46 protein-coding genes are annotated in these 44144 nt (G+C 38.1%); 30 read left to right on the forward strand and 16 right to left on the reverse strand.

The features are described from left to right. Positions 1-206: 206 nt before the first annotated feature. The 3 genes from C8P65_RS10310 to C8P65_RS10320 all read right to left on the reverse strand — a co-directional run bounded on the left by C8P65_RS10310 (position 207) and on the right by C8P65_RS10320 (position 2278). The gene (locus tag C8P65_RS10310) at positions 207-1082 is read right to left on the reverse strand and encodes a DUF805 domain-containing protein (RefSeq protein ID WP_107782730.1); all 876 of its coding nucleotides are present in this window, start codon (positions 1080-1082) and stop codon (positions 207-209) included. 49 nt (positions 1083-1131) lie between these two features. Continuing rightward, positions 1132-1920: a tetratricopeptide repeat protein gene (locus C8P65_RS10315; protein ID WP_107782766.1), complete on the reverse strand. Its 789-nt coding sequence runs from the start codon at positions 1918-1920 to the stop codon at positions 1132-1134. 73 nt (positions 1921-1993) lie between these two features. After that, positions 1994-2278 (reverse strand): hypothetical protein, encoded by a 285-nt coding sequence (locus tag C8P65_RS10320; protein WP_107782731.1) that lies wholly within the window; start codon positions 2276-2278, stop codon positions 1994-1996. Positions 2279-2604: 326 nt separating this feature from the next. Here C8P65_RS10320 and C8P65_RS10325 point away from each other — a divergent pair, with 326 nt between their 5' ends. Both C8P65_RS10325 and C8P65_RS10330 read left to right on the forward strand, forming a co-directional pair. Further along, positions 2605-3345 (forward strand): class I SAM-dependent methyltransferase, encoded by a 741-nt coding sequence (locus tag C8P65_RS10325; protein ID WP_107782732.1) that lies wholly within the window; start codon positions 2605-2607, stop codon positions 3343-3345. Positions 3346-3393: 48 nt separating this feature from the next. Then, positions 3394-4080: a DNA alkylation repair protein gene (locus C8P65_RS10330; protein WP_107782733.1), complete on the forward strand. Its 687-nt coding sequence runs from the start codon at positions 3394-3396 to the stop codon at positions 4078-4080. On the opposite strand, the gene C8P65_RS10335 is transcribed toward C8P65_RS10330, so the two are convergent. Further along, positions 4061-4597, reverse strand: coding sequence for an RsmD family RNA methyltransferase (locus C8P65_RS10335; RefSeq protein WP_107782734.1), 537 nt, complete (start codon positions 4595-4597; stop codon positions 4061-4063). The genes C8P65_RS10330 and C8P65_RS10335 overlap by 20 nt on opposite strands. A 99-nt stretch (positions 4598-4696) precedes the next feature. Between C8P65_RS10335 and lgt the strand changes: the two genes are divergently transcribed. Genes lgt through idi form a run of 5 tightly spaced genes read left to right on the forward strand, consistent with a single transcriptional unit; the run spans position 4697 to position 8367 of the window. Beyond that, a complete protein-coding gene (gene lgt, locus C8P65_RS10340) occupies positions 4697-5635 on the forward strand; it encodes a prolipoprotein diacylglyceryl transferase (protein WP_107782735.1) in 939 nt (312 codons plus the stop codon). A gap of 37 nt (positions 5636-5672) precedes the next feature. After that, entirely contained in the window at positions 5673-6494 is an 822-nt protein-coding gene (locus tag C8P65_RS10345) for a DNA alkylation repair protein (RefSeq protein ID WP_107782736.1), read from the forward strand. A gap of 38 nt (positions 6495-6532) precedes the next feature. Next, a complete protein-coding gene (locus C8P65_RS10350; RefSeq protein WP_107782737.1) occupies positions 6533-7246 on the forward strand; it encodes a GNAT family N-acetyltransferase in 714 nt (237 codons plus the stop codon). Positions 7247-7304: 58 nt separating this feature from the next. Continuing rightward, complete coding sequence (locus C8P65_RS10355) at positions 7305-7835, forward strand: DUF192 domain-containing protein (protein ID WP_107782738.1); 531 nt, start codon at positions 7305-7307, stop codon at positions 7833-7835. Between the two features lie 16 nt (positions 7836-7851). After that, positions 7852-8367, forward strand: coding sequence for an isopentenyl-diphosphate Delta-isomerase (idi, locus tag C8P65_RS10360; RefSeq protein WP_107782739.1), 516 nt, complete (start codon positions 7852-7854; stop codon positions 8365-8367). A 63-nt stretch (positions 8368-8430) separates the two neighbouring features. Here idi and speB read toward each other — a convergent pair whose 3' ends face one another. Then, on the reverse strand, positions 8431-9294 hold the full coding sequence (gene speB, locus C8P65_RS10365; RefSeq protein ID WP_107782740.1) for an agmatinase: 864 nt from the start codon (positions 9292-9294) through the stop codon (positions 8431-8433). A gap of 117 nt (positions 9295-9411) precedes the next feature. On the opposite strand from speB, the gene C8P65_RS10370 reads away from it, so the two are divergent. Both C8P65_RS10370 and C8P65_RS10375 read left to right on the forward strand, forming a co-directional pair. Further along, positions 9412-10626 (forward strand): MFS transporter, encoded by a 1215-nt coding sequence (locus tag C8P65_RS10370; RefSeq protein WP_107782741.1) that lies wholly within the window; start codon positions 9412-9414, stop codon positions 10624-10626. Between the two features lie 3 nt (positions 10627-10629). Beyond that, a complete protein-coding gene (locus C8P65_RS10375) occupies positions 10630-11379 on the forward strand; it encodes a hypothetical protein (protein WP_107782742.1) in 750 nt (249 codons plus the stop codon). 7 nt (positions 11380-11386) lie between these two features. Here the strand turns inward: C8P65_RS10375 and C8P65_RS10380 are convergent, their stop codons facing one another. Next, positions 11387-12028: an O-methyltransferase gene (locus tag C8P65_RS10380; RefSeq protein WP_107782743.1), complete on the reverse strand. Its 642-nt coding sequence runs from the start codon at positions 12026-12028 to the stop codon at positions 11387-11389. Between the two features lie 151 nt (positions 12029-12179). On the opposite strand from C8P65_RS10380, the gene pncA reads away from it, so the two are divergent. The 9 genes from pncA (at position 12180) to C8P65_RS10425 (ending at position 20868) form a co-directional block, all read left to right on the forward strand. Next, positions 12180-12719, forward strand: coding sequence for a bifunctional nicotinamidase/pyrazinamidase (pncA, locus tag C8P65_RS10385; RefSeq protein WP_107782744.1), 540 nt, complete (start codon positions 12180-12182; stop codon positions 12717-12719). A gap of 45 nt (positions 12720-12764) precedes the next feature. Then, on the forward strand, positions 12765-14114 hold the full coding sequence (locus C8P65_RS10390; protein WP_107782745.1) for a M14 family zinc carboxypeptidase: 1350 nt from the start codon (positions 12765-12767) through the stop codon (positions 14112-14114). Between the two features lie 17 nt (positions 14115-14131). After that, positions 14132-15322 (forward strand): pyridoxal phosphate-dependent aminotransferase, encoded by a 1191-nt coding sequence (locus C8P65_RS10395; RefSeq protein WP_107782746.1) that lies wholly within the window; start codon positions 14132-14134, stop codon positions 15320-15322. A 92-nt stretch (positions 15323-15414) separates the two neighbouring features. Beyond that, positions 15415-16320, forward strand: a complete 906-nt coding sequence (locus C8P65_RS10400; protein ID WP_107782747.1) for a YitT family protein — start codon at positions 15415-15417, stop codon at positions 16318-16320. Positions 16321-16380: 60 nt separating this feature from the next. Then, complete coding sequence (locus C8P65_RS10405; RefSeq protein WP_009392919.1) at positions 16381-16749, forward strand: DUF4293 domain-containing protein; 369 nt, start codon at positions 16381-16383, stop codon at positions 16747-16749. A 154-nt stretch (positions 16750-16903) separates the two neighbouring features. Further along, positions 16904-17350, forward strand: coding sequence for an HYC_CC_PP family protein (locus tag C8P65_RS10410; RefSeq protein WP_107782748.1), 447 nt, complete (start codon positions 16904-16906; stop codon positions 17348-17350). 197 nt (positions 17351-17547) lie between these two features. Continuing rightward, positions 17548-19797 (forward strand): TonB-dependent receptor, encoded by a 2250-nt coding sequence (locus tag C8P65_RS10415; RefSeq protein ID WP_107782749.1) that lies wholly within the window; start codon positions 17548-17550, stop codon positions 19795-19797. A 129-nt stretch (positions 19798-19926) separates the two neighbouring features. Then, a complete protein-coding gene (locus C8P65_RS10420) occupies positions 19927-20277 on the forward strand; it encodes a heavy-metal-associated domain-containing protein (protein WP_009392923.1) in 351 nt (116 codons plus the stop codon). Positions 20278-20340: 63 nt separating this feature from the next. Then, positions 20341-20868 (forward strand): DUF4136 domain-containing protein, encoded by a 528-nt coding sequence (locus C8P65_RS10425; protein WP_107782750.1) that lies wholly within the window; start codon positions 20341-20343, stop codon positions 20866-20868. A 73-nt stretch (positions 20869-20941) separates the two neighbouring features. On the opposite strand, the gene C8P65_RS10430 is transcribed toward C8P65_RS10425, so the two are convergent. Beyond that, positions 20942-21637 (reverse strand): LrgB family protein, encoded by a 696-nt coding sequence (locus tag C8P65_RS10430; protein ID WP_009392925.1) that lies wholly within the window; start codon positions 21635-21637, stop codon positions 20942-20944. Next, positions 21637-21981: a CidA/LrgA family protein gene (locus C8P65_RS10435; protein WP_095914793.1), complete on the reverse strand. Its 345-nt coding sequence runs from the start codon at positions 21979-21981 to the stop codon at positions 21637-21639. Before C8P65_RS10435 ends, C8P65_RS10430 begins: the two co-directional genes overlap by 1 nt. A gap of 127 nt (positions 21982-22108) precedes the next feature. On the opposite strand from C8P65_RS10435, the gene C8P65_RS10440 reads away from it, so the two are divergent. Beyond that, positions 22109-23083, forward strand: coding sequence for a hypothetical protein (locus C8P65_RS10440; RefSeq protein ID WP_107782751.1), 975 nt, complete (start codon positions 22109-22111; stop codon positions 23081-23083). 24 nt (positions 23084-23107) lie between these two features. Then, entirely contained in the window at positions 23108-25525 is a 2418-nt protein-coding gene (locus tag C8P65_RS10445) for a glycoside hydrolase family 95 protein (RefSeq protein WP_107782752.1), read from the forward strand. A 69-nt stretch (positions 25526-25594) separates the two neighbouring features. On the opposite strand, the gene C8P65_RS10450 is transcribed toward C8P65_RS10445, so the two are convergent. Further along, positions 25595-27253 carry a ribonucleoside-diphosphate reductase subunit alpha gene (locus C8P65_RS10450; RefSeq protein WP_255359602.1) on the reverse strand — a complete coding sequence of 553 codons (1659 nt, stop codon included), beginning with the start codon at positions 27251-27253 and terminating at the stop codon, positions 25595-25597. Positions 27254-27415: 162 nt separating this feature from the next. Here C8P65_RS10450 and C8P65_RS10455 point away from each other — a divergent pair, with 162 nt between their 5' ends. The 5 genes from C8P65_RS10455 to bioA all read left to right on the forward strand — a co-directional run bounded on the left by C8P65_RS10455 (position 27416) and on the right by bioA (position 31603). After that, positions 27416-28246 (forward strand): SAM hydrolase/SAM-dependent halogenase family protein, encoded by an 831-nt coding sequence (locus C8P65_RS10455; protein WP_107782753.1) that lies wholly within the window; start codon positions 27416-27418, stop codon positions 28244-28246. 85 nt (positions 28247-28331) lie between these two features. Further along, positions 28332-29411, forward strand: coding sequence for an efflux RND transporter periplasmic adaptor subunit (locus C8P65_RS10460; protein WP_107782754.1), 1080 nt, complete (start codon positions 28332-28334; stop codon positions 29409-29411). A 131-nt stretch (positions 29412-29542) separates the two neighbouring features. Then, a complete protein-coding gene (locus C8P65_RS12385) occupies positions 29543-29671 on the forward strand; it encodes a hypothetical protein (protein ID WP_281260417.1) in 129 nt (42 codons plus the stop codon). Positions 29672-29699: 28 nt separating this feature from the next. Continuing rightward, positions 29700-30329 carry an endonuclease III domain-containing protein gene (locus C8P65_RS10465; RefSeq protein WP_107782755.1) on the forward strand — a complete coding sequence of 210 codons (630 nt, stop codon included), beginning with the start codon at positions 29700-29702 and terminating at the stop codon, positions 30327-30329. Further along, a complete protein-coding gene (gene bioA, locus C8P65_RS10470; protein ID WP_107782756.1) occupies positions 30326-31603 on the forward strand; it encodes an adenosylmethionine--8-amino-7-oxononanoate transaminase in 1278 nt (425 codons plus the stop codon). The genes C8P65_RS10465 and bioA overlap by 4 nt, the downstream gene beginning before the upstream one ends. Before the next feature lie 78 nt (positions 31604-31681). On the opposite strand, the gene lpdA is transcribed toward bioA, so the two are convergent. From lpdA to pyrE, 7 genes are all read right to left on the reverse strand, one after another. After that, a complete protein-coding gene (gene lpdA, locus C8P65_RS10475; RefSeq protein WP_009392936.1) occupies positions 31682-33079 on the reverse strand; it encodes a dihydrolipoyl dehydrogenase in 1398 nt (465 codons plus the stop codon). Positions 33080-33234: 155 nt separating this feature from the next. After that, positions 33235-34887, reverse strand: a complete 1653-nt coding sequence (locus tag C8P65_RS10480; RefSeq protein ID WP_107782757.1) for a DKNYY domain-containing protein — start codon at positions 34885-34887, stop codon at positions 33235-33237. Between the two features lie 2 nt (positions 34888-34889). Then, a complete protein-coding gene (locus tag C8P65_RS10485; RefSeq protein ID WP_107782758.1) occupies positions 34890-35966 on the reverse strand; it encodes an AI-2E family transporter in 1077 nt (358 codons plus the stop codon). A 23-nt stretch (positions 35967-35989) separates the two neighbouring features. After that, positions 35990-37066 carry a chorismate synthase gene (aroC, locus tag C8P65_RS10490; protein ID WP_107782759.1) on the reverse strand — a complete coding sequence of 359 codons (1077 nt, stop codon included), beginning with the start codon at positions 37064-37066 and terminating at the stop codon, positions 35990-35992. After that, positions 37067-37459, reverse strand: coding sequence for an orotate phosphoribosyltransferase (locus C8P65_RS10495; protein ID WP_107782760.1), 393 nt, complete (start codon positions 37457-37459; stop codon positions 37067-37069). Between the two features lie 42 nt (positions 37460-37501). Next, on the reverse strand, positions 37502-38272 hold the full coding sequence (locus tag C8P65_RS10500; protein ID WP_107782761.1) for a DUF695 domain-containing protein: 771 nt from the start codon (positions 38270-38272) through the stop codon (positions 37502-37504). 186 nt (positions 38273-38458) lie between these two features. Next, complete coding sequence (pyrE, locus tag C8P65_RS10505; protein ID WP_107782762.1) at positions 38459-39100, reverse strand: orotate phosphoribosyltransferase; 642 nt, start codon at positions 39098-39100, stop codon at positions 38459-38461. A gap of 6 nt (positions 39101-39106) precedes the next feature. Between pyrE and C8P65_RS10510 the strand changes: the two genes are divergently transcribed. The 5 genes from C8P65_RS10510 (at position 39107) to C8P65_RS10530 (ending at position 43964) form a co-directional block, all read left to right on the forward strand. Beyond that, positions 39107-39694 carry an NUDIX hydrolase gene (locus C8P65_RS10510; protein ID WP_107782763.1) on the forward strand — a complete coding sequence of 196 codons (588 nt, stop codon included), beginning with the start codon at positions 39107-39109 and terminating at the stop codon, positions 39692-39694. 29 nt (positions 39695-39723) lie between these two features. Further along, positions 39724-40260 (forward strand): hypothetical protein, encoded by a 537-nt coding sequence (locus C8P65_RS10515; RefSeq protein WP_245887395.1) that lies wholly within the window; start codon positions 39724-39726, stop codon positions 40258-40260. 165 nt (positions 40261-40425) lie between these two features. Next, on the forward strand, positions 40426-42828 hold the full coding sequence (locus C8P65_RS10520) for a TonB-dependent receptor domain-containing protein (protein WP_107782764.1): 2403 nt from the start codon (positions 40426-40428) through the stop codon (positions 42826-42828). A 17-nt stretch (positions 42829-42845) separates the two neighbouring features. Beyond that, positions 42846-43223, forward strand: a complete 378-nt coding sequence (gene crcB / locus C8P65_RS10525) for a fluoride efflux transporter CrcB (RefSeq protein WP_107782765.1) — start codon at positions 42846-42848, stop codon at positions 43221-43223. A gap of 330 nt (positions 43224-43553) precedes the next feature. After that, positions 43554-43964, forward strand: a complete 411-nt coding sequence (locus C8P65_RS10530; protein WP_245887397.1) for a hypothetical protein — start codon at positions 43554-43556, stop codon at positions 43962-43964. Positions 43965-44144 lie beyond the last annotated feature (180 nt).

The following is a 44144-nucleotide window of genomic DNA, read 5'->3' on the forward strand; positions in this document are numbered from 1 at the left end:
TACTTAAGCCTTTTTTCTCTATTTCTTCTATGACAGCTCTCTTAAAGCAATCACTGTACCGAACTATCTCTGCTCGCCCTTTTGTCATATTTTTTTCCTATTTTAGTGTAAACCTATTTTAGGATATGACAGAATTTGATGTACTGTATCCCTGAGTTAGCTATGAGTGAAATTCTTTTTATTTTGCCAATTTGCTAAATTGCTGATTAAAATATTTTCCGCTTGTATTTCTGCCAACTGGGCGCTTCTCTATAGGCTTCACTGCAACCTATAGGTACGTATATCACCTCTATACGGTCATCGTTATAGCCAAAGTCGCCTTCTAATACGGGGGGTGTTCTACCTTTAAATATAAGTACTTTAGGACAGTTTTTACCAAAAATATATTCTCCTACAAAAGTCATTTTACTGGGGAAAATAATAGAGTGCAAAAGCACACAATTATCAAAAGCATATCTATTAATAGTAAGAAGATCTAAGGGTAAGATTACTTCTCCCAACTGTTCACAGCTATCAAAGGCATCTCTACCTATTGTTTTTACTTGGCTAAGTTGCTCATCTACAGCCATATTCAAGAACGTAATCTGCTTGTTAAGCCACTGTTGTAGTACGGTGCCGTCTGCATTCAGCGCATAATCAGTAAGAGGAATATAGCTTTCTGCTGTAGAAGTAGCACTCGATTGCGTAGAGAAAGGTTGTGGCTCAGTAGGCGGTATATCTGGCAGAGGAAAGTTAGACGGAGTAGGTTGATGTGCGGTACTAAATGTCTCAGAGAGGGGCGCACGCCCTTTAGGGTCTTCACCATATTGGTTTTTGCCCCTTGTACCATCTACAAATAGTAGAAGAATAGGATTATAAACAGGCAGTATAGCTAACCATCCTGTCTGATCCATATCGTGTAGACGCTTCACACTTTGAGAGAAAAATATCAAAACTAAAAAAACACTAGATATGGTGCTCAACAAATTGAGTTCACCAAATATAGCAAGCAAGGAAGATCTAACGAAGTAACAAAGAATAAGAGTAATAGCAAACTCAGCTCTTCTAATGCGTCCTTCAAATGAAATGAGATTTGCAAACATAATATTATCTAACTAAATAGTTACTTGTTAATAGTTAATTATCAAATGTTTATGGTTTTATTTTCTCTAAGTATTCACACGCCTTAGTATTATAGTTTTTGCACGACTTTTCTACCCAATAAACAGCTCTATTCACTGATCTAGCTACCCCTTTACCGGTGAAATAGCAAAGTCCTAATAGCATCTGTGCTTCTTTATCGCCTTGTTCAGAGGCTTTTTCATACCAATAAACAGCTTTTTCGTACGATTGGTCTACACCCTTGCCCTGAAAATAGCAAGTGCCAAGGTCGCGCTGCGAGTCAATATCCCCTTGCATAGCGGCCCTTTCAAACCATAGCACAGCCAATTCATCAGACTGTTCTACACCTTTACCTCTAAAGTAAGCATAGCCTAATAAACCTTGTGCCTCAGCGTAATCTTGTTCTGCTGCTTTCTGCCACCACTCTACTGCTTTCGCATCCGACTGGGCTACCCCTTGTCCTTTGTAAAAGCAAATGCCATATTTGGTTTGCCCTTCAGCAAGCCCCTGATTAGCAGCTCTTTCAAACCATTCAGCTGCCTTAGCATACGATTGAGTAGTACCTAAGCCTTTGTAGGTGAGAAGCCCCAATTTAGTCTGTGCTTTAGCATTTCCCTTATTAGCGGCACTTTCATACCAAAGTACTGCTTTAGGATAAGATTGGGGTACATTGTTTCCTTTTTCATAGCAAAAAGCTAAGTAAGCTTGTGCATCTATATCGCCTTTGCTTGCTTTGGCTAACAGTGTTTTAATATCATCACGCTGCCCAAATGCACCCGAACAGCACAGCAAGCATAGCAGTAATGCTATCTTTTTCATAGTATTTGTTTTAATTAAACCTCTCTCTTTCAAATTCTTAAAAAAATGTATTCTCAATTATTATTTATTTCTTTCAGGGTGCAAAAATACAATATTTTAATGATTTGACCAATAAAAAATAAACTTTTTTTATGAAAGCCTCAGCTTTATATATGCCTGTTTGAGGATTAGAGTTTCTTTTAATTTCTTGATTTACAGTCTTTTTAGGCAATCCTATTTCTTTTGCAATTCGAGCTTTTTTTAAATTAATTTGTAGATATCCTTCTATTTTGTATCTTTGCCCCAGTGAAATATGACTCATAATTTGTACTTTACATTTTTCAATTTCAACAGCGCAAATATGAGGATTTTTTTTCATTTGGCAAGGAAAAACTATATGATTTTTCCTTGCTTTTTTTGTTTTTAATTTTTGCGCCCATTACGCCTGTCCCAGCCTTCCCACCACTAATATTAACACTTTTTATTAAATATCTTTCAATAATATCTTCAGTATAGATTAAGTATACACTGAATATAGATTAAGTATAGGAAGAGCGAAGAATCATCGTCATCAAATCGATAACAAAACGAGTAAAACATTGCAAATAATACAATTCTCCCCCTCTAATGCATAATTTGCTTTAACATATAGGTTAATTGACAAATTATTACTACTTTTGCAGCGTAAAACAAAATATACATATAATGAAAGATATATCAAAAATATTAAAATCTGATATAAAAATAGAGAATTTAAAACAGGAAAATGGCATTCTGTGCTGTATGAACGACCTTTTTATCAGTGGAGATAATCAAAAATATATGAAAATGTATGATTGGATGTCTTTTTTCTATGATTTTGGAGAAAAATGGATAGGAAAACTCAAATATGGCAACGCTATTGACCGTTTGCGTACTGAATTAATGAGTCGTTTAGAGTGGAAAAATAACATTTCGGTACTTTATGTTTCCATAGGCACAGGGGCTGACTTGCGTTATATACCACAAGAGATAGACCTGAAAACGATAGAACTTATAGGGGCTGACATCTCAATGGGGATGCTCAAAAGATGTAAAAAAGAGTGGCAAAAGAAAACAAATCTTACGCTTGTACAGTGCCCTGCCGAAGAATTACCTTTTGCCGATAATACTTTTGATATTGTTTTTCACAACGGAGGCATCAATTTTTTCAACGACAAAGCTCTTGCTATAAGCGAAATGCTCAGAGTTGCCAAAATAGGAAGCAAACTCCTTATCGCTGACGAAACAGCCGACTTTGTTGAAAGTCAGTACAAAAAAAGCCTCTTCTCCAAATCCTATTTTAAAGACAAAACAGTCGATTTAAACGCTATAGAACAATGTATCCCTACTTCAGTAACTGAAAAGAAAACAGAATTGTTCTGGGATAATAAATTTTATAGTATTACTTTTAGAAAACCTATGTGAGCGTGATGTAACGGAGTATTCTCCCCTTTCAGAGTATAAAAACTAATTATGATAACACAAAAACTAATAGCCTTAGCCGATGCTCCCTATCGCGATTTTACCGCTGGTCTTATCCCTACTGTCGATAAGGCACGTATTATAGGGGTACGCACCCCTGCTATGCGCACGTTGGCTAAAGAATTGCTAAAAAACGAATCTGAAAAAGCAATGGCTTTCTTAGAAGAGTTGCCGCATTATTACTACGAAGAAAACAATTTGCACGCTTTTATAATAGCAGAATTAAAAGATTTTGAGCAAGTAATGAAGTATACCGAACGCTTTTTGCCTTATATCGACAATTGGGCTACTTGCGATACATTTGCGCCTAAAATCTTTCTCAAATACCCTGAAGAAACGCTCGCCTATGTACAAAAATGGTTAGCAAGCGCCGATACTTACACAGTGCGTTATGGTATAGGGATATTGCTATCCAACTATTTAGACGAGCACTTCAATCCTGTACACCTGGAATGGGTTACCGCTATTGAATCTGATGAATATTATATAAATATGATGATAGCGTGGTACTTAGCAACTGCTCTGGCAAAGCAATACGAGGCAACGTTGCCTTACTTAGAAGCAAAAAGACTCGCGCCTTTTGTACAAAATAAGAGTATACAAAAGGCGAGAGAGAGTAAACGTATCACCCCAGAAATAAAGGAGTATTTGCTAACGCTTAAGGTTCAAAAAAGCTAAACACACAGCCACCATATCGCTTAGCTACCACAAAATGGGGTAATTCTGAAAGGTCTGTGCGAGTAGAGTGCTCTATGATAAGCGTACCATTAGGTCTAAGAAGAGCGTTGTCAAATACAAGTTCTGCTATAGCAGCGAACTTTTCTGCGGGGAACTCGTATGGTGGGTCAGCAAATACCACATCAAACTGCTGCGAGGTACGTTTTAGGTATTCATATACATCGGCTTTAAGTGCTGTGATAGGGTAGTCAAGTTCGCGTGCCGTCTTGCTGATAAACTGTACACAGCCACTGTGGCTATCAATCGCTATCACGGCAGGGCACCCCCTACTAGCAAACTCATAGCTTATATTACCCGTACCGGCAAAGAGGTCAAGCACCGAAAGCTCGTCAAAATAATAATCGTTATTAAGGATATTAAACAGTGCCTCCTTAGCAAAGTCGGTAGTAGGGCGTACCGGCAATTTAGCAGGGGCAATGAGTTGTTTTCCTTTGTTCTTTCCTGATATAATTCGCATAGATATAATATATAGGCGACAAAAATAGTAAAAAAACACGAATGTTTGCACATTACAATAAATAATTGTACTTTTGCCAATCAAAAAAATTAAACACTGATGGTTGCTTTAAATTTTATATGGAACTCTAATGAGATTCTTGCTTCTTTTGGTACTTTCCAACTCCGTTACTACAGCTTGATGTTTATTGTAGCGTTTAGCTTGGGTTGGTATCTCACCAAAAAAATATACCTAAACGAAGGCAAGACCGTACAACAACTCGATACTTTGTTTGTCTATACCGCCATAGCTACTTTAGTAGGCGCGCGTTTAGGCGATTGCTTTTTCTATAATTGGGATTATTTCAAAGACCATTTATTAGAAATCTTCTTACCAATCAAAGAGAAACCTGATGGAGGTTGGCAGCTAACGGGCTTTTCAGGCTTAGCGAGTCACGGAGCGGCAGTAGGTATTATCATAGCAATGCTGCTATACGTGCGCAAATATAGAGACATTAAGCTCTCGTGGATATTAGACCGTGTAGTAATTCCTATCACTATAGGCGGAATGTTCGTGCGCTTTGGCAACTTTTTTAACTCTGAAATTAACGGAAAGATAGTAAGCGACCAGTATCCTTTGGGGGTAAAATTCGTGCAAAATGGTATGCTCTCACCTCAGAGAGCTATGGCACTCACCGAGCAAACAGATGCACAAGAGGCGTACAAGCTCATCACCCACGACCCGCGTTTTGCTGAAGTGTTAGCCTCTATCCCCTACCAACACCCAGCCCAACTATACGAGGCATTTGGCTACTTCTGTCTATTTTGGGTACTGTGGTATGTCTATTGGAAAACTGATAAAAAAGAGCAACCTTATTTCATCTTCGGACTTTTCTTAGTACTGCTGTGGAGCATACGTTTTGCTGTAGAGTTCGTAAAGGAGAGTCAAGGAGGTTTTGAAAGCACTTTGGGGCTACTCTCTACCGGACAATGGCTCAGTGTACCGTTTATTATAGCAGGTTTTTATTTATTATTTAGAAAAAAAGTCTCAAAACTTTAATCTATTGCTTTTTGTAATTTGTGTCTAATAACAAATAATGAATATAGAAGCTATCAAAAACAGAAAAGGAGCTCAAAAGGCTGCAGATATTCCTTCCGAAGTACTTTTACTATTAAATACGGGGACTATAGAAACAGTAAACCTTACTGAATGGTTGGCTATAGACCATTCACAGCTGGTAAAATCTGTTTTTCCTACTTTAGGGATTGATAAAAATATCATTGAAGAGTTAGTTTGCCAAATCAATCAGCAAAAGAAACCTTCTACAATGAATACTATTAGGCTCATAGGAGCATTGTTATACGAAAAATATACAAATACTAACCTGTATGAGCCTTTATTTGAGCAACTCAGCAATCACTTATCCGATTCTGTGCGCTGTTATGCTTGCTATTTAGTAGCTTTGCATACCGATATACCCCTGAAAGACAAGTTACACAAATTAAAACCCTTAGTAGCTGATAGCCATTTTGGTGTTCGTGAGATAATCTGGATGGCGTTACGCCCCGAAATGAGCAAGTATTTAGATTTTTCAATCGCTTTTCTCTCTGATTGGGCAGAAAGTGAAGATGAAAATATACGCAGGTTTAGTACAGAAGCCTTGCGTCCGCGGGGTGTTTGGTGTGCCCATATAGAAGCCTTGAAAGAAAAGCCAGAACAGTATTTGCCCATATTAGATAAATTGAAAACTGATAAAGCAAAGTATGTACAAGATAGCGTAGGAAACTGGCTGAACGATGCCAGCAAAACCCGCCCCGATTTTGTAGTAGCACTATGTGAGCGTTGGGAAAGCGAAAGTCCTACCAAAGAAACCAAGTATATTGTAAAAAAAGCACTGAGAACCCTTGCCTCTAAATAACATAAACCTTTTTTACCTACGATAGTACTATAGATATTATGACCACAAACCAATACAATCAACCTATAGGGGAGGCTTTACCTAATTTTTCATTAGGAGAGATGCCTGCTATAAAGGTATTAGAAGGGGTATATTGCCGATTGGAGCACCTCTCTGCAGAAAAACATTTAGACGACTTATCTGAGTTCTATTTAGAAGCTAATACAAATCCTGCAGATTGGACGTATCTATTTCTATCTCCTTTGAAAGATAAAGAGGAGTTACGCACTTTACTCACTAAACAAGAAGCTTCTGCGGACCCTTACTATTTTTCTATTGTTAGCAAGGAAACCGGAAAAGCTATCGGAACGCTTTCGCTAATGCGTATAGAACCCAAATACAGAGTGATAGAAGTAGGTGCTGTTACCTATTCCAATGCCTTAAAACATACACGAATAGCCACTGAGGCGCAGTATCTATTAGCTAAATACGTATTTGAGACCCTCCAATATAGGCGTTACGAATGGAAATGCGATAGCCTTAATATGCCGTCACGCCGTGCTGCTGAGCGCTTAGGGTTCGTCTATGAAGGAATATTCAGGCAAGCAGTTGTTTACAAAGGGCGTTCACGCGATACAGCTTGGTTTTCTATGATTGATAAAGAGTGGGCTCACAACAAACGCTCCTTTGAACGATGGCTTTCTAAGGATAATTTTGACTCTCAAGGCAAACAGAAACAATCCTTACAAACAATTAGGCAATTAGCAAATTAACGCTATTTAATTATTTGTAGGTTTTATAACATTAATTCAAAATTCAAAATTAGTAAAAATGAACTTTTTTAGAAAACACTTTGTAGCAGTAGCTTTAGGCTTGGCAGCTTTAGCAGCTATTGCCTTTATTTTGCCTTATTTTTTAGGCAATAACAATAATAACACACAGCGCGTTATCGAGCTTACCCCTGATGATGTGGTATTCAGAAAAGATGCAGAACTGTCTATCTATAAGAAAGATAGTCTATTGCAGCGTTTAGAGGCACAGTTAGCTCAAACAGAAGATGAGCGCGCTGTAGGACTTATGTACCGCTCTTCTATGGAGGAGCAGCAAGGTATGTGGTTTGTATTCGAAAATGAAGCACCTCGTTCTTTTTATATGAAAAATACGCTAATCCCTTTGGATATTATCTACTTAAACAAAGATAAAAAAGTGGTAAGTATCGCCAAAAATGCACGTCCTAAAGATGAAACCTCACTACCTTCTGAAGCGCCTGCTATGTATGTATTAGAAATCAATGGGGGGTTAGCAGATAAATGGGGTATAGAAAAAGGAGATCGTGTGGAAATTAGCAAATTAGAGAATTAGCAAATCAAGAAATACAATGGAAGAGCGCGTAATATTAGTAGATGAGCAAGACAACGCCATAGGGCTAATGCCTAAGATGGAAGCACACGAAAAGGCTGTGCTACATAGGGCTTTCTCGGTGTTTGTACTCAACCAAAAAGGAGAGATTATGCTGCAACAGCGGGCTGCTGACAAATACCATTCGCCTATGCTATGGACGAATACTTGTTGCAGTCACCCACGCGAGGGAGAAACCACTGTTGAGGCAGGCAAACGCCGACTACAAGAAGAAATGGGTTTTTGTACAGAGCTTACCGATGTAATGAGTTTCATCTATAAAGCCCCATTTGATAACGGACTAACTGAACACGAGCTTGACCATATCTTAATAGGTTATTACGAAGAGCCCCCTATTATCAATCCTGACGAAGTAGCGGCTTGGCGATGGGCTCTGCCTGAAGACATCAGAAAAGATATAGCAGCTCACCCTGAAAAGTATACCGAATGGTTTAAGATTATCTTTGAAAAATACGAAGAGAAATTAGGCAATTAGACAATTTTGACTATATGATAATAAAAAAAGCTGGTTGATGTAAGTATCAACCAGCATTTTTTATTACTTCTTATTCTGATATTTAAAATAGTAAGCTAACATTTTGTAATAAAGTTTAGCAGCTAAGAAAGCCGTAGGCTTAGCTTGCGGACTATCCATCAGCTCTACTATATCAAAAGCTACTACATTGCACTTTTTGAAGACTTTGCGCAATAGCTTAAGGGTAGGATACCACTGCAAGCCCCCTGGTTCAGGTGTACCTGTAGAAGGTGCAATAGCAGGGTCGAAGGCATCTAAATCAATGGTGATGTATACATTGCCTGATACTTTGTCGAGTACATCTTTTATCCAATTAGGATTTTTAGCAATCTCGTGAGCGAAAAACACACGTCCTTTAGGTAAATATTGCTTTTCTTCAGCATCCATTGAGCGGATACCTACTTGCACCAACTTGTGCTTTTGGTTCGCTTCAAACACTGCACAAGCGTGATTAGAAGTAGAACCGTGGTACTCAGGGCGCAAATCAGTATGGGCATCGAGCTGTAGCACTGTTAGCTTTTCATACTTCTCGCCTACCGCACGGATAGACCCTATAGAAACTGAATGTTCTCCCCCAAAAAGAGTAAAGAGCTTGTCCTCGTTTTTGAGGAGTTCTTTCGTCTTTTGATATACTGCTTCGGTCATTGCCTCTGGCGAGCTATTCTCGCTTATTTCGCCTGCCAAATACACCCCATTCAAATAAGGTTCAGTATCAGTTTCAATATCATAAAGTTCCATATTTTCAGAAGCATCTAAGAACAATTCAGGTCCTTTATCAGCCCCTTTACCCCACGTAGAAGTACCGTCATAAGGTACGGTTACGAGCATTACTTTAGCATTCTCGAGTGTAGCGTTTTCTTCTGGAATACCAGCATACGTTCTTTCCATCGTAATTGATTTTTAATAATTTTGCTGCAAATATACATCAAATTCCTCAATTGTCAATTATCAATTGCTATTTGTCTATTATTTTGTACTTTTGCCCCACAAATTTGAAAAAGAGTTATGTACGAAGAAAACAAACCTCAATACCGTATCTTACTACTTATAGCTTTAGCTCACGGACTAAACGACCTTATTCAGGGAATGATACCTTCTATCTACCCTACTCTACAAGCGAAATACGCCCTTACAATGACGCAAATAGGGGTCATCACGCTTTGTTACCAGCTATCAGCTTCTATTTTGCAACCTTTAGTAGGTAATTATACCGACAAACACCCACAACCATACTCGCAAGTATTAGGAATGGCATTCACTACCTTAGGAGCTATTTTTTTATCAATGGCAAGCAGCTATACAACTATCTTGCTTTCAGTAGTCCTGATAGGGGTAGGCTCTTCGGTATTTCACCCTGAATCTTCTCGGGTAGCTTTTTTAGCTTCAGGCGGAAAACGTTCTTTTGCCCAAGCTATTTTTCAATTAGGAGGCAATTTAGGTACAGCTTTCGCCCCCCTATTGGTTATATTATTGGTTTTCAGCAAGAAAGTAATAGATGGACAGCTAATAGAAGAAGCTCATCAAGAGCGATTGATATGGTTTTGCTCATTTTCTATTTTTGCAATGCTTATCCTTATATTAGTAGGCAAATGGCGCAGTATACTGCTAAAACTACTGAAGAAAAAGGCTAAAAAGCCTGTAGTAATGCCTAACCTAACAAGGGCTCAGGTACGCAATTCGATGATTATACTGATGCTTTTGGTATTTTCTAAAAACTTCTATACTGCTGCTATCAATAATTACTTTCAGTTTTATACCATACAGAAGTTTGGTTTTAGCAATGAGCAAGCACAACTTTACCTATTTTATTTCTTGGGAGCAGTAGCGGCGGGCACTCTTATTGGCGGCTTCTTTGGTGACAAAGTAGGGCGCAAGTTCATCATTTGGTTTTCAATATTGGGTACTGCTCCGTTTGCGCTCTGGTTACCTTACGCTGATGCTACTACTACAGGCGTGCTTATAGTGTTGATAGGCTTTATCATCGCTTCAGCTTTTGCCTCTATATTAGTGTATTCGCAGGAGTTATTACCCCACAAAATAGGAATGATTTCTGGCTTTTTTTACGGTTTTGCCTTTGGTATGGGCGGTTTAGCATCGGCACTTCTGGGCAAACTGATAGATTTAACAGATATTTATTTTGTGTATAAAGTATGTTCGTTTTTGCCTCTTATGGGACTTATAGCGTACTTTTTGCCGAACCTTAAAAAATTAAAAAATTAGTATATGAGATTTATTGTTTTATTTTTAGCCTTTGTTATTTGGGCTTGTGAACTACCTAAAAATCAAGCTGTTACTAATAAAGAAAAGGAAGAATGTTTAGCACAAGAAGCTCCTAAACCATCAGTTAGTATAGAAGAAGCAGAACAAAAAGTAATTGACCTACCTTTAATAAAAAAGTTAGGTGATGAAATTGAGAAAATATCTAATGGGAAAAAGGGTGTTTCTTTCATAACAAATGAAGTTACTATTGAAAACACTCCTTTCTTCAAGCTTTATGTAGGATATAATTCAGCAATTAGATTTGAAAATCGTTATATTTTGTATGTGAATAGAACTAATATTGAAGATATTCGCATATTAGAAGCTTCTTCGGGGGAAATAGTGCCTCTTTCTTCTTTAAAAGAGGAGAAATATTCATCTGAAGAAGAAATGTATTGTACCAATCTATTGGCAAAAATAATTAAAAGCTCTAATTTAGACAATCCTTTATACAAAGCTGATAAAGAAAAGTGTTTCTTAAGAATTGACAGAAAGGATAATGAAAATATTTACATAGAAATCTATGTAGAAAATGATATTTCTGACAATGTACAACAGCCAGAGGTAGTAGAAAGGGCTATCACTTGGTTACTTTTTAATACTTCAACTCAAAGATTGTATGATATCACATTAGATATAGAAACTCCTAAAGAGCTCTCTTATGATAAAGGGCTCTTGAAAAATATCAATTTGGACAACCTATGTAAAGAGTAAAAGCTTTTTATTTGACTCTTGAAAGAGTAATGCCATCGCGGATGGGTAATAAGACGGTCTCTACACGGGGGTCGTCTTTTATTTTTTGGTTGTATGCCATTAGCGCTTGGGTATGTTTGTCGTTGTGTTTTACTTCTTCTACTACCTTGCCACTCCACAGCACATTATCGGAAAGGATAATACCACCACGGTTCATTTTTTCTATTACTAAATCAAAATAGTGAGCGTAATTCTGCTTATCGGCATCAATAAAAACAAGGTCGAAAGTAGTATTGAGTGAGGGGATAATATCAGCAGCTTTGCCCAGATGCTGCACTATCTGCCTGCCATAACCACTACGGTCGAAGAACTCGTGCTGTAGGTCAGTCAGCTCTTCTTTGATGTCAATGGTGTGGAGTAACCCCTCAGGATGCAACCCCTCTGCCAAACAGAGGGTAGCATAGCCCGTATAAGTACCTATTTCTAAAATAGTGCGAGGTTGCACCATCTTAGACAATAAACTGAGAAAACGCCCTTGAAAATGTCCGCTAATCATTCGTGGTTGCAGTACGTTAAGATGCGTACGCTTATTGAGTTCTTGTAGCAAAAGTGGCTCATCTTCAGTATGTTGAGCGGCGTAATTTTCTAATTCTTCAGATAAAAAATGCATCAGTAAAATATTTTTTGGCAAAGATAGGGATAATATTGAAAAAAACTGTACCTTTGGAGCGAATTTTAAGGGTTATCGTTCGCTTATCCTTCGCTCATCCTTCGCTGAAGGTTCGCTTGTAAAAATGTAATTAATTTAAAAAAAAATCTTTATGAAAGCACTTATTATTATTGATCTACAAAACGACTTTATGCCTACAGGCGCATTACCTGTACCACAGGGCGACCAAATTATTTCGCACATCAATGCCGAGATGCAAAAAGACTATAGCGTAATAGTAGCTACCCAAGATTGGCACCCCGCCAACCATAAGAGTTTTGCAAGTCAGCACGTGGGTAAAAATCCTTTTGATACAGTAGAACTGAATGGTATAGACCAAATTCTATGGCCTGACCACTGTGTGCAAGGCACTTTTGGGGCTGAATTGCACAAAGACCTTGATACACGACACATATCGGCTATATTCCGCAAAGGAATGAACCCAGAAATTGATAGTTATAGTGCTTTTTTTGACAATAATAAGCTAAACAACACGGGATTGCACGGGTATCTGCAAGATAAAGGCATTAAAGAACTCGTATTTTGTGGTTTAGCAGGTGATTTTTGCGTGGCGTATAGCGCTAACGATGCTAAGGCATTAGGGTATGAAGTAAAAATATTAGAAAACTGTGTAAAATACATTAATAATTAGCAAATTAGAAAATTAGCAAATAGGAAAATTAGGATATTACTAATTATGATAAAGCACATTATATACTTATTATTAGGCTGTGTGTTAGTGGGGTGCGAAACGCCATTCTTTTCGTCTCCTAAAAAGTTTGAAACACCTTTTGAACAGAAGGACGGACTAAAAAACTCTACTTATGAGGAAATAATAGATTATTACAAAGAACTTTCTAAAGAATTCACCTCTATTTCCTTCAAAACTATTGGGCAAACAGACAATGGTATGCCACTGCATTTGGTGATATACAGTGCTGATGGCGAATTCAACCTCAATAAATACCGCGAGGAACGCACTATTATATTCATCAACAATGCTATACACGGCAATGAAACAGATGGGGTAAATGCTACTACTCTGTTATTTAGAAACTTAGCCCAAAACGAAATCAAACTTTCGGGCAATGTAATAGTTGTTACTATACCGGCATATAATATAGGGGGAATGCAAGAAGACAGAAAAGAAAGTGCTACCTACTATGATTTAGATAACGATTTTATAAAAGCTGATGTAGAAAATACGCTCTCGCTATCGAAAGTTCTGCAAGAAATTCAACCTGATATATTGATTGACAATCAGGTGAGTAGGAAAGAAGAATACCGCTATACTGTGAGCTACTCGCCTGCTGAAAAAGAGAAAGTTGGCACTTTCTTAGGAGGATACATTGATGATGTGTTAGTGCCCCGTTTATCAGATTCTTTAACTCAGATGAATTATGTTTCGCTAACCAAAGACAGTGTACAACAACCTTTCAGACGGTTGCTACCCGACCCTGAACTCAGCAAGGCAAGACACGCAGTAGGCTATGCTTCGCTATGGAATTGCATTGGTATTCAGCTTAATACCCATATATTTAAAAGCTATAATAAGCGTGTAGTGGCTAACTACGAAACGATGAAAACGATAGTAGAAATAGCTGATGCTGATAATGCGTATATCAAACAACTGAAAATAAAGCAAGCCCAAGAAAATGCTGCCTTAGTAGCTCCTGAGTATTACATCGTACCCAAAGCGTGGCAAAAGGTGATAGACCGACTGAAAGTACACAATGTAGAAATGAAAGAGGTGGCTAAAGATACGCTAATGAAGGTAGATTACTATCAAATAGACGATTTTAAAACCGTAACAACTCCGTTTGAAGGGCATTACCTACATTACGACACACAAGCGAGCGTACACAAAGATTCGGTACGCGTTTATAAAGGTGATTATATGGTACCTACAGCGCAATTAGCTAAACGATATTTGATAGAGGTATTAACTCCTACAGAGGTTGATTCTTTCTTTAACTGGAACTTTTTTGACAGTGTTTTAGGGAAAGATGTAAAATACCCCATTTTAATGACAAATGACAAACGATAAACTAACAATAAACTAATATGAAACAGTTTTTATCAGACCGCATTAATGCTATGGAAGCCTCTGCTACCCTTGCAATGGCTGCCAAAACGAGAGAACTAAAAGCCGAAGGCAAAGATATTATTGGGCTTAGCTTAGGAGAGCCAGACTTCAACATTCCGGACTTTATCAAAGAAGCAGCGAAAGAGGCTATTGACCAAAACTACAGCAAATATACCCCTGTAGATGGATATTTAGAGCTTAGAGAGGCAATTGCTGCCAAACTGCTACGCGACAACGGACTTAGTTATCGCCCGAACCAAATAGTAGTTTCTACAGGTGCTAAACAATGCTTGGCAAATGCCGCCTTGGCGATGCTCAACCCTGGTGACGAGGTGATTTTCCCCGCTCCGTATTGGGTGAGCTACAAAGAGATAGCAAAACTGGCAGGCGCTACCCCTGTAGAGATATTGGCTACTATAGAAAACGACTTCAAAATAACCCCCGCCCAATTAGAAGCGGCTATCACCGAAAAGACCAAAATGGTGTGGTTTAACTCCCCTTGCAATCCCACCGGTTCGGTGTACAACCAACAAGAATTAGAAGCTCTTGCAAAAGTATTGCGCCAACACCCTAACATTTTTATTCTCTCAGACGAAATATACGAGTACATCAACTTTACCTCTATTCCCCACACTAGTTTTGCCGCTATAGAGGGTATGTATGAGCGAACTATCACCATCAACGGACTCTCTAAAGCCTTTGCTATGACTGGCTGGCGTATAGGTTACTTAGCTGCCCCCGAATGGATAGCCAAAGCCTGCAATAAGGTGCAAGGACAGATAACTAGTGGCACTAATGCTATAGCGCAACGTGCCGCTATCGCAGCCCTAAAAGCTCCTAAGAGTGAAATACAATATATGATAGACGAATTTAAAAAGCGCAGGGATTTGGTATTAGCACTTTTGAGCGAGGTAGAAGGTCTTAAAGTGAATGTACCTGAAGGAGCTTTTTATGTTTTCCCTGATGTATCGTCTTTCTTTGGCAAAACCTTAAGAGGGCGCACTATTCATAATGCAAGCGATTTTTCTTTATATCTGTTAGAAGAAGCAATGGTAGCCACAGTAACGGGTGAGGCTTTTGGCGATGCTAACTGTATACGCATCTCATATGCTGCCTCAGAAAAAGAACTACGTGAAGCCATTAGGCGCATCAAAGAAAGTTTGGCATAAGAAAGTAAATTATATTTTGTTTGCACATTCAATTAAAAGTAGTACCTTTGCGCCGCTAAAACAAGGAATTTTCATCAACAAAGACAAATGTTATGGCAATAACAGAGAGCAAAACTATTAAATACTTAAAATCTTTTTACATAAAAGATTACCTCATCATAGTGTTGGGGCTTATCTCTTATGCGGTAGGTATTACCGGATTTATAATGCCTAGCGAGATAGTAACCGGAGGTTTGGCAGGTATCTGCCTTATTTTGAACTACAAATTAGGGGCTGACTTGGCTATCACTTATTGGATTATCAACTTCTGTTTGTTGGTAATAGGTTTTAAGGCAATGAGTAGGCAATTCACCTACCGTACCCTCATCTCTATTTCTATCTTATCGACCCTAATATGGGCCGGAAAAGAGTACCTAATGCCTTACTTTATAGAACACCCCCCTTTGAGAGACGATTTTTTGAACGTAATAATGGGTGGGCTACTATGCGGTACTGGTTTGGGTCTGGTATATTCGGCTAATGGTAGTACCGGTGGTACTGATATTATAGGCTTTGTTATCACTAAATACTACAGTATCAGCATTGCGCGTATCTTATTAGTGGTAGACGTATGTATAGTGTTATCATCTTACTTCATCTTAGAACACAAAGATAATTCGCTTGAAAAAACCATCTATGGACTTGTGTTGCTACCGATGATGTGGCAAATGGTAGAGATAGTAATAAACGGTGCACGCCAATCGGTACAGCTGTTTATCTTCTCTAAACATTACGATGAGATAGCTACCCACATCAACAGTGAGTTAAAACGCGGTTGCACTATTATTGACGGTATAGGCTGGTACTCTAAATCATCACAAAAAATAGTGATAGTAATAGCTCGCCGTACTGAGGCAACTTCTATTTTCCGTTTGGTACGCACTATAGACCCCTCTGCCTTTGTGACCAAAACTAACGTAATGGGGGTATATGGCAATGGTTTTGATAAGCTGAAATAAAATATTTTTTTTGAGGTTTATAAAAAAGTAGTATATTTGCGCGCTTAAAAAAAGAAACTTATGATACAGAGAATACAAACTGTGTATATGCTTATAGCAGGCGTAGTAGCTGCAATGACTATATTATTTGGTTTAGACTGGCTGCGCACATTGCTATTTGCTATCTCAGCAGTAGTGGCTCTTTACACTATATTCAAATACAAAAAAAGGAACCTTCAGCAATTGCTTAATTGGCTGAATATCGTTATAAATTTTACTTTACTAGGAATATTTGTATATCGAATGCTAAACTCATCTGGAGAAGGTATTATTTCTGAGAAAGGTGTTGGGGTTTTCGTACCCGTGCTTTCTATCGTTTTTTTGTTTTTAGCCAATAAGGCTATTAGGCGGGACGAGAAGCTCGTAAAATCAGCAGACCGATTGCGATAGACCTATAATCTTAGTAGTGTTGTGCGTTGAGAAAATCCTAAGTTTTATTACTTAGGATTTTTTTTATTTAGCAGTTTGCCATTAGCTATGAGAGTGTTAAATTATTGTTAATTTTTTAGTGAGATAGTGAAAAAGTTGTACCTTTGCCCTCGCAATGAAAAAAATAGTTATCAACATATTATTATCAATCCTCATCTTGTTTAGCAATTCAGGATGGGCGGTTACTTTTCATTACTGCCAAGACCAATTAGCATCAGTTTCATTAGACTATGCTTCTGCACTGATAGTAGAAGATGATGATGCTTGTGCTTGTGCTACAATGGACGATTGCTCCGGTGGTGATGAAGATGACAATAGTGATGATAATAAAAAATGTTGTGATAATACTTCAGTTGCCTCTTCGACTTCTGATAGTACTTCGGTAGTAAAAGCATTTAAATTGGAGTTACAATCATTTGTGCTTCCTACCTCTTGTATTCCTTCATCTGTAGAAGAAGTGATAATTTTGACTACTGCTACAAAAAGTAGTCCTACTTCAGCGGTTCGTTTGAACGCGCCCCCACTGTATGCGCTTTACTGCCAGCGTGTGTTTTATGCCTAATAATTTTTCATTTTAAGAGGGTATTCAAAGAGTTCTACTTAATAATACAGATAAGTTTTTTATAACTCAGTGATTATTAACATCCCCCCTACCCCCTTCAAAGGGGGAGATGTGATGGTTAACATACACGAAAAACTTTTCGGATAACCTTCTACAATCCATTTTGATAGATTATTAACGCATAAAGAAAAAAATCAATGTTAAGATATATTTTATTATGGGGATTACTACTCCCTCTGACTGCTTTTGCTCAACAATTTAGCAAAGGAACTGTAGTAGATGAAGCTAATTTGCCTCTTATGGGGGCGGAAGTGTATTGGAATGGTACCCAAATAGGTGTTTCGACCGATGATAATGGTACCTTCACCTTAAAACGCACTGAAAATAGTAATACTTTAGTTATTAGTTATATAGGTTATAAGACAAAAACCGTAAAAGTAACTAACTCGGAAGTTCTACACATACAATTAGAGCCGCAATCGGCTTTGGAAGAAGTAGTTGTAACCCAAAAAAGGGCTAATACTATGAAATCGCAGTGGCAGGTAGCCAACCTACACACTATGAGTAGCGGTGAACTACTAAAAGCTGCGTGCTGCAACCTTTCAGAAAGTTTTTCGACCAATCCGTCGATAGACGTGAATTTCTCTGATGCAGTAACCGGTAACAAACAGATAAAAATGTTAGGACTTACCAGTCCGTATATACTTATGGCTGAAGAGAATATCCCTGCTATGCGAGGAGCTTCGCAAGCCTATGGACTATCATTTGTGCCAGGTACGTGGATTGAGAGCATACAGATAACCAAAGGTGCAGGAAGTGTTATCAATGGTTATGAGAGCATTTCAGGGCAAATAAACTACGAAATAGAAAAGCCTATTAATGCGCGTCCGTTTTTCTTAAACCTATACACTTCAGAAGATAGCCGATACGAGCTGAATGCTCATACCAAAGTAAAACTATCGGACAAATGGGCTACCAGTCTTTTAGCACACGGCAATGTACGTCAGCGCAAAAGCGACCACAACCACGATGGATTTATAGACAACCCTATAGGTAACCAAATAAACCTACTAAACCGTTGGCAATATAGCAATGCCGAAAAGGGGTGGGTGAGCTTTTTGAACCTAAACTATATGAAAGACGAACGCCAAGCAGGGCAAATAGACTACAATCCGCTAACAGACAAAGGAACCACTAATGCGTGGGGTAGTGAAGTGAACTCTGAGCGTTTTACCCTTTCTAATAAAACAGGATATGTATTCCCAGATGCTCCTTATAAAAGTATAGGGCTACAGAACTCATTTCAATCGCATAGGCAAAATTCTTATTTTGGGTTGAATAGCTATGATATACACCAAAAAAGCTGGTATGGCAATCTGATATACAACTCTATCATCGGCAATACTCAACACAAATTTGCTACAGGGCTTAGCGGTACTTATGACGATTACAACGAACAGCTAACCACCTCTGCTCTGGCAGGCGATTTCTCGCGAATAGACCGCTCAGTAGGTGCTTTCTTTGAGTACACTTACGATAATTTGAGCAACTTTAGCTTTGTAGCAGGTATACGTGCTGATAGCCATAACAACTTAGGTAACTTTATCACTCCACGCTTTCACTTGCGCTACAATCCTTGGAAACAAGCTACCTTTAGACTTTCAGCAGGACGAGGCAAACGCGCTGCTAATGTGATAGCTGAAAATCAGCAGTTATTAGCTTCTTCGAGACAGCTACATATTATAGGAGGTGATGGCGGGAAGCTGTACGGTTTAAACCCTGAGATAGCGTGGAACTACGGAGCGAGCTTTTTGCAAGCCTTTAAAATATGGGGCAAAAATGCTGAACTATCAGTAGATTTCTATCGCACTCATTTTGACAATCAGGTAGTGGTAGATTTAGACCACTCGCCTCAGCAAGCCTTGTTTTACAATCTCAATGGCAAGAGTTTTGCTAACTCGTTGCAAGCTGAAGTTAGTATCACGCCTGCGAAAGGTTTAGACTTTAAAGCTGCCTATAAGTACTATGATGTACAAACCCAGTTCACTAAAGGACAGTTAGAAAAAACGCTAACTCCTAAGCATCGCTGGTTTGCTAACATAGCTTATGAAACTGCTGATACCCACGAAAACAACCATTCGCAATGGAAGTTTGACGTAACCTTCAACTGGCTAGGTGAGCAACGATTGCCTACTACGGCTACCAACCCTCTACCCTACCGATTGAGTGATTACGCACCCTCGTTTGCTACACTTAACGCACAGATTACCAGAGTATTTTCTAAAAAATTTGAGGTGTATGTAGGTGGCGAGAACATCACTAACTACAAACAAGCTAACGGCATATTAGCTGCTGATGCTCCTTTTGGCGCATATTTTGATAGTACTATGCAGTACGCTCCTGCTTTTGGACAAATGTACTACGCAGGACTGAGATTTAAACTTTAGTAATTAGTCGCTAGTCGTTAGTCTTTAGTCGTTAGAATGTTGTCGCTTGCTAACGACTAAAGACTAAAGACTAAACACTAACGACTAAAATAAGCAAAAATTTAATTCAACAAATAAAAAAAGAAAAAAATGAAGACACGTATTTTATTATGGGTAGTTTTGAGTTTTTTAGGACTCGCTACTGTTAATGCACAACAGGCTCCTAATAAGAGCAAAAAAGTAACCTTTGCCGTAGGAGGTAATTGCGAACAATGTAAAGCCCGCATAGAAAAAGCCGCTTATAAAGTAAAAGGTGTGAAAAGTGCAAATTGGGACATCAAAAGCGGAAATATGACACTTATCTTTGACGAGCGCAAATGTTCAGAAGAAGATGTACAAAAAGCCATAGCCAAAGTAGGACACGATGCTGGCAAAGAACGCGCTGATGATGAAGTGTACAATAAGCTACACCACTGCTGTTTGTATGAAAGATTACCATAGGCATTAGCGTTTTTCGGTATGAATTTTGCTGTAAGATAAGAGAACACTAAATCATATAAAAAAATGAAAAGAATAACTTATCTTATAATGCTAGGAGTTGCCTTAGTGCTAAGCTCTTGTGCAAGTGTGTATGTAGCAACTGATTACGACCGCCAAGCTGATTTTTCGACCTATAAATCGTTTGCTTTTTTTAAAGAAGGAGTAGATAAAGCACCTATTTCAGACTTAGACAAAAAGCGTATTTTGCGTGCTATAGAAAAAAATCTGACCAGCAAAGGAATGGTAGTATCAGACAACCCTGACTTTTTAGTGAATATCTTTACTCGTGAGCGCGAGAATGTAGATATTTACGACAACAGTCCGTATTATTGGGGCTGGGGTTGGGGCTGGGGACCTTTCTGGGGAGGAGCTACCTATAACGTTAGCAGAAATACAGAAGGCACTCTATACATAGAAATTATAGACGCCCGCAAACACGACTTGGTATGGCAAGGCAAGGGCTCTGGAGCGATACCATACAAATCAGAACAAAAAGAGGAGGCTATTAGCAACTTTGTCAATAAAATATTAGAACAATATCCTCCTAAATAATTTAGAATTTTTGAATTATAAAAAAGGCTGCCAAACTAATATTTTGGCAGCTTTTTTTACATTTAAATATATTTTATGAAAAAAGTAAGTGTACAGCAGTAGGGGCTAATATAGCGGTAAAAATACCGTTGAAAATCATTCCGAGACTTGCGTATACTGCATATTTTTCGCTAAGATTAAAAGCCGCCATAATACCTAAGGCGTGAGAAGCTGTTCCTAAAGAAATACCCTTAGCCATAGGGCTTTTGATGCGAAACCAATTGAGGAATGTAATACCGAAAATATTGCCAAGAAAGCCTGTGGTCATTACTGCCATTACGGTAATAGGCGAAATACCTCCCAGCATACGCGTTACCTCTAATGCAATAGGGGTTGTAACTGACTTAGGAGCTAATGAAATAGCAATATCATTAGAAAGGCCTAACCATTTAGCTACTAAACATACCGTAATTACTCCTACCAAACTACCTGCAAACTGAGAAACTACCAGTGGAATAAGTTGTTTCTTTATCTTTGAGATTTGCAAATACAACGGAACACCTAAAGCTACTATAGATGGTTTCAACCAGAAATCGATATACTGACCGGCTTCTTCGTATTTTTCAGGCGAAATATCAAAAATAATAAGATAAGAAATAAGCACTAAAACTGTGATGAGCACAGGATTTAGGAATACAGAATTGTATTTTTTCTGTAAGAGCAATACCCCATAATAAAGAATAAAAGTTATGGATAAAAGTAATACTTGATTTTCTGCTAAAGACTTCATTATTTTAATTTTTTACGTAGGAATTGATAAACGTGACCTGTAACTATAATCACTACTATAGTACTGATAATAATAGATATAAAGATGGCTAAGAAGTTTTCGCCTATCTGTTTAAAATAAGCCATAATACCGATGCTAGGCGGCACAAAAAACAGTCCTAAATTGGAAATAAGCAAATCGGAAAGGGCTTTAATAGATTGAAGTTTAATCCACCCTAAATGCAAAAAAAGTGTGAGAAAAAGCATCCCTATTATACTGGAAGGGAAAGGGATGTGAGTAAGAGCTACTATAAGTTCGCCCAAGCCCAAACAGCCAAAAACAATTGCAAAATAACGTATTAACATAAACTTTATTGATATAAAAAACGAGGCAAAATTACTACATCTTTTTCAAAGAATATAAAAAACAGTGAAAAATTTGCATTTAATATATTTTGTTTGTACTTTTGCGAGGTTAAATAGAGTAGAAACTATGAGTAACGAATATAATAAATCTATCTTTTCAGAACCTATAAATGATTTAGAAAAAAACGCACAATCAGTGCCTAATTATAATAGTTACGACAATGAAGAACCCCCTAAAGGAGGAGGTATCTTATCTAAAATTATCATAGCTATATTGGCTTTGGCCACTGGAGGCTTAGGGTATTACACTTACCTGTTAAATAAGGATAGACTAGCTACTGAAAACGAATTGAATATACAGAAAAAACAGGTAATGAGCAACCTTGATATGCTGAAAAAAAGCTATGACAAGGCTGTTGCTACTAATAAAGACATAAGTGAAGACCTACTAAAAGCACGTGAGAAAATAACCAAATACATCGACTCGTTGCAAAATATGAAGGTTAATATTTCGGCTTTAGCTCGCTTTAAAAACCAAGCCTTTGCCCTCGCTAAAGAACGAGATTATCTGCTTAGAAAAAATGACTCGCTGACTCGTATCAACAAAGCTATCAGAAAAGATTTAGACAGTGTTTCTGTAAAACTGACCAGCACTTCAGCTAAAGTAGACTCGCTCTCGCAACAAGCTAATAAGCTGAAAAAAGTAGTAGAAGTAGGGGCTGCACTACAGATAGGAAAACTGACAGCTGAAGCAGTAAAAGGCAGTAAAAACAAAATAACAGACAGAGGACGCGCTGCTGAAAAAATAAGAGTATGTTTTACTGTAGGGGCTAACAAAATAGCTAAAACAGGAGGTAAAAACTTCTATATAAAAGTAAGTTCTCCCTCAGGTATCACTTTAGGTGCTAACGACAGTGCTTCAGAAGGTGATAACACAGTGAACTACAGCACTTCTACCCATTTTATCTACGACAGTAAGAGTGTAGATGTATGTGATTTTATAGCTAAAACTTCAAAAGAATTTGAGAAAGGTACTTATAAAATAACTATATACGACGACAAATTAAACGAAGTAGGCAGTACTGATTTAGTGCTAAAATAACAAAATAATATATTACCAATATTTATGAAAACCAAATTATTAACAGTACTATTGTGCTGGGGAGTTTTTCTTTGGGCACAACCACAGGATGTTTCTGTAGTGTTTAAACAACCTGCTAAGCATTTCACAGAGAGTTTACCAATCGGTAATGGTAGATTAGGAGCTATGCTCTTCGGGAAAACAGATACCGACCGCATTGTACTAAATGAGATTTCGTTATGGTCTGGTGGATATCAGGAGGCCGATGACCCTGAAGCTCATACTTATCTGAAAGAAATTCAACAATTACTTTTAGAAGGTAAAAACTTAGAAGCACAAGCCCTACTACAGAAACATTTTATCGCACGAGGTAAAGGTTCGTGTCACGGTCAAGGTGCTAACTGCAGTTATGGATGCTATCAGGTATTTGCTGATTTGCTCTTAGATTGGAAAAATCAAACACTTGTGAAAGATTACAAGCGAACACTAAGACTTGATGAAGCTACAGCTATTACTACTTATACACGAGGTGATAACTCTATTGAGCAAGTAGCCTTTGCTGACTTTAAGAATAATCTTTTATGGATAAAAATTACAGGAACTAAACCCTTTGATTTGAATATTTCGCTCTTCAGAAAAGAAAATGCTACTATAAGCTATCAAAATAACCATATTACTCTTACAGGGGTACTACCTGATGACAAAAAGGAAGGCATGCACTTTGCCTCTGCTATAGATGTACAAACTGATGGCAAAGCTGAAAACAAAGAAAAAGCTATAGAGATACAAGCTGCTAAAGAGCTTATACTCAAGATAAGTATGGCTACAAACTACCAATATAAAAATGGAGGGCTTAGTAATGTATCTGTTAAAGAAAAGGCTGAGAGCTATCTACAGCGTTGTACCTCTTCTTTTGAAGCTGCTCTTGCTGAAAGCAAAACTATTTACCAAGGTTTATTCAATAAAAATCGCTGGTATGGCAACGCAAATAGTAATACCTCACACCTAAGTACTTACGAGCGTTTAGAGGGTTTCTACAAAGGTGACAAAGATGCTTTATTACCTATATTATACTACAATTTTGGTAGATATTTGCTTATCTCTTCATCGCGTGAAGGTCTTTTGCCTGCTAACTTACAAGGTTTATGGGCTGAAGAATATCAAACTCCTTGGAATGGAGATTATCACTTGAATATTAATATTCAGATGAATTATTGGTTAGCAGAAGCTACTAACCTATCAGAACTAACAGAACCTCTAAATCGTTTTACGAAAAACTTAGTTCCCAACGGATATAAAACAGCTAAAGCATATTACAATGCTGACGGGTGGGTAGCCCACGTGATTAGCAACCCTTGGTTTTATACTTCACCTGGTGAATCAGCAGTATGGGGCTCTACTCTTACAGGAGGCGCTTGGCTATGCGAACATATTTGGCAACACTACCTATTTACACACGATATAGACTTTCTCAAAGAATATTACCCTGTACTAAAACAAGCTACTGACTTTTTTGAAAGTCTACTTATCAAAGAGCCTAAAAAGGGGTATTGGATTACAGCTCCTTCTAACTCACCCGAAAATGCTTATTTACTACCTTCAAAAGGCAATAAAAAACAAGTTGGAAATACTTGTATAGCACCAACTATGGATATGCAGATAGTACGAGAGCTTTTTAGTAATACTATGCAAGCCGCTACTATTTTGGGGGTAGATAGTGATAAATTCAGCCAATGGACAGATATTATCAAACATACAGCTCCTAATCGTATTGGAAAAAAAGGAGACCTAAATGAATGGTTAGACGATTGGGAAGATGCTGACCCTCATCACCGACATGTATCGCATCTATATGGGCTATATCCTTATGATGAAATAACCCCTTGGGATACTCCTAAATTAGCAAAAGCTGCTGAGAAAACACTACAAATGCGTGGAGATGGTGGTACTGGATGGTCAAGAGCTTGGAAGATAAACTTTTGGGCACGACTACAGGATGGAAATCACGCCTTAGTTTTATTGCGTCAACTACTCCGACCCGTAAGTTCAGAAATAACTACCGGACAAGTAGGTGGCTCTTATGCTAACCTATTCTGTGCACACCCTCCTTTTCAAATAGACGGTAACTTTGGAGGTGCGGCAGGTATAGCCGAAATGCTCTTACAAAGTCACGGGAAGCAAAATGTGATTCGTTTTCTACCAGCACTCCCTTCCCACCCTGATTGGGAAAATGGCGTTATGAAAGGAATGAAAGCTCGCAATAATTTTGAAGTATCTTTCTCTTGGAAACAACACCAATTACAAGAAGCTACTATCACATCATTAGCAGGAGGAAAATGCTACTTATTATTACCTGCAGGTAAAAGTATTTATCACCATAATACAATGCTCATAAAAGGCTCTAAAAAAGCTAAAGTAGTTAGCTTTGATACCTTAAAAGGAGAAAGCTATCAGATTCAGTAATATAATTTATAACCAAAAAATAGGCTGCCTGAAGATTTTTTCAGGCAGCCTATTTTATTTTCTTTTTAGTTAGGCCTCGCAACTACTACAGTTTACAAAATTCATTATCATTTCTTTTGCTACAGACTGACTACGTTGGTAGTAAAGTGACTTAACTCCTAATTTCCACGCTTCAATCATCACTTTATTTACATCTTTAATAGGCATTACAGAAGGAATATTGAGGTTTAAGCTCTGACCTTGATCTATGTAGGCTTGGCGCTGTGCTGCTTGTGAGACAATCTCCATAGGAGAAATCTCTTTAAAAGTCTTAAATACGTTCTTTTCTAGCTGAGTAAGCTCTTGCAAATGCTGTACAGAACCATTATTTAAGCGTATAGAGCGCCATACATCTTCATTATTAAGCCCTTTTTCTTCTAACAATTGTGTGAGATATTTGTTCTTACGCATAAAGTTTCCTTTTGATAAGCCTACCTTATAATAATTGCTTGAATAAGGCTCTATACCTGGTGATACTTGCCCTAATATAGCCGAGCTTGAGGTAGTAGGAGCTATTGCCATAGTAGTCGTATTTCTTCTTCCATAACCTTTTAACAACTCAGGCTCTCCGTAAATATGAGCTAATTCTTTAGTAGCTTTATCAGCTTCTTCACGAATGTGCCTAAAAGTGCGTGCATTAAACTGAGTAGCTTCGAAGCTTTCAAAAGGTATCATATTACGTTGTAAGTACGAATGATAGCCTAATACTCCTAAGCCCAATGCTCTGTGGCGCATCGCAAACTTACGGGCTGCTTGCAGATAATAATTGCCTTTAGTCTTCTCGATAAACTCAGATAACACAGCATCTAAGAAGAAGACTGCTAATTTAACTGCCTTGGTATCTTTCCACTCATCAAAAAGTTCTAAGTTCATAGACGACAAACAGCAGATGAACGATTCTTCTTCGCTAGAAGGTAACATAATCTCACTGCACAAGTTGCTTGAGCGAATGAGCATATCTTTATCTTTATATACTTGTGGACGATTACGGTTTGCATTATCGGTAAACATAATATAAGGCAAACCTTTCTGTTGACGAGACTCGAGTACACGTGCCCAAAGGCGACGTTTCTCCATATCGCCGTCTATCATCTCTTGCATCCAATAATCTGGTACACAAATACCAAAAAAGAGATTTTGGATAGGAAATTCTACATCTTTTATCTGTAGAAATTCTTCTGCATCAGGGTGGTCAATGTCTAAGTAAGCAGCAAAAGCGCCTCGTCTTACTCCACCTTGTGACACTACGTCCATAGCAGAGTCAAAGAGCTTCATAAAGCTTACTGCACCACTCGACTTCCCGTTATCGGTTACCGCTGAACCTCTGCTACGCAACTCACCAAAATAACCAGAAGTACCCCCACCTATTTTGGTTTGCATAATCACCTCGCCCAATTTATGCGTAATTCCTTCTATGCTATCAGGTACGTGTACATTAAAGCAAGAAATAGGTAGGCCGCGTTCAGTACCCATATTAGCCCAAATAGGTGAAGAAAAACTAATCCACCCTTTGGTAATCATTTCTTTGAAAGCAGGCTGTAGCTCAGGCTTGTACAAACGGCGAGCCGCAGCGTGAGTAATACGATCTATCGCCCCCTCTACGCTTTCTCCTTTTAACAAATAGCCTCTGTTGAGTATTTGTTCTGACTCTTCATTGAGCCACCATATATCTTTTTGTTCGTTCATAATTTTCCTTTTTCGGGGTGCAAAGTAACAGCTTTAAATCCGAATTACAAAACATAAACAAAACATAAGTTATCAACAAAGTTTTTAACAATCTGCTAAAAACCTCTCTTTTAAGTTGTAAGATTCAACTTTTAATTATACTTTTGCATTGTTATTCAAATAAGTATGAAAATCATCACTCTCACTACCGATTTTGGGCTGCGCGACTATTCAGTAGGGGCAGTAAAAGGGGCTATTTACACCAAATGCCCTGATGCTCGTATTGTAGATATTTCACACTTAGTTTCTCCGTTTGATATTTTTCAGACTGCTTATATCCTCAAGAATGCTTATAAACACTTCCCTAAAGGTAGCACACACGTTATAGGAGTTGATGCCGAGCGCAATCCTGAAAAAAGACACTTACTAATGTTGCTAAACGGGCATTATTTCATTGGGGCTGACAATGGTATTTTTAACCTATTAGCTGAAGAAAATGAGCCTATACAGCTATTTGAAGTAGCTACTGATATACCTATTACCCTCTTCCCTACCCTAAATGTATTCCCATCAGTAGTTGAAAAAGTCTACAAAGGTCTTTCTCCTGAGCAAATAGGTGTTCCTACTGATAAATACCTAAGAGCTACTCATTTTAATCCAGAAGTTAGTTCTGATGGGACTTTTATCTATGGGGTAATTATTTATATAGACCATTACGGCAATGCTGTAAGCAATATATCTCGTTCTCTCTTTGAACGCATACAACAAAATCGCAAGTTTGAAGTGATTTTTAAGATGTTTTCTTTCCGCAAAATTTACAATCAATATAGTGACATCATCAATTTCAACTGTCCTCCAGAATCGCGAGCTACCCCTGATGGCGAAGGGATGCTACTTTTCAATGACCTTAACTACCTGCAATTCAGTATCTACAAAAGCGACAGACGCTCTGTAGGAGGAGCTTCTTCTCTCTTCGGAATGGACTATTATGACAGGGTATCAGTACATTTCTTGTGAAGTTTAGGAAACTTTTTTTGTTTATTAAGTTTTTTATATTACCTTTGCACCCGATTTTATAGTACAAATTAAGTTTTACTGACAAATGAAAAAAGTAATTACCACAATTATTATTCTTGCCTTAATAGGCTTTATGGCATTCAAACTGTATTCTAACAAACAGAAAAATGCTGAAGAAGTAGCTATTGTTGCCCAAAAAGAAGCACAAGTAGCTGTACGTGCTGCACAAGTAGCTGAAGAAAACATAGCCGACTTATTCTCTGCCAATGGTACTTTTGTAGCTGAACAAGACCTTGATGTATCTTCTGAAGTAGGAGGTCAAATTATCAAAATCTTCGTAAAAGAAGGTGACTTTGTAAGCGCAGGACAGGTTTTGGCTCAAACTAAAGCCGATAGAACCAATGTACAATTAGAAAATGCTAAAGCAGCTTTAGAAACTGCTGAAAGCGATCTTAAACGCTTTGAAAGTGCTTTTAAAACTGGTGGTGTGACCGCTCAACAGTTGGAACAAGTGCGTTTGCAAGTTAAAAATGCAGAAGCTAACTACAATTCAGCTGCTATCATATCGGGCGATACCTCTGTACGCAGCAAAATAAGCGGTATAGTAAGCAGCAAAAAAGTAGAAGAAGGGGCTATGGTAGGAGCGGGTACTCCCCTATTTAACGTTGTGAATATTGACAATCTAAAGTTGAAAATCACTGTTGATGAAAATCAAGTAAGTAAGCTGACATTAGGTCAAACCATTAAAATTAAACCTAGTACTATGACTAATGAGATAGAAGGTAAAATCATTTTTATAGCGCCAAAAGCTGACAGTGCTATGAAATTCCCTGTGGAAATATTAGTAGCCAACAAAGACAGAAAACTAAAAGCAGGTATGTATGCTACAGCTCAATTAGGGTCTGACACTCAATCTTCTACTGCCTTGGTAGTACCCCATTCAGCTTTCGTAGGTAGTGTGAGCCAAAATAAAATATTCAAAATTATCAACGGCAAAAATGCCCAAGGTGAGGATATACTACAAGCACAAGAAATAACCGTGAAGAGCGGTAGAAATTTTGGTAATAAAGTAGAGATTATCAGTGGATTAACTGCAGGCGAAAAGGTAATAATTAGCGGACAGATAAACATTGACAATGGTACACCCGTAAAAATAGTAGAATAAATTCAACACAAAAAACACACTGCAAAAAAGACGGTTCAGTAGCTACTGAACCGTCTTTTTTACGTTAATACTTTGCTAAAATAAAAAAAGACTGTACCTTTGTGGCATAATTAACAAAAATAGACAAAATTATGATACAGAAAATTAAAGATTTTTTCAGTACTGAATATGAACTGAAATTCAAAATGAAATTCTCAATAGGGAGTCTCCTCATTGTATTGTTAGTTATTGGCATAGGATTATGGTTCTTGCTAAACTAGTTTTTCATCACTCAAATACATTAATAAAGTGAAAAAGAAAGAAAAGGTAAACTTTATCATTGATACACTCGAAAATCTTTATCCAGAAATTACTATACCGCTACAGCACAAAGATCCTTACACACTTCTCATTGCGGTATTGCTTTCGGCTCAGACTACTGATGCACGGGTAAACCAAATCACCCCAATACTTTTTGCAAAGGCTGACAACCCATACGATATGGTGCTGCTTTCAGTAGACGAAATCAGAGAAATTATCAAACCTTTGGGACTCGCACCTATGAAATCTAAAGGGATACACGGACTTTCGCAAATACTCATCGACAAATATAATGGCGAAGTACCACAGACTTCCGAAGCCTTAGAAGCACTCCCCTCAGTAGGTCATAAGACTGCCAGCGTGGTGCTCTCTCAGGCTTTTGGCATTCCCACCTTTCCTGTTGATACACACATACACCGACTAATGCACCGTTGGGGACTATCAGACGGCAGTTCAGTAGTGCAAACTGAAAAGGACGCTAAACGCCTTTTCCCTAAGGAAAAATGGAACAAGCTACACGTGCAAATCATCTTATACGGACGCGAATACAGTCCGGCGCGTGGGTGGGATATGGAGAAGGATATAATAACCAAAACAATTATACAATCAAAAAAATGAATTTACAAGAATGTGACGAACTACACTTGTGGCACCCTTACACTCAGCACCAAACAGCTGCCAAGCCACTCGGAATCGTAAAAGGTAAAGATGCCCTACTATGGGGCGAAGATGGCAAAGAATATATCGATGCGATAGCCAGTTGGTGGGTAAACCCTTACGGGCATAGCAACGAACGTTTGGCTCAGGCTGCCTATAAACAGCTTACCCAGTTAGAACACGTACTCTTTGGAGGTTTTACTCATAAACCTGCCGTAGAATTAGCTGAAAAACTGATTAGTATACTGCCTAAGAACCAGCAGAAAGTCTTCTTTTCTGATAATGGATCTACTGCTGTAGAAATTGCTATCAAAATGGCATTACAATACTTCTTCAACAAAGGTGAAAAACGCTTTACAGTTATTGCTTTTGAAGGAGCTTTTCACGGTGATACTTTTGGCGCAATGGCAGCTTCAGGTATTTCTTTCTTTACCGAAGCTTTTCAAGAGCACTTACTGAAAGTAGTGCGTATACCCCTACCACAAAAAGGTAGTAAGGTCTCTGCTGAAGCCCTTAGAAAAGCTATTGCTGAACATCAGCCAGCTGCTTTTATATTTGAAGCCTTAGTGCAAGGAGCTTCGGGTATGCAAATCTATTCGCCTGAAGATTTAGACGAACTACTAAACATAGCACAAGCCAATGGGGTAATTACTATTGCTGATGAGGTAATGACAGGATTCGGACGCACAGGACGCACTTTTGCTTGTGACTACCTTAATCACAAGCCCGACATTATGTGCCTTTCTAAAGCTCTAACAGGCGGTACTATCCCTTTAGCGGTAACGACTGCAACCCAACGTATATTTGATGGATTTTACAGCAATGATATAAATAAAGCTCTTTTCCACGGGCATACCTTTACGGCTAACCCTACTGGTTGCGCTATTGCCTTAGAAGCTATTCGCATTTTAGAAAGTGAAGAGATGCAGCAAAACCTTAAGCGCATCGCTAAACGTCATCAGGCATTTGTAGCACATATTAGTCAGTATGCTTCAGTGGCCAATGCGCGTACTTTAGGAGTTATCTTAGCATTCGACCTTAAAACTACCCAAAATACTGATTATTATGGTTCTTTCCGCAACAGACTTTATAATTTCTTCATTTCTAAAGGAGTTATTTTGCGTCCTGTTGGTAATATTATTTATATATTACCTCCTTATATTATCACTGATGAGCAGTTAGATAGAGTATATGAGGTATTAGAAGAAGCTATACAACTGTTTTCTAATCAATAACAGCTTTGTAGGATATAAAATAAAAAACTCCAAGTAGAGAATATTCTTTACTTGGAGTTTTTTTATGATAATAATAAATTAAATATCAATAGCTTCGCCATAAGCAGCTGCTACCGCTTCTTTAACACCTTCGCTCATTGTTGGGTGAGGGTGTACCGCTTTGATAATTTCGTGACCAGTAGTTTCGAGTTTGCGAGCTACTACTGCTTCAGCAATCATATCGGTTACACCAGCTCCAATCATATGGCAACCTAACCATTCGCCATATTTAGCGTCGAAGATAACTTTGATAAATCCTTCAGTAGTACCTGCTGCGTTTGCTTTACCAGATGCTGTGAATGGGAATTTACCAACTTTTATCTCATAGCCTTTTTCTTTAGCTTGTTTTTCAGTAAGACCTACTGAAGCGATTTCTGGAGTGCAATATGTACAACCAGGAATATTGCCGTAGTTAATAGGCTCTACGTGTAATCCTTTTATCTTTTCAACGCAAAGGATACCTTCAGCTGATGCTACGTGTGCCAATGCTTGACCAGGCACTACGTCGCCAATAGCGTAATAACCAGGTACATTAGTTTGGTAGTACTCATTTACTTGGATTTTATCGCGGTCGGTTTTGATACCTACTGCTTCTAAACCTATGTTTTCGATATTTGTTTTGATACCTACAGCTGAAAGAAGAATATCAGCCTCAAGTACTTCTTCGCCTTTAGCAGTTTTTACAAATGCTTTTACACCTTTGCCTGAAGTATCTACCTTAGTAACCTCAGCTGAAGTCATAATGTTGATACCTGATTTCTTAAGGCTCTTTTCTAATTGTTTAGAGATGTCTTCATCTTCTACAGGTACAATATTAGGCATAAACTCTACGATAGTAACCTCAGTACCCATAGTATTGTAGAAGTGAGCGAACTCAATACCTATAGCACCACTACCTACTACAATCATTTTCTTAGGTTGCTCAGGTAAAGTAAGCGCTTGACGATAGCCTATAATTTTTTTACCGTCTTGAGGAAGCGCAGGCAATTCGCGTGAGCGAGCCCCTGTAGCGATGATGATATGGTCGGCGCTGTATTCGGTTACTTTGCCATCTTTGTCTTTTACATCAACCTTTTTACCCGGTTTGATAGTACCATAACCCATTATCACATCAATTTTGTTCTTTTTCATCAAGAACTGAACCCCTTTGCTCATAGTAGCAGCCACATCGCGGCTACGCTTGATAACTGCTGGGAAATCCTTGTCGAAAGAACCTTCTTTTACTTTGATACCATAGCTTTCAGCGTGCTTAAGATATTCAAACACTTGTGCTGATTTTAGCAAGGCTTTAGTAGGGATACAACCCCAGTTAAGACAGATACCACCAAGGTTTTCTTTTTCAACGATAGCGGTTTTGAAACCTAATTGAGAAGCGCGAATAGCAGTAACATACCCACCAGGACCACTTCCTAATACAATAATGTCGTATTTACTCATTTTTTTTAAAATTTATCAAGTTTGATATTAGGCTACAAAATTACGAATATTTTTTTGAATAAGCATCATTATTTTCCTTTTTTAATTATCCTTCTTTCGTATTAAAGTTATAATTATCTGAAAAATAATTCTTTATGGTATTTATAATTTATAGCTTATAGTTCAAAATCTTCTAATTCAGTACCTAAGAAGCGAATTTTAGCTCCACCTCCTAATTCGGTTAGCCAATAACCATCAACGTTTTTTAGAAGATAATAATTGGTATTAGGTTTTAAGTCTTGACTACACCCCTTTCGATAACCTGGATATATAGCGAGTATTTCAACCTTATCATTTTTGATAAGTCTATATTTTGTGTAATAAATATAATTCTTATCAGCTAAAAGATCAGCAGTTAGAAAACTAAGAGTTGTTATATCATACCCCTTAATAGGGATGAGTTTGGGATCATACTCATTGCTTTCATCATAATAATAGCCTTTATTTTTATCTTTATAAATATTGTACCATATTTTTTGAAAAGTAGTAGCATCTACCCCTTTTTGAGGTGTTTTATCTACATAAATTAGGTTATTGGCTTTGTATAACTCACTATCAAAATATTTTTGCTTTAGAATGCGTTCCCCTTTTAGATAAACGAAATCATAAACAGTAACTTTTCCTTCTTTTAGCAGTTGTACTTCCTTAGAGGTAAGGTTCATAAAAACCTCTTCGGTTGAGCTATTATATATTTGATTTTTGTAGAGTATTCCGCCGGCCTTGTCTTTAAATAAGTTTTTGCCATAAATAGGGGCTTCAGTATAGAAGAAAGGTAACTTTTTATCCCAATTATAGACTCCATTTTTGTCATATTGATAGTAATAAGCATCCTGAAGCTCAGCAAAAGTTGCAGCGTCGTATTGAGGTTTGGGGGTATTATCGCGGTATACCATAGTACCATCGGTAATGAAATTATTAAAGACTCTTACTTTGCTTAAGTTTTTAGTTGCGATAGGTAGTCTAAAGTCTTTACCCTTTGTTTTGTAGGAGTAGTAATCAATATAATAAACATAATTTTGGTCGATGAGATAAGACTCATTTAGAGCTTTGAGGGTAGGAATATGAAAGTAGTTAGGCAATTCAACAAGTTCTTTATCATAGTATAATACATATTGAGAGGTTTTTAGTATTTTTTTAGTAAGCTGTTGTACCCTTTCACCTTTATACATAAGTGGTTGAGATTGGTAAAAGGTGCCATTTTTATCAGAAATATAGTTTTCAGTAGCTAAGTCTTTACGAATAGAAGCAAGGTCGGCATCTGGTACTATCGTTACTTTTCCATTATTAATATAATATAGATGATATTCGTCTTTTAAATAATCATAATAGATATTTTCAAAAGTAGCAGGGCTGCTAATAGCAATCTCTTTGTTGGCTATATAAGCCTTTTGAAGAGTACGCCAAATAGGCACTATTTCCTTTTTATCGATTATTAGGTCTGAACCTATAATCTTAAAAGCATTAGTATCTATAGGGAAAAAATTATTTTGGTAATAGATTCCATTTTTATCAATAGCCATACCATAATCATAGTTTTTTATACTAAAAGTAAGCATATCGGGACACTGCACAAAAAGACTATCTCTGGTTTGGAATATAACATAATCTTTGTTAAAAATAAAGCCCTCTACATATTTGTAACGTACATTCCAATTCTTTTTTACAGTTAGGCTATCTGCCTTAGTAGCATCGGTAACTTTTAAGCCTTCTGCTTGGGCCGAAAGGTTTTGCATAAAGCAAAGAAACAAAAAAAGAATAAGATATTTCATAACTATAGATTTTTAGTAAGCAGTCCGACTACTTTATTATTAGGAAAAAACTCTTTTAAAACTACTTTTAAAACGGTATAAGCGGGAATAGCTACTACCATACCTATGATGCCAAAAAGTGTACCACTAATAAGAGTAATCAAAAAAATCTCTAAAGCAGTTGATTTTACTGAATTTGAAAAAATAATAGGTTGTGAAAATACATTATCAATAAATTGGCCTACAATAAAGCCTATTAGGACATAAATAGTAGTAGGCAAGCTAACAGTCATAAAGTCGTTTTGTAGGTTGCTGCTCATCGTTAGCAATGCCATTAGCACAAAGCTTATCATAGGACCTATATAAGGAATAAGATTAAGCATAGCACAGAGCAACGCTATGATAAAAGCATTTTCTACCCCAAAAATAAGCAATACAATAGTATAAACAACAAAAAGTATAGTGATTTGGAGTATAAGTCCTACAAAATAACGCGATAACAGATTGTTTATCTTGAAAATAGAAGTCTTTAATTTGCGTTTTCGCCTAGGAGAAAAGATAGAAAGTAGGGAAATAAGTATTCTGTCGCCGTCTTTCATAAAGAAAAAAGTGATGAAGAGTACTGAAAAGAAACCTGCTCCAAAATTGCTAATAAAGGAAATAAACGAGTTGAGAAAGTTAGGAATATCAATAAAGTTTAACATCTCTTGTACACCAAAAGAATAGTCTTCTCTTTCTAACCCAACCTTACTAAGAGTTTGATGTATAAGAGCATCAAGATTATCTTTTAGCAAATCAATATTAAGGCTTGATAGGTTCTTGCCTTGTGATATGAGTAAGGGAATAAACATACTGAATACTCCGAGACTGAGCAGTACAAAAAGCAACATAGTAAGTACCACACAGAGAGTTTCACTCTTTATCCTCAGTTTTTTGCGGAAGAAATAAATAAGAGGTTTGCCCATTAGCGTCAGTACTAATGAGACGATAAGATAAACGATAATAGATTGTAGCAAATAAAGGGTATACAGCCCTACTACTACTAAAACAATGATTGCTACGGCACGCAATATGCCATTTGCTATTTCTTTTGAGGTCATTTGTAATAATTTTGAATTATGGATTATAAATTACCATTTGCCTTTACAGCTTTATTCAATAGGTGAAAATCTAATAGTACCATTGCGGTCATTGCCTCGACAATGGGGACGGCACGGGGTACTACGCAGGGGTCGTGCCTGCCTTTGCCTTGTATCTCTACGATGTTGCCCCTGCTATCGAGAGCGGGTTGTGACTGCATAAGGGTTGCTACGGGCTTAAAAGCTACCCGAAAATAAATGTCCATACCATTGCTAATGCCTCCTTGTATGCCCCCTGAATAGTTGGTTTGGGTAGTGCCATCGGGGTTGAAAAGGTCGTTGTGCTGACTGCCTCGCATTGTTGTACCCGCAAAGCCACTGCCATATTCAAAGCCTTTTACGGCATTGATAGAGAGCATCGCCTTACCGAGTTGTGCGTGGAGCTTGTCGAACACAGGTTCGCCCCAACCTACGGGTACCCCTTTTACTACACAGCTTACCACTCCGCCCACCGTATCACCCTCCTTGCGTATGGCTTTGATATAGGCTTCCATTTGTTCGGCTAAAATAGGGTCGGGACAGCGTACGGCATTGGTTTCGGCTATGGCTAAATCAAGATTAGTGTAGGGTTGGGTAAGGGAAAGCTCGCCTACACTCGACACATAAGCGTTGATTTGTATTCCTTTGAGTACCTGTTTGGCAATAGCTCCTGCTACCACACGGCTGACCGTTTCGCGTGCTGATGAGCGTCCGCCCCCGCGAACATCACGAATGCCGTATTTCTGTTGATACACATAATCGGCGTGGCTGGGGCGATATACCTCGGCTATATGGGCATAGTCGGCTGAATGCTGATTTTCGTTTTCAATGATAAAGCCAATGGGCGTGCCGGTAGTTTTACCGTCTAAAATACCCGAAAGGAAGCGTACCTTGTCGCCCTCTTTGCGCTGGGTGACAATAGCTGACTGCCCCGGACGACGGCGGTTGAGTTCGTGCTGTATGGCTTCAAAATCTAAAAGGATATTAGGAGGGCAACCATCGATGATGCCTCCTAATGCCTCGCCGTGCGACTCGCCAAAGGTGGTAAGCCTAAAAAGTGTACCAAAGCTATTGCCTGCCATTTATAAGTCCTTCATTTTAGTTACTAATACTTCTATAAACTTGCTAATGGGCGTTTTGACCATCATCGCCATTACAGGGTTGAAGTCCCCTTTGAAGAGCAGTTGTACTTCGCTTTCCTTATCTGATATTTCAGCAATATTGGCAGTAAGCTGAAAGGGAATTTTGCCATTGGCTTCGCCTAATACTAACTGACTATCGGGGGTGGTGCTTTTCTTTTCTAACGAAATTTCGGGCATTCCCTTAAGAGCAAACACAAAAGATGTATCGCTGAGTTTTTGAAATTTGCTGATGTTGTCGGGCATCAGGCGTTCAAAGGTTTCTACCTTTTCTAAAAGAGCAAAGAGGTCTTTTGCACTTTTGGGGACGATTGTTTTTGGGGTTTCTAAATTCATTGGATAATTTGCCGATTTGGTGCGAGCCGCACGAGCGATTAATTATTTTACTAAAACGGTTTCCCAGCCGTCATACTGGCCATTGGTATCGAGGGCTACATCTATCAAATCCCAAGTGTCGCTATTAATATCATCGACTGTATTTACTTTAGAAAGGATGAGATGATAGTAAGCCTCTTGAGAAGTATCGCCTTCTTCGGGCTCTACCCTACCGCTATCTTCTACCTTATACCCCAAAGCTATTACTTTGCTAAGGGCGCTGTTCATATCCTTTTCTGTATCAAAATACAACCAATGCTCTATGGGGCGTTCTTGGTCGGTATGGTCGCCAGACTCTTCGCAATGGCGGCGCACCGCACTGTTTTTGATGCTTTGGTGTTCGTAGATATTGGGGTAAAGATAGTCGGAATATATCTCCCAATTAGGGTCATCTACGATACGTATTTCAGGTTCGTAATCGGTGATATTTGTGAAAGCCTTTTCGATATTGGCTGCCAATAAAGGAGCCTCTTGTGTATAGTAAAACCAAGTTGTATTGCCCTGATAAGTTACAACTCCAGCTAAAAAATCAGTATCTTTTAGCGAAGGCATTATAATATCTTCAATGTTATAGAGGCGTTCTCTTTCCTCATCGGTAGTAAAACCGTGCTCATCGGGTGCTTTAAGGACAAGGTTTAGCCTTACACATTGGGTATACCCCTCTATAGGGAAGTCTATTTCGCCTATACCTAAATTGATGCGAAACACAGCGGGCTTATCTTCTACTCTACCGATATAGACTGCCCAGTTTTCGGGGATTTCTATTTTTTGCATAGTTATTTTTTTTATACTTAGTTTATTGATAATTTTTATATTGACATCCCCCCTTAACACATACTCGGCTGCACCAGCTCGCCGACTTTCTTTCGCTCATCCTTCGGTGAACCTTCGCTCATCCTTCGGTGGGACAGGTGAGACAAGTGGGACAAGTGAGATGGGGCGATATCATTGGCAAATTGACTAATTGCGCCACGTGTCGGGGCTTTTGCGCCATTCTTTGAGGGTATCGAGTTCGTGTTCGCCAATATAGCCTATTTCTAAGGCTTTGACCAGCAGATGGTCGTAATCGCTGAGGGTGTGGAGGGTGAGCTTTTCAGCGGCAAAATTAGCATTGGCTACCTCAAAATTATAGGAGAAGATAGCTACCATACCTAATACCTCAGCCCCAAAGTCGCGGAGGGCTTTTACAGCATTGAGGCTGCTCATACCGGTGCTGATGAGGTCTTCAATAACAATTACGCGCTGTCCTGCAGTTAGCAATCCCTCTATCTGGTTCTGACGACCATGTTTTTTAGGCTCAGGGCGTACATATACGAAAGGCAACCCCAGCACGTTAGCTACTAACATACCCATACCAATAGCCCCTGTAGCTACCCCTGCTACTACTTCGGCAGTAGGATAATGGCTTTTTATATAGGTAGCCATAGTATTGGCTACATAATTGCGAACCTCTGGAAATGAGAGGATTATGCGGTTGTCGCAATAAATAGGCGATTTCCAGCCACTCGCCCAAGTAAAATAATTTTCAGAATTCAATTTTATTGCGTTAATTTGCAGTAAAAATTCGGCGGTACTTTGTGCCGTAGTGTTATCTAATATCATAATGTTATGAATGAAATATTTTTAGACGATAAGTCGATTATTTTGACAAATGTACAAGAAAATATTGAGAATGAAAAATATTTTCGGTTAAAAGATGTAAGCCTTGATGAAATCATCGAAGCACTAAGCCATAATGAGGTAGAGAGAATATACCTCTATCACCCTAAGGCTGAGAAACTTATGAAGAAATTTAAGCAGCTTATCCCCACTATAAAAGCAGGCGGTGGCATAGTGTATAATCAGGAGGGTAAAGTGCTGCTTATCAAAAGAAATGGCAAGTGGGATTTGCCTAAAGGAAAGAAAGAAAAGGGCGAAAATATTGCTACTTGTGCGCTGCGCGAAGTAGAGGAAGAAACGGGCGTAAAAAAGCTGCTCATACAGCGTTTTAGGACGATTACTTACCATATATTTAAACGCGATGGACACTACTTTCTGAAAGAAACTTATTGGTATGATATGACGACTACTTATAAGAAAAAATTAGTGCCCCAAACGGAAGAGGGTATAGAAAAAGTTTGTTGGAAAGATGAGGCTACCGCTAAAGAATTAGCAAAAAGCTCGTATAAGAATATACAGTTAGTATTTAGTCGCTAGTATTTAGTGGTTAGTCGCTAGTCGTTAGAATGTTAGCCAATTTTAAAGATAAACAAGTTATGAAGCATATTCCTACCACAAAAAAGCATATTGTTCTTAGAGAGCGATACAAGGAAATCACTTTCTGTGTGATGTATGAAAGTGTTAATGGTGGTATTGTAGAGAAGTTTAACCAAGGTTCGCAAAGCAAGACTGAAAAATACAAGAATATTGAGGCTTTAAAAATTTTGGCTAATAATGGCAAACAGTACCGTTTATTACCTGTAATTCAAGATGGGAAGAAGAACCCTGATGCTTTTAATTTGCTGTCTTTAAAATATGTAGATATAAAAGTAGCAGAAAGTACTAATGGTAAAAATGCTATTCAGAGTGCTTTGAAAGAAGCTAATAAGCAGGAGGTTTCAGAAGTTATTATTCATTTTACTCAAGAATTAGAGTCTAACCGAGAAGCTTTTGATATGCTAAAAGCAACATTTAAACAAAAACGTGCAAAAAATATAAAAGCAATCACTTTTATTATGCCTGATAAAAGAGTGTTGCAAGTAAATACAGACCGATTTAAATAACAAGGAGGCAAACTGAATTATTATCAATTTGCCTCCCGGAGGGGTGAAGGCTTATAGAGACCCGAAGTCTCGTCCCGCACCATTCAAAACAACTTTTGCTGTTTTGCGGTGCAAAGATAATACTTTTTATATAAGTATGCAAATTCTATATAAAACTTTTTAAAAATGAAAAACATTATTTCTTTTATTTGTCTTCTTTTAGGAGGCACTACCCTTTGTGCACAAACGCAATATACCGTAAAAGGTTTTGTGCATAATGCTTCGCTTGAAGGTATTGCTAATGTCACCATCAAAGTATTGGATGCGGATACTAATGTGATAGTAAGTGAACCCATTACTGAAAGCAATGGGCTTTTTAGCTTTTCGTCTGCTAAACGCAATTTGCGTATTTATATTGAAAGTACAGGCGATTACTTGTCGTATACCGGTGAACCTTTCTTGCTGAATAAGAACATTGAGTTGCTCTCTATACCTCTTGCTTCTTCCCTTGCTTTGAAAGAGGTAGTGGTAACGACTACAAAAAGGAAGTCCGCCGTGTATATGGAGCAAGGAAAAATAGTGTTTTCGCCAAAAAATAGTCTTACTCATCAGCAGGGTACAGCTCTTGATGCCCTGAAAAGCACTCCTAATGTGGTAGTAGACAATCAAAATCACCTGAGCATTGGCGGAAAAAGCAATGTGTTGGTTCTTATTAATGGCAAACCTACTTATATGCAGCCTGATGATTTGGCAAATTACCTAAAATCTATCCCTATAGCACAAATTAAAAAGACGGAATTGCTGCTCAATCCGCCAGCTGAATACGAAGCGCAAGGAGGGGCTGGAGCAGTGAATATTGTACTCGACAAAAAGACAATAGAAGGGACATTCTTATCGCTGAACAATGGGGTATCGTATTGGTGGAACTTGCGACAAAACACCGAACTACAATTGCAACACGGCGTGAAGAAAGGTATTTTGCATTTGGGGTACAATCACCAATTAGGACACTATGCAATGGATTACGGCAGCGAGCGCGTACAAAACGGACTGCGGTACGAAAGTCCGACAGATGATACTGAGAAGCGCAAGACCATAGCGGGGCATATAGGCTACGACTATTGGCTTGACCAACGGCACTCTTTAGGCGCACAACTGGCTGCTAATACGCTATTTGGAAAGGGAACGACCAGCACCACTACTCGCTTTTTCAACACAGCTAATGTATTGGAAAAAACGCTATCGGGCTATAACGATTACTTTATGCAGAAAGCTAATCGCTATAGCGCTAATGTTTATTATACTTTTAGTCCTTCGGATAACGAGCGCTATCAGTTGGACATTGATTACGCTTTTTTTGATGGAGGCTCTGGCAATAGGCAACCCAACACCTATCGTTCGCCAGCGGGTGCCATACTTTCTCACGAGACTTACCTATCAGAAAACGATAGAAAAATACATATTTTTGCTACTTCTTTCCGTTCAGAATTACCCTTATGGGGCGGTAGCCTTACGGCAGGCGCTAAGTATTCGCAAGTCTTTTCAGACAATAGTTTTCAGTTCTTTAGACAATTGCCTACCTATAACCTCATAGATGTAAACCGCTCGAATGCTTTTGACTTCAAAGAGCGTATTTTTGCCGTGTATGCCCAGTATCATTACCCTATCACCGAACGTTTGAGTGCTGAGGTAGGCCTACGCAATGAAACTACTTTTTCTAAAGGACAGTTATTGCCCGAAAAAGGGAGTGCTTCAACACCCCAAGAACACCGAAAGCACTATACTAACTTCTTCCCTACTCTTAATTTGCAGTACCAATGTAACGATAACCTACAGCTATTTGCAGGCTATAGCACTCGCATCAACCGACCTGAGTACCAAAATCTCAATCCGTTTGAATACCTTTTAGACGAACTATCGTATTGGAAAGGTAATCCGTTTTTATTGCCCGAAAAGATACAAAAAGCTACCTTTTCGGCTTCGTATAAAAAGACTTCTTTTACAATGGCTTATAGTTACTCTACCGATTTTTTTAGCAGTATCAATGAGCCTTTTCAAGCTAATAAAATCATTTCTATCCCTAAGAATATAGGCAAGCAGCACCATTTGCTCTTTTCGCTCTATCAAGAACTGAATTGGGGCAATGGCTATCAGACAACTTTCACTCCTAACCTGAGCTATATAGAGAACAAAGGGGCGGTAATAGAGGGGAGCTCCTTGCACCTACACAGGTGGCAGTACAGTCTGACAATGCAAAATTATTTTCGCTTGCCTTACCAACTGAAAGGAGAGCTTACAGCGGTTTACAATTCGCGTAGGTTGGCGGGTATTAACGAAATAGCGAAGTCTTCTGGCGGAATAGATATTGGTTTGCAACGCCTTTTCTTAAACGACCGCCTTACAGCTACTTTTAGCTTTACTGATATTTTTCACACTCAACGTTGGGATAGCGAGAGCCATTTGCCTAACTTAGACCTATACGCCTATGGTAATAGCGAAAGTCGACAGGTGAAATTGAACCTTACTTACCAATTTGGAAAAGCGAAAGAGGTACATACAAGCGAAGTGGAAGAGGTAGGAAGATTGTAATAATAAATAACTAAAAAATGACAAAAGAAATACTAATAGTAGGAGTTGGTAGCTTTGCCGGTGGAGCCTTGCGCTATATACTCTCGGTATGGCTTAGCAAGTTAGGACGCTTATGGGCATTCCCCATAGGTATTATGGTAATAAATATACTAGGCTGCTTTTTGATAGGGGTATTGTATGGGTACTTCAAAAGCAAAGCCACTACAGACCCTGTATTGCCTTTGCTACTGATGACGGGCGTTTTAGGGGGCTTTACTACTTTCTCTACTTTTTCGTTTGAAACTGTACAGCTATTGCAACAAAACGAATGGCTAAAAGCAGCGCTTTACGTAGTAGGGAGTGTAGGATTAGGGGTTGTGGCTTGCTATTTGGGAATGAGACAATTTGGGAATTAGCAAATTAGGAAATTAGCAAATTAGGAAATTAGCAAATTTGAGGGGGTAGATAGGGGGTAAAAGTTCCTAAATTTTGGTGTTATTTTTAAAATTACTAATTTTTTGGAACTTTTATTTTATTGTAAGGAAAAGTTTAAACAGCTTCAAAGAGAAAAAATTAACAAGTGAGTTTAAACATTCGTTACGCAAGTAAGGAGGAAGTAATTGATAAGGAATGAGCGATACGCTCTTATTATAAAGCTCGCGCCAGCAGGGGAAATTAAAGCTCACAAATAAAAAGAAAAATGTAATAAAATTCAGAACTTTATAACTTTATAAAATCACAATAAAATGTTTAAACTAAATTCTAAAATAGATAATGTAAGAGATTATGTTATCTATAAAGGCAAACCTTATTACATCAACACATCACACGAAATTCAATGTGGTGAAAAAAAACAAATGCTTTATAAAACACCACTAAGCCCGCTTGTTACCTTTAATAATAAGTTCTATTGTAGTGAGTGGGAGAATAATTACAAAATTTTTGATGAAAATTTGGAGTTGGTAGAAGAGGGCGAAGATAAAGTTTTTTTGTATTTATCCAACGATTATTTAGAAACACAATATTCAAATGAATATCTAGAGGATATTACTGCCATTATAGATAAAAATGAAAATCTCATAGTATTAGGAAATATTGACAATTTTTCTATAAGTTTTTTCCAAATGGGTATATATATATATATACAAAAAGAATAAAATATATGATGATGTGATGTCTATCAGAGCTTTTTCTATTCAAGAGAAAGAGCATCTATGGGAGTTTTCTCTTGCTTCATTTGGAAAGTGGAAAAATTCGTGGGATGAAGAAAGATTTTTTGAGGTATATAAACTTATAGGTATATATAACAATATTCTTTGGGCTTTTATAGAGATAGG

Source organism: Capnocytophaga leadbetteri (genome assembly GCF_003054025.1).
GTDB lineage: Bacteria > Bacteroidota > Bacteroidia > Flavobacteriales > Flavobacteriaceae > Capnocytophaga > Capnocytophaga leadbetteri.

Bases quoted from the DNA above. Each gene is read 5' to 3' on its own strand.
- C8P65_RS10310 (WP_107782730.1), bottom strand. From the start codon at position 1,082: ATGTTTGCAAATCTCATTTCATTTGAAGGACGCATTAGAAGAGCTGAG.
- C8P65_RS10315 (WP_107782766.1), bottom strand. From the start codon at position 1,920: ATGAAAAAGATAGCATTACTGCTATGCTTGCTGTGCTGTTCGGGTGCA.
- C8P65_RS10320 (WP_107782731.1), bottom strand. From the start codon at position 2,278: ATGAAAAAAAATCCTCATATTTGCGCTGTTGAAATTGAAAAATGTAAA.
- C8P65_RS10325 (WP_107782732.1), top strand. From the start codon at position 2,605: ATGAAAGATATATCAAAAATATTAAAATCTGATATAAAAATAGAGAAT.
- C8P65_RS10330 (WP_107782733.1), top strand. From the start codon at position 3,394: ATGATAACACAAAAACTAATAGCCTTAGCCGATGCTCCCTATCGCGAT.
- C8P65_RS10335 (WP_107782734.1), bottom strand. From the start codon at position 4,597: ATGCGAATTATATCAGGAAAGAACAAAGGAAAACAACTCATTGCCCCT.
- lgt (WP_107782735.1), top strand. From the start codon at position 4,697: ATGGTTGCTTTAAATTTTATATGGAACTCTAATGAGATTCTTGCTTCT.
- C8P65_RS10345 (WP_107782736.1), top strand. From the start codon at position 5,673: ATGAATATAGAAGCTATCAAAAACAGAAAAGGAGCTCAAAAGGCTGCA.
- C8P65_RS10350 (WP_107782737.1), top strand. From the start codon at position 6,533: ATGACCACAAACCAATACAATCAACCTATAGGGGAGGCTTTACCTAAT.
- C8P65_RS10355 (WP_107782738.1), top strand. From the start codon at position 7,305: ATGAACTTTTTTAGAAAACACTTTGTAGCAGTAGCTTTAGGCTTGGCA.
- idi (WP_107782739.1), top strand. From the start codon at position 7,852: ATGGAAGAGCGCGTAATATTAGTAGATGAGCAAGACAACGCCATAGGG.
- speB (WP_107782740.1), bottom strand. From the start codon at position 9,294: ATGGAAAGAACGTATGCTGGTATTCCAGAAGAAAACGCTACACTCGAG.
- C8P65_RS10370 (WP_107782741.1), top strand. From the start codon at position 9,412: ATGTACGAAGAAAACAAACCTCAATACCGTATCTTACTACTTATAGCT.
- C8P65_RS10375 (WP_107782742.1), top strand. From the start codon at position 10,630: ATGAGATTTATTGTTTTATTTTTAGCCTTTGTTATTTGGGCTTGTGAA.
- C8P65_RS10380 (WP_107782743.1), bottom strand. From the start codon at position 12,028: ATGCATTTTTTATCTGAAGAATTAGAAAATTACGCCGCTCAACATACT.
- pncA (WP_107782744.1), top strand. From the start codon at position 12,180: ATGAAAGCACTTATTATTATTGATCTACAAAACGACTTTATGCCTACA.
- C8P65_RS10390 (WP_107782745.1), top strand. From the start codon at position 12,765: ATGATAAAGCACATTATATACTTATTATTAGGCTGTGTGTTAGTGGGG.
- C8P65_RS10395 (WP_107782746.1), top strand. From the start codon at position 14,132: ATGAAACAGTTTTTATCAGACCGCATTAATGCTATGGAAGCCTCTGCT.
- C8P65_RS10400 (WP_107782747.1), top strand. From the start codon at position 15,415: ATGGCAATAACAGAGAGCAAAACTATTAAATACTTAAAATCTTTTTAC.
- C8P65_RS10405 (WP_009392919.1), top strand. From the start codon at position 16,381: ATGATACAGAGAATACAAACTGTGTATATGCTTATAGCAGGCGTAGTA.
- C8P65_RS10410 (WP_107782748.1), top strand. From the start codon at position 16,904: ATGAAAAAAATAGTTATCAACATATTATTATCAATCCTCATCTTGTTT.
- C8P65_RS10415 (WP_107782749.1), top strand. From the start codon at position 17,548: ATGTTAAGATATATTTTATTATGGGGATTACTACTCCCTCTGACTGCT.
- C8P65_RS10420 (WP_009392923.1), top strand. From the start codon at position 19,927: ATGAAGACACGTATTTTATTATGGGTAGTTTTGAGTTTTTTAGGACTC.
- C8P65_RS10425 (WP_107782750.1), top strand. From the start codon at position 20,341: ATGAAAAGAATAACTTATCTTATAATGCTAGGAGTTGCCTTAGTGCTA.
- C8P65_RS10430 (WP_009392925.1), bottom strand. From the start codon at position 21,637: ATGAAGTCTTTAGCAGAAAATCAAGTATTACTTTTATCCATAACTTTT.
- C8P65_RS10435 (WP_095914793.1), bottom strand. From the start codon at position 21,981: ATGTTAATACGTTATTTTGCAATTGTTTTTGGCTGTTTGGGCTTGGGC.
- C8P65_RS10440 (WP_107782751.1), top strand. From the start codon at position 22,109: ATGAGTAACGAATATAATAAATCTATCTTTTCAGAACCTATAAATGAT.
- C8P65_RS10445 (WP_107782752.1), top strand. From the start codon at position 23,108: ATGAAAACCAAATTATTAACAGTACTATTGTGCTGGGGAGTTTTTCTT.
- C8P65_RS10455 (WP_107782753.1), top strand. From the start codon at position 27,416: ATGAAAATCATCACTCTCACTACCGATTTTGGGCTGCGCGACTATTCA.
- C8P65_RS10460 (WP_107782754.1), top strand. From the start codon at position 28,332: ATGAAAAAAGTAATTACCACAATTATTATTCTTGCCTTAATAGGCTTT.
- C8P65_RS12385 (WP_281260417.1), top strand. From the start codon at position 29,543: ATGATACAGAAAATTAAAGATTTTTTCAGTACTGAATATGAACTGAAA.
- bioA (WP_107782756.1), top strand. From the start codon at position 30,326: ATGAATTTACAAGAATGTGACGAACTACACTTGTGGCACCCTTACACT.
- lpdA (WP_009392936.1), bottom strand. From the start codon at position 33,079: ATGAGTAAATACGACATTATTGTATTAGGAAGTGGTCCTGGTGGGTAT.
- C8P65_RS10480 (WP_107782757.1), bottom strand. From the start codon at position 34,887: ATGAAATATCTTATTCTTTTTTTGTTTCTTTGCTTTATGCAAAACCTT.
- C8P65_RS10485 (WP_107782758.1), bottom strand. From the start codon at position 35,966: ATGACCTCAAAAGAAATAGCAAATGGCATATTGCGTGCCGTAGCAATC.
- aroC (WP_107782759.1), bottom strand. From the start codon at position 37,066: ATGGCAGGCAATAGCTTTGGTACACTTTTTAGGCTTACCACCTTTGGC.
- C8P65_RS10495 (WP_107782760.1), bottom strand. From the start codon at position 37,459: ATGAATTTAGAAACCCCAAAAACAATCGTCCCCAAAAGTGCAAAAGAC.
- C8P65_RS10500 (WP_107782761.1), bottom strand. From the start codon at position 38,272: ATGCAAAAAATAGAAATCCCCGAAAACTGGGCAGTCTATATCGGTAGA.
- pyrE (WP_107782762.1), bottom strand. From the start codon at position 39,100: ATGATATTAGATAACACTACGGCACAAAGTACCGCCGAATTTTTACTG.
- C8P65_RS10510 (WP_107782763.1), top strand. From the start codon at position 39,107: ATGAATGAAATATTTTTAGACGATAAGTCGATTATTTTGACAAATGTA.
- C8P65_RS10515 (WP_245887395.1), top strand. From the start codon at position 39,724: ATGTTAGCCAATTTTAAAGATAAACAAGTTATGAAGCATATTCCTACC.
- C8P65_RS10520 (WP_107782764.1), top strand. From the start codon at position 40,426: ATGAAAAACATTATTTCTTTTATTTGTCTTCTTTTAGGAGGCACTACC.
- crcB (WP_107782765.1), top strand. From the start codon at position 42,846: ATGACAAAAGAAATACTAATAGTAGGAGTTGGTAGCTTTGCCGGTGGA.
- C8P65_RS10530 (WP_245887397.1), top strand. From the start codon at position 43,554: ATGTTTAAACTAAATTCTAAAATAGATAATGTAAGAGATTATGTTATC.